We start from the raw sequence: 56029 nt of genomic DNA, 5'->3' as shown, positions 1-56029 counted from the left end.
TAAGGCTCGAGCGGCAGGCCGTGGCAGCCCGGCGGATGCGGCGGCTGCATCGAGGCGATGACGCCGAGGCCCGCGAAGCGCGGAATATCGTCCGGATGGATGACCTCCACATGCTCCACCCGGTGGCGGGAGTCGCGCCGGCCATTGGCTTTCAGCGCCGCCTCATAACCATCGAGCACGGTGCGCACCGCGCCATCGCCGATGGCGTGGACAGCGATCTGCAGGCCCAGCCGGTCAGCCGCCACGGCGATCCTGGCGAAGCGCTCCGCTTCGAACAGCGGCTCGCCGCGCCAGCCCGGCCGGTCGGCATAGTCATCGACCATCACCGCGGTGCCGGAATCGACAACGCCATCCATGAACAGCTTGACGAAGCCGGAGGACAGCATGGGCGAACGGTAGCGCTTGGCCATGGCCGCCGCCTTGTCCAGCACGGCCAATTCCATGAAGTTCTTGAAGTGGAACGGCACCCTCACGCGCGCCGTGAGCTGGCCGCGCTTTTCGAGTTCCTCCAGCAATTCGAGCGTGTAGAGATTGCCGTCCATGTTCTGGATGAAGGTGATGCCATGCGCCGCGGCATGGGCAAGCCCCGCCGCCATGGTCTCGAGATCAGACTCGAAGCCGTCCTGGCCGGGATAGGGCTCCGGCTCGCCGCCGGTCGTGAGCCCCAGCCGGTCCCGCCCGCCCTTGCGTGACAGCGCGCGCACCGGGTCAATGGCCTCGCCTTCGCGCAATTCGCCCTGGGCCAGGCCATCCGCCCCCATCACGATCTCATTGCCGGGGCCCAGCTTGCGGCCCCTGATGAGGCCCGCCTTCTCCAGCGCGATGGTATTGGCCCAGGCGGTGTGATGATCGGGCGAGAATACGAGGATCGGCCGGTCCTTCACGATGGCATCGAGGTGGTGGCGGGACAGCGGCTCGCTCTCACCGATGATCACATAATCCGCCTGTTCGCCGATGATCAGGTCATCGCCCGGGTTCTGGCGGATATAGGCTTCGGTGCGGGCCTTGAGCTCGGCAAAGCCGCGCGTGCCATAGAGCTGCAGATGGGTGAGTTCGCCCGCACCGGCGAAGAGATGCATGTGGCCTTCGACGAATCCGGGGATGACGCTGCCGCCGCCGGCATCGACGACCCGGGTCGCAGGCCCCTTCTCCGCCATCACCTCGGCGTGGCTGCCCAGCCTGGCGATGCGGTTGCCGGCGACCGCGATGGCCGCGGCGCGCGGGCGGGCGGCGTCCATGGTGAGCAGGCTGGCATTGGTGATGATCAGGGATGCGCTCATGCGAGAGGTCCGTTCCAGTCGATGCCTTCGGCCTTCATCATGGCAGCCCAGGCGGGCCTTGCCGTGACCAGTCCGATCAGGCGGTTGAGGTTGGGGTAGGATGTGGCGGGCCGCGCCATGCCGCGCGTCCACCGGCACAGCATGACGAGGAAAATGTCGGCGGCGGAGAAATCCTGGCCCAGCATATAGGGCCCGGCGGCCGTGAGCCCGGCGTCGATCTTGCCGAACATGACGCCCATGCGCCGTTCGGCGATGGCCTTCAGCTCGGCGCGGGCGGCCTCGCCGTCAAGGTAGTGATCGGCATGCCACCAGTGCTGCAGTTCCTCCTGCAGGGTGTTGGTGAAATAGAACAGCCATTGCAGGAACAGGTGGCGGGACGGCGCGCCAATGGCGGGCATCAGCCCGGCGCCCGGATGATTTTCGCAGAGGTAGAGCACGATGGCCGCCGATTCATAGATCACCTTCCGGCCATCGACGAGGGTCGGCACCCGGTGATGCGGGTTCAGCGCCAGATAGGCGGGGTTGCGGTTCTCGCCCTTCGCCCCATCGACACGGACAAGTTCGAACGGGCAGCCGATTTCACGCAGCACGGCATGCGGGGCCATATTGGCACTTCCCCGATCCCAGAAGAGCCGATAGACAGAATTCTCATCGCCAGGTTTGCCGCCCATGCTCCGTTGCCTTCTGCTGTTCCTAGCCCTCGGCCTGATGGCCAGCACCGCCCCGGCGCAGGAGCGCGAATGGCTGCTCGATGCCGGCGACGAGGAAGCCTACCTGATTTTCGGCGTGCCCGATAGCGACGATGTGGGCCTGAGCTTCTGGTGCGTGCTGCGCAAGGACATGGTCAACCTCTATCTGCCGCGGCCCACCGAGGAACTGAGGACGCTGAAGGGCAAGGAAGTTCCGGTGAAACTCACCGCGGGGCCCGAGGCCGTGACCTTCCGTGGCAAGCTCCAGCTCATTCCCGAGGGTGTCTATTCGAGCGTCGAGGTGGAGATGGCGGCCGATCATCCGATCCTCGCCGCGATGCGTGAGAGCGACCGGCTGCGGGTGCGGGCTGGCGGCGGCGATGAGCTGATCTTTCCGCTCTATGACGCCGACCTGGCAGGCCTCATCGACCTCTGCCGCAAATGACGGTTGGGCAAGACCTGACACCGCTGCATGAAAAGACGCGACGGGCATAACACACCCATGTCTCGTCATAGCCTGGCCTGACCCGCTGCTGCGTGATAAAGGCCCGCGAAGATGCGGGTGGCGTCGCTCAGGCGCATCACCTCGCGGCCTTTCCGGCCTGCCGCCGCCAGCTGGCCCGCAAGCCCGCCCGCCACCGCCTCGAAGAGAGATGCAGGGCGGCCGCGATTGGCGTCCACCAGTGTCGTGCGCTTCAGGCCCCTGAGACCCGGATGCGCCATGACGCCCTCCTGGCGTTCGGCGCCACGCTCAAAACCGCGCGACGGCAAGCGAGGCGCGCGTCCTAAACTTCGCATGAGCCCCATGGTGGGCGATGAGAGACTCGAACTCCCGACATCTTCGGTGTAAACGAAGCGCTCTACCAACTGAGCTAATCGCCCTCTGACCTTCCGCATACCGCCCGGCGTCCCGGCGATCAAGCGCGCAAATCGGCGGTGGTTCCGCATCCTTGACCTTGCGGCGATTCGCTGGATAGATCGGCGCATGCGCTCAACACGCGCCGGGAGGCCTCTCATGCCGCCACTCAAGACCGCCGCGGCAGCCGGATTGCTGCTCTGCCTGCTGGGCCTGCCCGCGCAGGCGGAGACCAGGCCCAACATCCTGATGATCATGCCGGACGATGTGGGCTACTTCAACATCGGCGCCTACAGCCACGGCATGATGGTGCCCACCCCCAATATCGACAGCCTGGCGAAACAGGGCATGCTGTTCACCGACCACTATGCGGAGCCCACCTGCACGCCGGGCCGCGCCGCCTTCATCACCGGCCAGATGCCGATCCGCACCGGCCTCACCACGGTGGGCATTCCGGGCTCGCCCGTCGGCCTCAGCAAGCGCGACCCGACGCTGGCCGAAGTGCTGAAGGACCAGGGCTATGCCACCGGCCAGTTCGGCAAGAACCATCTGGGAGACCGCAACGAGCACCTGCCCACCGTGCATAGCTTCGACGTGTTCTACGGCAATCTCTACCACCTGAATTCGGAGGAGGAACCGGAAGATCCGGACTGGCCGAAGGACCCCGCCTTCACCGCGCGCTATGGCCCGCGCGGCGTGCTTGACTGCAAGGCCTCGGACACCGAAAACCCCGCACCCGCCGATCCGCGCTTCGGCGCCTGGGGCAAGCAGGTCTGCACCGACACCGGCCCGCTGACGATCGCGCGCATGCTCACCATCGACGAGGATTTCACCAGGCGCACCATCGCGTTCATGCGGGACGCCGTCACGGCGGGAAAGCCGTTCTTCGCCTGGTATGCGCCATCCCGCATGCACATCTACACGCATCTGAAGCCGGAGAGCCGCTATCTGGCGCAGCCCTATTCCTCGGCCGATGATCTCTATGGCAGCGGCCTGATGGAACATGACGGCTATGTGGGCCAGATCCTCACGGCGCTGGACGAGATGAAGGCGGCGGACAACACCATCGTGCTCTACACGTCCGACAACGGCGCCATGGCCGCGTGGTGGCCGGAGGGCGGCACCACGCCGTTCCGCAGCGAGAAGGCCACCACCTGGGAAGGCGGCGTGCGCGTGCCGATGCTGATCCGCTGGCCGGGGCACATTCCGCCGGGCGCGGTGTCCAACGGCATCCAGAGCCACATGGACCTGTTCACGACACTCGCCGCCGCGGCGGGCGTGGAGGACGTGGCGGCAAAGCTGCTCGCCAGCCATCATGTGAAGATCGACGGCGTCAACAACCTCGCCACCTGGACCGAAGGCGCGCCCTCGAAGCGCGAGACGCAAATCTTTTACAATGAGAGCCAGCTGACGGCCGTGCGCGTCGGGCCGTGGAAAACCCATTTCAAGGAGCGCAACGGTTTCTTCGACTATTTCCGTGACAGCGCGCTGGTGTTCAACCTGCGCATGGACCCGCTGGAGCAGCGGGACGGCCACTACTCCAACCTGCTGGCCATGAAGAAGGCCTTCCTGGGCGGCCTGGTGCGCGACCTGCTGGATCAGCATTTCGCCTCGCTGAAGGAATTCCCGCCGCGGCAGGCGGGCGGCAATCTGAAGCCAGGCAGCAGCCTGACGCCTTGACGACAGCAGTGCCGGGTCTCCGCCGCACGTCCATCGCTGCCGCGGTCTGCGGCGTTGTGCTGGCCGTCGCCCTGCCCGCGGCAGGCGCGCAGGAGCCGCCAGCCGGCCCCCTGCTGTTCACGGGCGATGGCTGGCGGCTGAAACTCGGCCTCGACGCCGCGGTGCAGACGGCGGGCGAGATCGACAGCTGGTGGAACCTGACGGACGCCTTCCCGCCGCCCACGCCCTTCGATCCGGACCGCTCCTGGACGGAAGGCTACGTCAAGCCCTCGGCCAGGCTCGACATCGAGGCCACTTCCGCGCTGGCCTTCTATGGCGGCCTTGCCGCCGTCGCCTCCTACACCTGGGGCAAGGACGCATTCGACGCCGGCGACACCGGCGCCGTCACTGTCGAAAACGCTTATGGCGGGCTGCGCCTGGCAGCGGGGCCCAACATCGGTTTCGACGTTTCGGCCGGCATGCAGGACTATATGATCGGGTCTGGCATTCTGATCCAGATGGGCGGCGGCAATGGCTATGAGCACGGCGCCCTGCTGCTGTCGCCGCGCACCGCCTGGGACATGACGGCGATCGCCCGCGAGCGTTTCGGCGGCCTCACCCTGGAGCAGTTCTATCTCGATCCGAGCGAACTCGAGTCGGGCGACAGCCTCACCGAGCTTGCGGGCCTGCACGCGCGCTACGACTGGTCGGCGGAGGACTATGCCGGGCTCGCCTATATCCATGTGCTGAAGTCCGACTATCCGGCGCTGGCCGCGCCGCTGGTGATCATTCCCGGCGGCCGCGAGGGCATGAATGTGCTGCACGGCTATGGCCGCGCCACGCCGCTGGCCGATCTGCCGGGTCTGTGGCTCGCCGGCGATCTCGCCTATGAATGGAACGAGCGCATCGACCAGCAGGCCTGGGGCGGCCAGGCGGAAATCGGCTATGCGGCAACCGGCCTGCGCTTCATGCCGGTGTTCAGCTACGCCTTCCGCTATTTCTCCGGCGACGACCCGTCGACGTCAGTCAACGAGCGTTTCGATTCGCTGTTCTATGAGGGCTCGCCCACCGGCTGGGCCACGGGCGGCAATGCCTCGCTCGCCTTCTACAATTCCAATGTGATGGCGCACCGTTTCGGCGTCGATGTCACGCTCTCCGAACGCGATTTCGCCAGGGCCCGCTACTGGCATGTGCGCGCGGTGCAGGAAAACAGTCCGATCCAGTTCGGCCAGGGCGCGGAAGTGGAGTTCGAGAACGGCACGCCGATCATCATCGCGGGTGTCCAGACTCCGCATCTTTCGGATGATTTCTATCTCGAATACACCCGCGTCCTCACCGCCAACCTGTTCCTCACCGCGGGCGGCGCGCTGTCAATCCCGGGCGCGGGCCTGCGCGGCGCCGCCAGGGGCCTCGCCGAGGACTGGTGGGGCGGCTACGTGAACCTGACCGTGAATTACTGATGCAAACCCTCGCCCGGTCCGGCCGCGCCGGACCTCGCGCAATCAATTGCACCGAACGAAGCCTACCGGATGTCGGGCGCCGCGGCGGCGGCTGGCGCCATGGCTGTGGCCCCTTGGGATTCCTTCTCCGCGATCATCTCGGCGCGGCGCAGTTCCTGCTCCTCGACGGCAAGAGCCGTCTCGGCCTCGGCCTGCTGGTCACGCAGTTCGGCGATCGAGCGCATAAGATTGTCGCGCCGGGCGCGCGCCGACTTCGCGGTAAGCGAATAGCTGAAATGGCTTGGGTCGCTGACGCCTGTCCGGCTCTCCTCGAACGCCACCTGCGCGTCAAGTTCCTCAAACTTGCGGGTGAAGTCCTGGATCATGAAGGCGATATCGGCGGCCTGGCGGCGCTTTTCCGCCGTGCGGAACCGGTGCAGCCTGAGGAGCGTCTCGCGTGAACGCATGGGTAACCCCTAACTTTACTCAACTCACTGACAGGCGCCGGGATCCCGGCACCCCTTTTCACGATTCCACGAATCAACTAACAAAACACGATTCGGTCCATCGTATCGCGTCCATGTTGGACTGGTAAGCTTAAGGCGGGGTAAACTGATTATCGGTCCGTCTTGGCGATTCCGGCGCCCCGCGCGCCGGAGCATACTGCATGTAGGGGGCCTCACCGGGCCCTCGCCACTACATGTCGTTAGTCCTGTCAATGGGTTGCGTAGTCCAGCTTAGGGTTTGTTAACCTTTCCCGGCTTATTCTAACCAATAGCGTTAACGGTTCGTGTGCGCGAGGGGCGGAATGAGCCGCGTAAACCGGAAACAGGCTCCGCGGGGGCCGGAGACGATAGGGGATTTGAGATGAGGGTATTGCTGATCGAGGATGACACCGCGACGGCTCAGAGCATCGAACTGATGCTCAAATCGGAAGGTTTCAATGTCTATGCGACCGACCTCGGAGAAGAAGGCGTCGACCTGGGCAAACTCTATGACTACGACATCATTCTGCTGGATCTGAACCTGCCTGACATGTCGGGCTACGAAGTTCTGAAGACGCTGCGCGTGGCCAAGGTCAACACGCCGATCCTGATCCTGTCCGGCCTGGCTGGCATCGAGGACAAGGTGAAGGGCCTTGGCTTCGGCGCCGACGACTACATGACCAAGCCTTTCCACAAGGATGAGCTCGTGGCGCGCATCCACGCCGTGGTCCGCCGCTCCAAGGGCCACGCCCAATCGGTGATCGTCACCGGCGATCTCTGCGTCAATCTCGACACCAAGACGGTGGAAGTGGGCGGCGCCCGCGTGCATCTGACCGGCAAGGAATACCAGATGCTGGAACTGCTTTCGCTGCGCAAGGGCACCACGCTGACCAAGGAAATGTTCCTGAACCACCTCTATGGCGGCATGGACGAGCCGGAACTGAAGATCATCGACGTCTTCATCTGCAAGCTGAGAAAGAAGCTCGCCAACGCGGCCGGCGGCAAGAACTTCATCGAAACCGTGTGGGGCCGCGGCTATGTGCTGCGCGAAAACGCCCCGCCAATGGGCGAGGATCTGCGCGAGACCGGCTGAGCGCCGGTCACGCGTGGCCGGCCGGCTTAGCCGGCCAGTTCGCCGGCGATGGCGCGGGCAATCAGTTTCCGGGTATTCTCGACGCCATAGAGCGCGACGAAGCTGCCAAAGCGCGGGCCTTTCTCCTCGCCCAGCAGCACCTGGTAAAGCATGTTGAACCAGCTCTGCGCCACGCCCACCGAGCCATCCTTTTGCGTGGTCCGGTAAGGGTCGCGGCGGCCCACGTCATAGACTTTCTGCTGGATGTCCTCCGGGCTCGCGCCAGCGGGGAGCGAGGCCAGTGCGGCGGAGAGATCGGCAAGCGCCGTGGCCTCCGCCGCCGCCGGCGCACGATAGCGCTTCGCCGGCTTCACGAAATCATCGAAATAGCGCAGCGCGTGGGTCACCAGCGCATCAAGCCGCGGATGCGTTTCCGGCGTGAGGCTGGGCGCATAGCGGAGGATGAAGCCCCACAGGGACGACTTGTCATGGGCATTGGCGACAGCGGCCAGATTGAGCAGCAGCGCGAAGGAAATGCCGCCCTCCTCCGGTGGCGGCGGGTTGCCGCCATGGATGTGCCACACCGGGTTCATCAGCCGGTCGGCGGGCTTGTCCGCCTGGCGCTGATAGGCCGAAAGAAAAGCGCCGTAATCATCGACCGCGCGCGGGATCACGTCGAAATAAAGCCGCTTCGCCTCGCGCGGCTTGTTGTACATGAACAGCGCCAGCGATTCAGGATCGGCATAGGTCAGCCATTCGTCGATGGTGAGGCCATTGCCCTTTGACTTCGAAATCTTCTGGCCGTTCTCATCCAGGAAAAGCTCATAGACATAGTGCTGCGGCGCTTCCGAGCCGAGGATTTCGCAGATCCGGTCATAGACCGGCGCGTTGGTCTGGTGGTCCTTGCCGAACATCTCGAAATCAACGCCGAGCGCTGCCCAGCGCATGCCGAAATCCGGCTTCCATTGCAGCTTGGTGCGCCCGCCGGTGACCGGCATGGTGACGTCGGTCCCGTCCTCGTCGGTGAATGTGATGGTGCCGGCCTTGGGATCGACCGCTTTCATCGGCACATAGAGCACGCGGCCCGTCGAAGGCGAGATCGGCAGGAACGGCGAATAGGTGGCCTGGCGCTCCTCGCCGAGCGTTGGCAGCATGACCGCCATGATGTCGTCGAACTTCTCAAGCGCGTGCAGCAGCATCGGGTCGAAACGGCCGGACTTGTAGTAGTCGGTGGCCGAGGCGAATTCGTAGTCAAAGCCGAACGCGTCGAGAAACCGGCGCAGCATGGCGTTGTTGTGGTGCCCGAAGCTTTCATACTTGCCGCCGAACGGATCGGGCACCGCGGTGAGCGGCATGTGCAGATAGGGCCTGAGCGCCGCCGGGTCCGGCACTGTTTCCGGAATCTTGCGCATGCCGTCCATGTCGTCCGAGAAGCACAGGAGCCTGGTCGGCACGTCGCACAGCAGTTCAAAGGCGCGGCGCACCATGGTGGTGCGCGCCACCTCGCCGAAGGTGCCGATATGCGGCAGGCCCGAAGGCCCATAGCCGGTCTCGAACAGCACTTCCTTCTTGGCCGTGCGCTTGATGCGCTCAACAAGCTTGCGGGCTTCCTCGAAAGGCCAGGCCTTGCTGGTTTCGGCGGCGGCGCGAAGGGCGGGATCGGCGGTCATGGCAATCGATTTTCCGGAAACGGGATTGAGACCGGATTGTTTAGGGATGCAGGGGCCGCGGGTCAATCGAAGCCCTTGGCGGCTTGCTCTTCCGTCACGCCCGGCAAGCCTCTAAAGCTCAATGCCTTGAGCAACGAAACACACATGGATTCGACGCCTCGCACCGCCGTAGCGTCCGGCATGGGCGCCGTGATCGGGGGCACGCGGGTGGAACCGGCCGAGGCCCTTGCCTTGCTGGCGGCGGCCCCGCATCTCTTGTGCCATTCGGCCTTTCTGATCGAGCGGCTGGGGGTTGCCGCGCAGGCGCCGCGCGGCATCGTGCGGGCGGCCCGCGACCAGCGGCATTACGATGTGGCGGAGCTGTTCGCCTTTGTCTGCCCGGCGCGCTTTGCAACGCCCACCCCGCAGGGAATTGCCCGCGCCCTCGCGCTGGACCCCGGGCGTGATGATTCCGAAACCCTGCGCCTGATCGCCCGTGACCTGCTGGGAAGGCTGGCCGGACGCCATTACCCGATTTTCCGCGAGACCGTGGAAAACGCCAGTTTTCTCAGGAACGCCAACTGGCCCTGGGCCAAACATGTGCTGCAGGCGTTGCAGAAGGCCGACCCGAAGCTCGATGCCGGGGCTTTCGCCACCGGCCTCAATGCCTGGGACCGCATCCCCGAATGGGAGGATGACGGCGGCCGCGCGCCTGGCCGCCAGGACCCGGTGACGCCGGAAGAGGCGCGGCAGTTCCTGTCTGAGATTCTTGACCCCGGTTCCGAACGGCGTGACGCGCAAGCGGCCTATGCGGGGGCCGCGAGCTTCGCGTTTCAGCCCCGGCAATCGAAGGAGATCAACAATATCCTGCTCGCCGAGGCGGGAACCGGGCTTGGCAAGACGCTGGGCTATCTGGCGCCTGCCTGGCTGTGGGCGCGCAAGAACAACGCAGCCGTCTGGGTCTCCACCTATACCAAGAACCTGCAGCGCCAGCTCGACCAGGAAACCGCGCGGCTGGTGAACGACCCCGCCGAGCGCCGCGGCCGCATCGTGATCCGCAAGGGCCGGGAGAACTACGTCTGCCTCCTCAACATGCAGGAGGTTTTCGGACGGCTCACTTCCGCCAACCCGCGAACGGCGCTGCTCGCCGTGCTGATTTCGCGCTGGGTGCGCTTCACCAGGGACGGCGACATGGTGGGCGGCGATTTTCCGTCATGGATGCTGTCGCTGTTCGACGATCTGTCCCTCGACGGCGAATCGCGGGCGACCACGGCGCAGTCCCTGGGCCTCACCGACCGGCGCGGTGAATGCATCTATGCCGCCTGCCCGCATTACCGGCGCTGCTTCATCGAGCGTTCGGTGCGCGCCGGGCGCAACGCAGCGGTCGTCATCGCCAACCATGCGCTGGTGCTGCACCAGGCGGCGATCGATCACGCGCTGGGCGCGGCCCGCACGGAGGAAGGCGAGGATGCCGCAGGCGGGTTGCGCCGCATCGTGTTCGACGAAGGCCATCATCTGTTCGATGCCGCGGACCAGGCCTTTTCCGGCCATCTGACGGGGATTGAGACAGCCGAGCTCCGGCGCTGGATCAGGGGGCCGGAAACCGAGCGCCGGCGCGGCCGCGGCCTTTATGACCGGATCGGCGACCTTCTGAGCGAGGAAGACGCCGGCGAGAAGCTGCTGCGCGAGGTGTTGCGCGCGGCGCTGGCGCTGCCAGGACCCGGCTGGACGAGGCGCGTGCAGTCCGGCCAGCCCGAGGGCCTGGCCGAGGAGTTCCTGACGCTGGTGCGCCAGCAGGTGCTGGCGCGCGCCGAACAGAACAGCGCCGGCCACACGCTGGAAACAGACTGCCAGCCGCTGGTCGATGGCCTCGCGGAGGCGGCCGGGGAACTTGCCGCGGCACTCCACGAACTCCGCAAGCCGATGTCGGCATTGGCGGGCGCGCTCGCCAGGAAGCTCGACAGCGAGGCCGCGGAACTCTCCACCCAGGATCGCGGCCGCATTGAGGCGGCGGCGCGCTCGCTCAAGCGCCGGGGCGATCTGATGGTGGGTGGCTGGATCGAGATGCTGGCGCGGCTCACCTCCGGGCCAAACCCGCTGTTCGTGGATTGGTTCGATATCGCGCAGGCCTTCGGCCGCGAGCATGATGTGGGTCTGCATTCGCATTGGCTTGATCCCACCGAGCCCATGGCGCTCGCGGTGTTGCGGCAGGCCGACGGCATCGTCATCACCTCGGCGACGCTCAAAGACCGGCCTCCGGACATACCGGACGACTGGGCCAATGCCGAAATGCGCACTGGCGCGGTGCATCTCCCCTATCCGGTGCGGCGCGAAGGCTGGGAGTCGCCCTTCGATTATGTGGGGTCGAGCCGCGTCATCGTGGTGACGGACGTCAACCGCGAGGACATGGACCAGGTGGCGGCCGCCTATCGCGAATTGTTCCTGGCGGCGGGCGGCGGCGCGCTCGGCCTGTTCACCGCCATCGCGCGCCTGAAGGCGGTGCACCGCCGGCTGGTGAAGCCTTTGGCCGACGCCGGCCTGCCGCTCTATGCCCAGCATGTCGATTCGATGGATACGGGAACGCTGGTCGACATGTTCCGCGCCGAGCGCGACGCCTGCCTCCTCGGCACCGACGCGGTGCGCGACGGCGTGGACGTGCCGGGCGATTCCCTGCGCCTCATCGTGCTCGACCGGGTGCCATGGGCAACGCCCACCATTCTCGAGCGGGCGCGGCGCGAGGCGTTCGGCGGCAACGCCTATACCGACATGGTGGTGCGGCTCCGGCTGCGCCAGGGCTTCGGGCGGCTCATCCGCCGGGCTGGCGACAGGGGCAGTTTCGTGGTGCTCGACCCGCGGCTGGCCTCGCGCTTCGCAACCGCCTTTCCGCCCGGGGTGCGGATTTCGCGCCTCGGCCTGGTCGATGCGATCGACGCCATCAGAGCTTGACCGATCCACCCGCCAAGCCTAACTGCCCGCCAGCATGGAGAGTCCAGGACATGACCGCGACGATTTCCACTGAACAGGCGCTGATCTACGCCATGGTGACGATGTCCGGCGTCGAGGGCAAGATCAACGCCGTGGAGCTGGCCGAAATCCGCCAGCTCGTCGAGACGCTTCCCATCTTCCGTGACTTTGACGAGCAACGGCTGATCGCCGTGGCGCAGGAGGCGGGCGAAATCCTTCAGGACAAGGAAGGCCTCGCCGCCGTGCTCGGGCTGATCAAGGGTGCGCTGTCGCCCAAGCTGCGCGAGACGGCCTATGCGCTGGCTGTCGAGATTGCCGCGGCCGACCTCGCGGTGGGCCGCGAGGAACTGCGCTTCCTCGCCATGCTGCGCGATACGCTCGAACTCGACAAGCTGGTGACTGCGGCGATCGAACGCTCGGCGATCGCCAGATATCAGCGGCCATAGGAAAGCAGACCGCGGCGGCGGAGCGGGGAGAACACCATGTCGACCGAAATCGATCTGCAGAAAGCGGTGGCGGCGGGCCTCCTCTCGGCCGAGCAGCGCAGCCAGATCATTGCCTTTCTGAAGGCCAACAGCGAACCCGCCAGCCATGCGGAGGCGCCGCCCGCGAAGTTCAACCTGACCCACGTGCTGTGGTATGGCGGCGCGCTGATCATCATGGCGGCGATGGGCCTGTTCTCGACCACCGCCTTCGCGGCGATGGGCGGCTGGGCCCTGTTCGCCACCGGGGCTGCCTATGCGATCGGCCTGTGGCTCGCGGGCCGTCATCTCTGGGACGTGCGGGGCTTGCGCGTTCCCGGCGGGCTGTTGATCGCCGCGGCGGTGTCCATGGTTCCTCTGATGATCTATGGCGTGCAGGACGCGCTGGACTTGTGGCGCTTCGCGCAAGGCCGGCCCGGCGGCTATGATGATTTCTTTCCTTATGTTCATGGCAGCTGGCTCTACATGGAAATCGGCACGGTGGCGGCGGCGGCTCTTGCGCTGCGCGTCTACAAGGTGCCGTTCCTGATGCTGGTGGCCGGCATCGCGCTGTGGTTCATGTCGATGGATATCGCCATGTGGTTCACCGCGACGCCTGACGATTTCGGCGATTTCGACACCCGGCGGACGGTATCGCTGTTCTTCGGCCTCGCGGTGATCGCGGTGGCCTGGGCGATCGACCTGGCGCGGCCACGGGGGCCGGACCTCGCGTTCTGGCTTCACATCTTTGGGGCGATCACCTTCTGGGGCGCGCTCACCGCGAGCCCGGATTCGACGGCTCTGCTGCGCTTTGTCTATTTCCTGATCAACCTGGCGCTGATCGGCCTGGCGCTGTTCCTGGACCGCCGCGTCTATGCGGTGTGCGGCGCCCTGGGTGTCGCCTTCTATCTCGGCTACCTGGCCTATGACGTGTTCGCGGACATGATCCTGTTGTCGTTCGCGCTCTCGGCGATCGGGCTGGCGGTGATCGGCCTCGGACTGTGGCTCAACCGCCATTATGCGGCGCTCTCAGCCGCGATCGACGCCCACATGCCGGCGCCGCTGCGGCGGCTCAGGCCGCGGCGTGAGGCTAGCGCTTGAGGCCGCCCAGAATTCCACGGATGATCATGTTGCCGATCTGCCGCCCCGCGGTGCCCGCGAGGTTCTTGACGAAACGGTCAGTGGCCGACTCGCGCGAAGATGTGCGGGGCGCCGATGCCTGCTGCCGGCGTTCTTCGATGCGCGCCGCTTTCTCCGCTTGCTCTCTTTCGGCGGCTTCGGCGCGCTCCTCGGCGCGGCGGGTGAGGATTTCATAGGCCGACTCGCGGTCTTCCGCCTGTTCATAATCGCCGTAGACCGGGGAATTGCGAATGAGCTTCTGGCGCTCTTCCGGCGTGATCGGCCCCATGCGGCTTGACGGCGGGCGGATCATGGTGCGCTCAACCATGGTGGGAACGCCCTTGGGATCGAGCACCGAGACCAGCGCCTCGCCCTTGCCAAGCTGGGTGATGGCTTCCGCGGTGCTGAAGGCGGGGTTGGGCCGGAACGTTGAGGCGGCGGTGGCCACCGCCTTTTGTTCGCGCGGCGTATAGGCACGAAGCGCATGCTGCACACGATTGCCGGTCTGGGCCAGCACCGACTCAGGAATGTCGAGCGGGTTTTGCGTCACGAAATAGATGCCGACGCCCTTGGAGCGGATCAGCTTCACCGTCTGCTCGATCTTCTGAACGAGGCCCGGCGGCGCGTCAGCGAACAAGAGATGCGCCTCATCGAAGAAGAACACCATTTTCGGCTTTTCGCGATCACCCACCTCGGGCATGCGCTCAAACAGTTCCGAGAGCATCCAGAGCAGGAAGGTTGCATAGAGCTGTGGCGCATTGATGAGGCGCTGGGCCGCCAGGATGTTCATGTAGCCCTTGCCGTTGTTGGCGGTGCGCATGAAATCATGGATGTCGAGTGCCGGCTCGCCGAAGAACATGTTGCCGCCCTGCTCCTCGATGACCACCAGCCGGCGCTGGATGGCGCCAATCGTGGCGGCGGCGAGGTTGCCATATTCGGTGGTGAGTTCCTTGCCGCGCTCGCCGAGTTCTTTCAGCAGCGCGCGCAGATCCTTCAGGTCCAGCAACGCCAGGCCTTCCTTGTCGGCCAGACGGAAGGCGATGTTGAGCGCGCCCTCCTGCGCGTCCGAAAGCCCCATCAGCCGCGACAGCATCAGTGGGCCCATGTCGGACACCGTGGTGCGCACCGGATGGCCAAGCTCTCCGAACAGGTCCCAGAAAATCGCCGGCGTGGCCTCGAAGCCGTATTCGTCAAAGCCCATCTTGCGCGCCCGTTCGACCAGAGCGTCCATGGCTTCGCCCTCCATGGCGATGCCCGCCAGGTCACCCTTCACATCCGCCGCGAAAACCGGAACCCCGGCATTGGTGAAGCCCTCGGCCATGATCTGCAGCGTCACGGTCTTGCCGGTACCGGTCGCCCCGGTGACCAGGCCGTGCCGGTTGGCCATGGCGAGGAACAGCTCTTCGCGCTTTTCGCTCTGGCCCAAGAAGATCGCATCGGACATGTGGCGGTTCCCCGGCGGTGATCGCTTCGCGCCATCTTTATTGCTATAGAAGGTTCAGCAACGCAATGTGCCGGGGGAATGAAACGCCATGCAGGAGCTGATCGACCGGGTGACCACCGCCACGGGCCTCCCGGAGGACAAGGCCAGCAAAGCGTTGGGCATTGTGCTGAACCTGATCCAGACACAGGGCAACCAGGCCAAGGTGCGGGAGCTGTTCGACAAGCTTCCCGGGGCCGCCGAACTGGCGCGCGCGCAAGGCGGCGATGGCGCGGGCCATGGCGGCGGCGGGCTGCTCGGCATGCTGGCGGGCGGCATGATGGGCGGGCCTCTGGCGGCCATTTCCAAACTTTCCGCCGCTGGCCTGTCCATGGACCAGATCAAGGCGCTGGGAACCACCACGCTCGACTACGCCAAGGAAAAGGCGGGAGCCCAGCTGGTGCGCGAGGCGGCGGGGGCGATCCCCGGCCTGTCCGGCTATGTCTGAGGCTTGACCGGGGTCAATTGCCGCCCGCCCGCCAGCGCTTAAGGAACGAAGCATGAGCGCGCCGCAAGCCCCCGTCTTCCGCGTCCGGAACCTGTGCAAGACCTACCGCAGCGGGGAGGTGGAGGTGCGAGCACTGCGCGGCGTCGACTTCGAGGCGCGAGGGGGCGAGTTCATTGTGATCCTCGGCCCGTCCGGGTCCGGCAAGTCGACCTTTCTCAATATCGTGGGCGGCCTCGACCGCGCCACCTCGGGCGAGGCGTGGTTCCGTGACCATGACCTGACACGGGCCAATGAAGCGGGGCTCACCCGCTACCGCCGCGACCATGTGGGCTTCATTTTCCAGTTCTACAATCTGGTGCCGAGCCTCACCGCCTTCGAGAACGTGAAGCTGGTGACCGAGATCGCCCGCAACCCGATGGACCCCGCCCAGGCCCTGGCGCTGGTGGGCCTTGAGGACCGCATGGACCATTTTCCGGCCCAGCTCTCGGGCGGAGAACAACAGCGGGTGGCGATCGCGCGGGCCATCGCCAAGCAGCCGGACGTGCTGCTCTGCGACGAGCCGACGGGCGCCCTCGATTCGAAGACCGGCGTCAGGGTGCTGGAAGCCCTGACGGCGGTGAGCGCGCGCACCAGCGCCACCACGCTGGTGATCACCCATAATGCGGCGATCGCCGACATCGCCGACCGGGTGGTGCAATTCGCCGACGGCACGATTGCCTCCGAACGGCGCAATGACAGCCGCAAGCCAGCGAGCGCGGTGAGCTGGTGATGCGCGCCCTCGACATCAAATTGCTGCGCGATCTCAGGCGGCTGTGGGCGCAGGCGCTGGCGATTGCCCTCGTGATGGCGGCGGGCGTCGCCACGCTGATCCTGGGCGTTGGGGCCTATGACTCTCTCTCCACCACGCGGGAGCGCTACTATGACGCCCATGGTTTCGCCGATGTCTTCGCCAGCCTGACCCGCGCGCCCGGCAGCCTCAAGGCTGAGATCGCCGCCATTGACGGCGTCGCCGCCGTCGAGACCCGGGTCGAGAAGATCGCGCTGGCCGACCTCCCCGGCATGGCGGAACCCGCTTCGGTGCTGCTGGTGTCGCTGCCAGACACCCACATGCCGGCGCTGAACCGTCTCTATCTGCGTTCGGGACGCCTGCCAGACCCAGGCGCGGAGGAGGCCGTGGCCAGCGCCGGTTTCGCCGCGGCGCACGGGCTGGCCGAGGGCGATACAATCCGTGTGCTGATCAACGGCCGGCAGCGCGACGTGAAGCTGAGCGGAACGGCCCTTTCGCCTGAATTCATCTACGCGCTGGGGCCCGGCGCACTGATGCCGGACGACCGGCGCTTCGGCATTCTGTGGGCGCCGGAAAGCCTGCTGGCGCCGGCTTACGATCTCGATGGCGCCTTCAACCAGGTGGCGATCCGGCTGGTCAGGGGCGTCAACCCGCAAGCGGTGATCGCGGAAGCCGACCGGCTGCTCGCGCGCTATGGCGGGCGCGGCGCCTATACGCGCAAAGACCAGCTTTCGCATGCCTTTCTGGATGCCGAATTGCGGCAGCTCCAAACCATGAGCCGCATCCTGCCCCCGATCTTCCTGCTGGTGTCGGCCTTCCTCGTCAACATGACGCTCTCGCGCCTCATTGCGCTGGAACGCGAGCAGATCGGGCTGCTGAAGGCCATGGGCTATTCCTCGCTGAGCGTGGTGCGGCACTATGCTGGCTTCGTCACGCTGATCGCCATCGCAGGCATTGCGCTGGGCTTCGTGGCCGGCGGCTGGCTCGGCGCCGGACTGACCAGGCTCTACGCGGCATTCTTCAGCTTTCCCTTCCTGGTGTTCAGCCGCAACCCGGCGGTCTATGGCATCGCCGCGGGCGCGACCTATGCCGCTGCCATTCTGGGAGCGGTAAAGGCGGTGCGCGACGTGGCCTGGCTCTCGCCGGCGGTGGCGATGGCGCCCCCCGCGCCGCCGCGCTTCCGCAAGATCCTGGGCGGCATGGCCGACCTCTCGCGCTACGTCCGGCAATCGGGCGTCATCGTCATGCGCCATCTCACGCATTGGCCGGTGCGGACCTTGAGCGGGGTGCTCGGCATGGCGATGGCGGTGGCGATCCTCGTGGGATCGCTGTGGTCCTTTGGCTCCATCGAGCACATGATCGACGTCACCTTCCAGCGCAGCGACCGGCAGGATGCCACCATCACCTTCACCGATGTGCGGCGCATGGATGCTCTTTACGAAGTTCGCCGGCTGCCCGGCGTCAAGCAGGCGGAACCGTTCCGCGCCGTTGCCGTGAAACTTGTCAATGGGCCGGCGCAACGGCGCATCTCGCTCATCGGCAATAGCGCCGGAGGCCAGCTCTCGCGCGTGCTGGATGGCAAGCTCGTGCCGGTGACGCTGCCCGATGGCGGCCTGGTGATCTCCGAGGCGCTGGCCGAGCTTCTCAAGCTCCGGCTGGGCGACAAGGTGAGCGTCGAAGTGCTGGAGGGGCGGCGGCAGAAGCTCGACGTTCCCGTCTCCGCCATCATCACCGGCTTCATCGGACTTACCGCCTATATGAACCTCGATGCCATGAACCGCATGCTGGGCGAGGACCAGCTGATTTCCGGCGCCTATCTGGCGCTCGATGCGGAGGGCCGCGGCGCGCTGTTCGCCCGGCTCAAGGAAATGCCGGCGGCGAGCTTCATCTCGCTCCGCTACGCCGCGCTCGCCAATTTCCGCGAGACGCTGGCCCAGAACATTTCGATCATGATCACCGTCTACACCTCGCTGGCCTCGATCATCGCCTTTGGCGTCGTCTACAATTTCGCGCGCATTTCGCTTTCGGAACAGGGGCGGGAAATGGCCAGCCTCAGGGTCCTCGGTTTCACGCGCGGCGAGGTGTCGGCCCTGCTGCTCGGCGAGCTTGCCGTGGTGGCGGTTGTCGCGCAGCCTGTGGGCTGGCTCCTGGGCTATGGTTTCGCCTGGACCATGGCGAACGGTTTTCGCACCGACCTTTACCGTGTGCCACTGGTGGTCAACCGCGAGGTCTATGCCTGGGCGAGCCTGATCGTGTTCGCCGCCGCCGCACTGTCGGGCCTGGTGGTGCGCCGCCGCATCGACCGGCTGGACATGATCGAAGTGCTGAAGACGAGGGAATGACATGCTGCGCCGCCTGATGATGCTGCTCGCCCTGCTCGCCGTATTGGCCGGCCTCGCCTGGGCCTTCTGGCCGCGGCCCCTGCCGGTGGAGACCGCCGTGATCGGCAAGCGCGACATCCTCGTCACCGTCGAGGAAGAGGGCAAGAGCCGCATCCGCGAGATTTTCACCGTCTCCGCCCCCATCGGCGGCCAGACGCTGCGCATTGACCGTCATGCCGGCGACCAGGTGGTGAAGGACAAGACGGTGCTGGCCGAAATCCGGCCCGCCGCGCCAGGCCTGCTCGATGCGCGCCTCAACCGCGTGGCGGAAGCCGCGGCGGCCTCCGCCGAAGCCGGGGTAGGACTAGCCCAGGCCGAGGTGCGGCAGGCCGAGGCCCGGCTCGCCTTCCTCAAGACCGAGCTTTCGCGTGCCGAGCGTCTGGCGGCCAAGGGCACGATTTCCGACAGCGCGCGGGACAAGGCGCGACTGGAGGCAGAAACGGCTGAAGCCGTACTGGAGAGCGCCCAGTCAGCGCTCGCCGTGCGCAAACGCGAACTGGAGCGCGCCGAGGCGGCGCTGATTGAGACCGGCACCGCCGAAGGACCCTGCTGCACCGAAATCAAGGCGCCCATAACCGGCCAGATCCTGCGGGTGCTGGCCGAGAGCGAACAGGTGGTGCAGGCCGGAACGCCCTTAATGGAGATCGGCGATCCCGCGGATCTCGAAATCACGGCTGACATCCTGTCGCGCGATGCCGTCGAGATCGTGCCGGGTGCCGCGGCGGAGATCGTGAACTGGGGTGGGGCGCCGCTCGCCGCCAGGGTGCGCCGCGTGGAGCCTTCCGCGGTGACCAAGGTCTCGGCACTCGGCATCGAGGAGCAGCGGGTGCCGGTCATCCTCGATCTCGCAAACCCGCATGAGGCCCGGCAGCTGGGCGATGGCTTCCGCGTGGTGGTGCGGATCGCCGTTTGGGAGGGCAAGGACAAGCTGGCCGCGCCCATTGCTGCGCTGTTCCGCCAGGGGAGCGCGTGGGCTGTCTACAAGGTAATGGACGGCAAGGCCGTATTGCAGATCATTTCACCGGGCCGGCGCAACGACGACGTCGTGGAGGTGACGGCAGGCCTCACCGCCGGGGACGTGGTGATCCTGCACCCCTCTGACCAGCTGGCGAATGGCGTGCGTGTCACGTCCCTGGCAGATTAGACAAAGGGCGGTTTGCGGCTGCCAGCCGCATTGGCTAGAGGTGATGGCCGACATGAGCGATCTAGAGCTGGCGGCGGGTTTTCCCGGCTTCACCGAAGCCGGCTGGATGAAACGGGTGGAGGCGGTGCTGAAGGGCGCCTCCTTCGACGAGAAGCTCATGCGGCACACCCCCGACGGCATCAGGCTGGCGCCCCTCTACGCGCAGCAGCAGGGCCCGCGTGCCGCGCGGCCCTTGCAGGCCCCATGGACAGTGTTCCAGCGGGTGGATCACCCCGATCCGGCGCGCGCCAATGCCCAGGCCCTCGATGATCTCGAAAATGGCGCCACCGGCCTGGTGCTGGTGACGCGTGAGTCAGCCACGGCGCGCGGGCTCGGCTGCGATGCCGCAAGTCTGGCGCGGGTGCTGGAGGGGGTTCACCTCCATGCGGTGTCGCTGAAACTCGAGGGCGATGCCGCAATGGCGCTCGCCGGGCTCATCGCCCGCCAGCCCATCGACCCCGAGCGGCTCTCCATCAGTTTCGCCTGCGACTCGCCCGATGATGCCGCGGAGCTGGCGCGCCTTGGCTATACCGGCCCCTATATGGAAGCGGACGGCCGCGGCTGGCACGAGCGGGGCGCGACCGACGCCCAGGAGCTTGGCGCCACGCTGGCGGCCGCGGTCGCCAGCATGCGGCGGCTCTCCGCCCTCAATGACGTGCATCTGGTGCGCGCCGTGGGCGTAACGCTCGCAGCAGCCCAGGACATGTTTGCCACGCTCGCCAAGTTCCGCGCCATGCGGCTGATGTGGCGCCGCGTGCTCGATGCCGCGGGCCTTCCGGATGCGCCGCTCAGGCTCCATGCCGAAACCTCCTGGCGGATGCTGGCGAAGCGCGATCCGCACACCAACATTCTGCGCGCCACCGCGGCGGTGTTCGGCGCCGGGCTGGGTGGGGCGGATTCGATCACCGTGCTGCCCTTCTCGCTGGCCCAGGGCCTGCCCAACGCCTTCGCACGGCGGGTGGCGCGCAACGTCCAGAACGTGCTGATCGCGGAAGCGAATCTGTGGCGGGTGGCAGACCCCGCATCCGGCGCCGGTTATATCGAAGCCTATACGCAAGGCCTGTGCGAGGCCGCCTGGACGGTGTTCCAGGCGGCGGAAGCGGGCGACTGGCCGGAGCCCAATCCATCCATGGGGCTGAACCTGCCGGTCATCGGCACCTCCGCCTATCCGCTGAAGCAGGAATACGCGCCGGAGACGGAGGCCGCGCCATGAGCCGCCTTCCGAACTTTTCATCGGTGCCATTCATGTCATCGTCCGTGGACGGACTTTCCGGCCATGACTGGGAAACTCCCGAGGGCATCAGCGTCAAGGGCGCCTATGGCCCGGAAGACATGGGCGGCATCGATTTTCTGGCGACCTGGCCCGGCCTGCCGCCATTCCTGCGCGGCCCCTACCCTACCATGTACACCACCCAGCCCTGGACCATCCGGCAATATGCCGGCTTCTCCACGGCGGAAGATTCCAACGCCTTCTACCGCCGCAACCTGGCGGCGGGCCAGATGGGGCTCTCCATCGCCTTCGACCTCGCCACCCACCGCGGCTATGACTCGGACCATCCGCGCGTGGCGGGCGATGTCGGCATGGCGGGTGTCGCCATCGATTCGATCTATGACATGCGCACGCTGTTCGACGGCATCCCGCTCGACAAGATGACCGTGTCGATGACCATGAACGGCGCGGTGCTGCCGGTGATGGCGCTCTACATCGTGGCGGGCGAGGAACAGGGCGTGCCGCCGGAAAAGCTGGCGGGCACCATACAGAATGATATTCTGAAGGAGTTCATGGTCCGCAACACCTTCATCTATCCGCCCAAGGCTTCGATGAAGATCGTTTCCGACATTTTCCGCTACACATCGGCGCATATGCCGAAGTTCAACTCGATCTCAATTTCCGGCTACCACATGCAGGAGGCGGGGGCGACCGCGGATCTGGAACTCGCCTACACGCTGGCTGACGGGCTTGAATATGTGCGCGCTGGGGTCGATGCGGGGCTGGCCATCGACCAGTTCGCGCCGCGGCTTTCCTTCTTCTGGGCGATCGGCATGAACTTCTTCATGGAAGTGGCCAAGATGCGCGCCGCCCGCATGATCTGGGCCAGGCTGATCAACGGCTTCGGCCCCCGGGACGAGCGCTCGCTGTCGCTCCGCACTCATTGCCAGACCTCGGGCTGGAGCCTTGCCGCGCAGGATGTGTTCAACAACGTCACCCGCACCTGCATCGAGGCCCTGGCGGCGACGCAAGGCGGCACGCAATCGCTGCACACCAATTCGCTCGACGAGGCGCTGGCGCTGCCCACCGATTTCTCGGCCCGCATCGCCCGCAACACGCAGCTGTTCCTGCAGCAGGAGGCGGGCACTTGCCGGGTCATCGACCCGTGGGGCGGCAGCTATTTCGTCGAGCGCCTCACCGCTGATCTCGCCGCCAGAGCCTGGGCGCATATCGAGGAAATCGAGGCGATGGGCGGCATGGCCAGGGCGATCGAAGCCGGCATCCCCAAGGCCCGCATCGAAGAAGCCGCCGCGCGCACCCAGGCCCGCATCGATTCCGGCGAACAGGCGGTGATCGGCATCAACAAATATCAGGTGGCGGGTGACGCGGCGATCGACATTCTCAAGGTCGACAACTCCATGGTGCGCGCCCGGCAGATCGACAAGCTGAAGCGCCTGAAGGCCGAAAGAAACCAGCCGGGAACCGAGGCGGCGCTCGCCAGCCTTGCGCGCGTGGCGCAAAGCGGCGAAGGCAATCTGCTGGCCGCCGCCGTCGATGCGGCGCGCGCCAAGGCCACGGTGGGCGAAATCTCATGGGCGCTGGAACAGGTGTTCAGCCGCCACACCCCGGCGATCCGCGCGGTCAAAGGCATTTACGCCGCAACGCCGCGGGACCAGCACAAGATCGAGCGGGTGAAGCACGCCGTGGCCGCCTTCTGCGAGGCCGATGGCCGGGCGCCGAAGCTGCTCGTCGCCAAGGTTGGCCAGGATGGCCATGACCGCGGCCAGAAAGTCATCGCCTCCGCCTTCAGCGACATGGGCTTCGAGGTGACCATCGGTCCGCTGTTCGCGACACCGGAAGAGGTGGCGAGCCAGGCCGCCGCGGCGGGCGTGCATGCGGTGGGCGTCTCGACCCTCACCGCGGGCCATCTCACATTGGTGCCGCTGCTCAAGGCCGCCCTCGATGCGGCCGGGCGCTCCGACATCATGATCGTGGTGGGCGGCGTCATTCCGCCGGAAGACGTGCAGACGCTGCTGGACATGGGAGCCGCCGCGGTGTTTCCGCCGGGAACCGTGATTCCCGATGCCGCGCTCGCCTTGCTGGACCGGCTGAACCTGGCGCTGGGCTATGCGCAGAAGGCGGCGGAGTAGGCCAGCGCCGCCCTAGACATCGACGCCGCGCAGTTCGCCCACCTGAAGCTTTCGCCAGTTGACGAGCTCATGGTGGCGGAAGCGTGAAATCGCGGCGCGTTCCTCCGGCGTCCACACGCCGAGCCCCGCCAGAACCGTGGCCATGCCAACTTCCGCGGCGCGGGCAGCGCCATCATCCACTTTCAGCGCGATGCCGAGCCCCGCATGCGGAATGCAGCCGCAATAGACGCCTTCAGCGCCGGTCTTGACGAAGACACGCGGCACCGCCTCCATGATCAGCGTGTCGAAATCGCCGGTTCCCGCCACCATGAACGGATGCGCGCGCACCGCCCGGATGATGCGCTGGGCGGCGGCGAAATCCGGCTTCGTGAAACGGGCGAAGCCAATCGCCAGGTTCCTGAGCGGAATGGCCCAGGTCGGCACCGAGCAGCCGTCCACACCCACCGGCTGGCCGTCAAGGTCGATGCCGCAGAGGCTACCCATGGCGCTGGCGATGAGCCGCTGCACCGGATGATCGGGGCGCGTATAGCCATGCGGGGCGGCGCCGAGCTGCCGCGCCAGGGCCAGCATGCCGGCATGCTTGCCGGAGCAATTGTTGTGGACGGCGGCACAGGCCTCGCCGCTTTTCACCAGCGCGAAGCGCGAGGCCTCATCGGCGGGCCAGTGAGCGCCGCATTCATAGAGCGCCTCGGCATTGCCGGCCTTCGCCAGCAGCGCGCGGGCCACCCGCAGATGCGCGGGCTCGCCATTGTGCGAGGCGCAGCACAGCGCGATCTCCTCATCCGTCAGGCCGAAACGCTCAGCGGCGCCGCTTTCGACGATCGGCAGGCACTGGAACGCCTTGACCGCCGAGCGCGGAAACATATCCGCCGCGATCGCGCCTTCCGCGGCCACGATATGCCCGCTCGCATCCGCCACCGCATAAGCGCCGCGGTGGCGGCTCTCGACGATGCCGCCACGGGTGACTTCGGCGATGACCGGATTCGTCATTGCGGCTTCTCCCTGTGCGGCGAGGCCGCGAGATACCAGATCATGGCCGCGATCTGAACGGCGAGGAAACAGCCCAGCGCCCAGCTGTAGCCCTCCGGGCTGTAGCCGGTGGCGGTGACCGGAAACAGGCCGATGATCAGCCCCACCAGATATTGCGCGGCGAAGGCGCAAACGAACATGGTGAAATTGATCGAGGCGTTGGCGCGGCCCGCCAGCTCCTTGCCGATATGCGCGGCAAACCACGGGAAGGCCAGCACCGCCACCTGGCCGAAAGCCGCCACCATCAGCCAGGCCGGAAACATCAGCCCGTCGAGCCGCAACACCAGGACGGCCTGGGCCACGAAATAAAGCAGGTTGAAACCGAGCATCACCTGCATCGGGCCGATGCCGCGCCGCCCCAGCCGGTCGGCGATCACACCCACCGACAGAATGCCCACCATGAAGGCAATCGCCATGAAGAGCAGATGGCGGGCCACCTCCTCGCGCGAAAAACCCATGACATCGCGCAGCCAGGGGCCGGCCCACAGCGTCTGGATGCCGATCTGCACGCCGGAGGTGAGGCCCAGCAGCGGCGCGATCCGCCAGAACAGCGGCGTCCTGAGGATCGCCAGCATCTGGGCGAACTGCGTCTTGAGCGGCGAGGGCGCGGTGACCGTATCCTGACGCGGCGCCGCCAGCAGGATGAACAGCGCGGCCAGCATGATGAGCCCCGCGAAGACGATGAACATATCGCGCCAGCCGATCAGGCTCACGAGATACTCCGTGGGCTCGGTCGCCACCACGACGCCGAGCGCTCCCACCGACATGATGGCGGTGTTGGCGAGCGAGCGCCGCTCCAGCGGCACCCAGGTGGCGGAGGACTTGTAGCTCGCCATCAGCCCCGCCGAGAAGCCGAGCCCGATCACCGCGCGCGCCGCGAACAGCCCCGCGAAATCCCCGGCGAAGGCAAAGCCGAGGCAGCCCAGCGCGGCGATGGTCAGCAACCCCGCCTGCACCTTGCGCGGGCCGTAACGGTCCAGCAGCACGCCGAGCGGCAGCTGGAACAGCGCGAAGGCGCCCAGATAGGCGGCGGTCAGCAGCCCCAGCTCGGCGGGCGACAGGCCGAGATCGCGCACCAGGTCCGGCGCCACCACGGCATTCACCGCCCGCAACAGGTAGGACATGAAATAACCGGCCGCGAAGGGCAGCAGGGCGGTGAGCAAAATGCGCGCGGGAGTCATGGCCGCAACAGTGTGTTCGCAATCCCCCCGTAAAGCAACATCAGCGAAAATAGGACTTGTGATTCGCGGGAATTCGCCTATGTGCACCATCTCAAAATTCCAGCCGGGATTGCCGCCGTGATCAGACGCGCCCTTGCCTTTCAGCACATGGATGACGAGCCTCCCGGCCTGTTCGGCCGCTTCCTCGCCGAGGCGGGGGCGGCGCTCGATGTGGTGATGCTGCACAGGGGTGAAGCGATACCGTCGCTCGCCCCTTATGATTTTCTGCTGGTCATGGGCGGGGCCATGGACGTGTGGGAGACCGGTGCCCACCCGTGGCTCACGCACGAAGTCGCGGCGATTCGCGAGTGGACGGTCAACCGCAACCGCCCGTTCATGGGCGTTTGCCTCGGCCTGCAGCTGCTCGCCAAGGCGCTGGGCGGCGCGGTAGGGCTGGCCCGCGCGCCGGAAGTGGGCTTCGGCAAGGTGGAGCTCAACGCGCTGGGGGCGAGCCACCCGATGATGCGCGGGCTTCCCGTCTCCTTCAAGATGATGCAGTGGCACCATGCCGAGGTGACCAGGCTGCCCGCCGGCGCGGAAGTGCTGGCCTCCTCACCGGTGAGCCAGGTGCAGATCATGTCGGTTGGCCGTGACATCCTCGCCACCCAGTTCCATGGCGAACTGACCCCGGCGCTGATCGCCCGCTGGGCGCATCTGCCGCAATATGTGACCTGGCTGGAAGAGGCGCTGGGACCCGGCGCCTATGAGCGGGTGCGCCTTCAGTCAAAGCCGCAGATGCCGAAGATCGAGCGCCTGAGCCGCGCCATGTTCCAGAACCTGACCGCCAGCCGCCGGACGCTCAGCAAAGCGGCGTGACGGGGTGGCGGCATTCCGTCAATCCGCCTTGCGCGCGAGCGCTGCCTCGTAGACCTGATTGCGATCACGCTTTCCGACGGCGATCACGATAACCAGCACGTCTCTGTCGCGTACTTCATACACGAGTCGATACCCGGCGCTGCGCAGTTTGATCTTATAGCGCTCTCTTGCGCCATGCAGCCGCGCCGACGGGACTTTCGGATTGTGAAGACGTTCGCCAAGCTTGGTCTTGAACTGCGCGCGGACTGTGTTGCCAAGCTTGCGCCACTCCTTCAGGGCCTCGTCCAGAAAGGCCAGCTCATAAATCATCCAGGGAGACCTTGTGGACGGTCTGACCCTCCCGCGCGTCGGCGATGGCGTTGAGCTCAATGTCCTCAAGCCGGTCCAGCATCGCCTCATAGGCCGCCGCCGGCACGCAATAGAAGGCAGGCTCGTTGCGGTTCAGGATCGCCACGGGCGATCCTTCTCCGGCGGCGACCGTGCCCATGGGATTCTTCTTGAGCTCCGATATGCTGGCCGTGGTTGTCGCAAAAATGCGGAATGCCATAATTCGCATCCTTTCAGATGCTTTTAATAGCACTTAAAACAGGTCTTTTCAAGCCTCTGAAATTCAGCCGGGGGCTTACCGCAGCCCGTCCTCGCCCTTGATTTCCGAGACCTTGAGGCCGCCGACGCGCGGCAGGGGCCGTCCGCCGGTGGTCACCGCGACGGCCACCATGATTTCATTGGCGCGCGGGGCGTCGGTGACGCGCACTTCCATGCCGTCAAAGTGGCTCCGCACGAAGGCCGCGTCCTTGTGGCCCAGCGGAATATCGAGAACCACGCCCATGCCGCCGCGCTTCTTGGAGGACGGAATCAGCGCCGCGCCCTTGCCCAGCACCTTGCGGAACGGCGCCCCCAGCCTGGGGTGCAGAATGGCGGCGGCATGTTCGAGTTCGCCGTTCTCGCCCACCGCGGCGGCCTTGCCATAGCTCTCGACCTTGTCGCCCGCGATGCCCAGCGCGGCAACGGCCCGCTCGGCCAGCAGGCCGCCAAGCTCTTCGCCAATCTCGATCAGCCCGGCAAGATCCTCCTGATAGGCTCCGGCAAAGGGATTGGCGATGACGGCAATCGCCGCCGCGCGGCGAATGGGCGGCGCCACCTCCCTGCCCTGCTCGCTCAGCGTTTCATCGACCACCGTCATGAGCTTGCGGATTTTCGCTTTCATCTCAGCCCGTCCTCTCCCTTGATGTCACTGGCGGCGAGCCCGCCGGCGCGGGCGTGAACGCGGGGGCCCGTGGTCATCACCAGCGCCACCACCATCTCATTGGCTTTCGGCGCATCCGGGATGCCAACCTCGATGGCGTCGAAATGGCTGCGCACATAGGAGGCGTTGACATGGGTCACCGGAATGTCGAGCCGGGTACCGGGTCCGCCCACCTTCTTGGTTGACGGCACGATGGCCTTGGCGCCGCCCAGCACGTCGCGCATCGCATAGCCGCCGGGCGCATGCCAGAGTGCGGCATGCTCAAGCTCGCCCGCCTCGCCAACGATCGCCCCCTTGCCATAGCCTTCGATCGATTTGGGGTCGCCGCCACGCGCCGCGAGAAGCTTCCGCGCCATGGCCAGCCCCAGGGGCTTGAGATCATCCATGAAGGGCTGAATGTCGGCATGATAGGCCCCGGCATATGGATTCTCGATCACCGCCAGCACCGCGCCGCGCCGCGGCGGAACCGCCGCGGCAGGCCCGCCCTCATGATGGATTTCCTCCACCGCGACGAGAAACTTCCTCACCTTGACGTCCGGCATCTATCCTCCCCACTGCCTGGCCCACCATGCGCGTGTCACCGGCCAGGTGCAGCGCCGCGGCGACGATATGGCCCGCGGCCGCCAGCCTCTCCGCGAAGGCTACACCCGCGGCGAGGGCGGCGGCAATTTCATTCGGCCGCAAGGGCCCCACGCTCCGGGTGACCAGCCTTGCGCCCAGATCATTGTCCGGCTGAATAGCGCGCGCCGGAACCCGGGTGACCGCCGGATGGCCCGGCAGGTCCACCGCATTGGCGATCAGCGTCGCCGCCGCATCCGCCACACTGGCGCGCGCCGCCAGCACCGTGACGGCATCGGCGATGCCCAGCGAGAATGACCGCCCGCGCCAGCCGCTGGTGGCGATGCCGCGCACCGGGTCCCCGGCGCGCAGTTGCGCCGTGGCGAACAGGCCCGGCTGATCCGGACGGCTGACCAGCCCGATGTCATAGCAATTGCCGGGCGCCAGATGCATGGCGATGTCGCCGCCATTGTTGACGAAGGCGCGGTTGAGCGGTGCGGCGTGGCACATGGCCGCCAGAACCTCCTCCGCCACGGCGCCCGCCACCGCCGCCATGGGGGTGATGAAGCCTTCCGCCGCGAAGGGCCGTGTCGCGGCCCACATCCGCCGCGCCACCGCGCCTTTTGGCTCAGCCTCCGTCTCCCGCCGCAACAGCGGCAGCTCGGCGCACAACTCATCGAGCACGCCGGCGAAACGCCGCTCCGCCGCGCGGTAAGCGCCGGCCACGTCATCCGCTTCGCCATCGGCGCTGATGATGAGATCAATCGGGCCATCATGAAGGTGCAGCCTGCGCCCATCGGCAAGCAGCGCAGCCTGCGCGCGGCTCATGCCTGTTGCAGGGCCCGGATGGCGGCCAGCACGCGCTCGGGCGTGGCCGGCGTGCGGGTCAGCCTTGCGCCGGTGGCGTGGTGGATGGCGTTCAGGATGGCGGGCGCGGTGGGGATCAGCGCCTGCTCGCCGATGCCTTTCGCGCCGAACGGCCCCACCGAGGACGCGCGTTCCACCAGGATCGACTGGACCGGCGGCACATCGCCGATCGTCGGGATCAGGTAGTCATGCAGGTTCTCGCCGCGGCCCGGCGTGAACTCCTCCATCAGCGCCATGCCGAGTCCCTGCGCCACACCGCCCTCGATCTGGCCCTCGACGAGCACCGGGTTGATGGCGCGGCCCACATCATGCGCCGCGACGATGCTCAGAACCTTGACGAGGCCGAGGCGTGTATCGACCTCGACCTGCGCCAGATGCGCGCCATAGCCATAGACCGCGTAGGGAACGCCCTGGCCATCCTTGTCGAGCGGCGCGGTGGGCGGATCGAATGTTTCCTCCGCGCACAGAACATATCCGTGCGCGCCGCGCGGCAGCTGGCCAAGGCGGACAGTGCGGACAACCCCGCCATCATCGACGCGGAGCATTGGGCCATCGAGGCCGAGGCGCGCGCCCTCGCCGGCATTGGCGAGGCGCAACAGCTGGCGGCGCAGCGCCTGGCCCGCCCGCTCGGCCGCCTTGCCAGTGACGAAGGTCTGGCGCGAGGCGGAGGTCTTGCCGCAATCGGGCGTCAGATCGGTATCCGGAGAAACAAGATCGATCAGCGCCAGCGGCAGGCCAACCGCATCGGCGGCAATCTGCGCGATCACCGTGTTGGAGCCCTGGCCAATGTCGACCGCGCCCTGATGAAGCGAAAGGCGGCCATCGGGCTTGACGCCAAAACGAATGGTTGAGGGATTGGGCAGCGAAGTGTTGCCGCAGCCATAGAACATGCCGGCCACGCCAACCCCGCGCTTGATGCGGTCACTCCCGGCATTGAAAATCCCGGCGCCCCAGCGCAGCGCCTGCCAGCTTGGCCGCAGCGCCAGCAGGCACTCGCGGATGCCGACGCCATCGCCCATCACCTGGCCGGTGACGGTGGGTGTCGTATCCCTAAGCGCGTTGCGGATGCGGAATTCCAGCGGATCGACCCCAAGCTTTTCGGCCAGCATGTCGAGCATCTGTTCCTGGGCGATCACCGTCTGCGGCACGCCGAAGCCACGGAAGGCGCCGGCCGGCACGCAATGGGTGAGCACGGCGCGGCTGCGGGCACGGTAGTTCCGCACCACATAGGGCCCGGACGCGTGGACCGGCACGCGATTGGCGACCGTCGGCCCCCAGGAGGCATAGGCGCCGGTGTTGAAATCGGCCTCGAAATCCATGGCGAGCAGATCGCCCTCGGCCGTCGCCGCCATGCGCGAGCGCATGATGGCGGGGTGGCGCTTGGTGGTCGACTGGATCGATTCAGGCCGCGAATAGACCATGGCCGCCGGCCGGCCGGTGAGCCAGGCGGCCAGCGCCACATAGGGCTGCACCGAGAGATCGAGCTTGGAACCGAAGCCACCGCCGCAGGCGGAAGGAATGATGCGGATGCTCTCGGGCGGCAGGCCCATGATCGCCGCTGTATCGTCGCGGTCCATATAGGGCGATTGCGTCGAGGCGGTGATCTCGATGCGGTCGCCAACCCGCCGCGCCCAGCCGGCCTCGGGCTCGATATAGGCGTGCTCGACAAAAGAGGTTTCGAACACGCCTTCCACCGTCACCGCCGCGGCGGCGAAGCCCTGCTCCACATCGCCGCGCGCCACATGGCCCTTGACCAGAACATTGCCGGGCCGGTTGGCGTGCAATTGCGGCGCATCGCTGTCGAGCGCCGCGGCTACGGTCAGCACATGCGGACGCTCCTCCCATGTGACTGGGAAGGCCGCGAGGTCCAGCGCTTCCACCGCCGCCCGCTCGCCCACCACGGCCGCCACCGCCTCGCCGCGGAAGCGCGCCTCATTTTCGGCGAACACCGGCTGATCGGCGAAAGGCGGAATAACGCCGAAAACATTGCGGCCCGGAATATCGCCAGCGGTCAGGATACGGAGGAGTCCGGGGTGGGCGGCCAGATAGGCGTCGAGATCGCCGAAGCGGAAGCCGGCGCGGTGGAAGGGCGAGCGCACCGCGCGCACCCACAGCGCATCACCGGGCACCGCGTCCGCGCCATAGCGCTCGGTTCCCATGACCTTGGGCACGCCATCCAGCCTGGCGATGCCAGCGCCCACCGCCCTCCCCTGCATGGGCGATGGCGCAGACGCGATGCGGCCCTTTGCGGCATCCTCCACCGCGTCAATGATCTTGGCATAGCCGGTGCAGCGGCAGAGAACGCCGCCCAGCGCATCGGCAATCGCCTCGCGGCCGGGGTTTGGTTCCCGCTCCAGAAGTGCCGCCGCCGCCATCAGCATGCCCGGCGTGCAGATGCCGCATTGCGCCGCGCCGCGGGCGAGAAACGCCTCCTGCAAGAGCCCGCCCCGCGGCGTTGCCCGCAGGCCCTCGACGCTGAGGATGCTGGCGCCCTCGGCCTGGCCCGCGGGCACCAGGCAGGCGCAGGCGAGCTCACCGTCAATCAGCACCGAGCAGGCGCCGCAGTCACCGGCATCGCAGCCGCTCTTGGTGCCGGTCTGCCCGCAATGACGGCGAAGCACCTCGCTCAGCCGCTGGCCGGGGTCTGCATCGCAGGACACGGCGGCATCGTTCAACCGAAAGGAAATCACGTCATTCAACCTTCCGCCGCGCGGTCCAGCGCTTCGCCGATCACCGCCAGCGCCGCCTCCAGGCGATAGGCCGCGCCGGCGCGCACATCGTCAATGGGCGAGAGCGGCGCCAGATGGCGCGGCGCCACCAGCGAAGATGGCTTCACGCCGGGACCGAGACCGCGCAAGTCCTGTTCCAGCTCCGGAAGCCGCTGCGCCACCGGCGAGGCGGCGCCCACCGCCACCGCAGCGCTCACGACCCGCCCCGCAGCATCCTTCTCGATCACCGCGGCGGCCATCAGGATGGAGATCACCAGATAGCGGCGCGCGCCCAGCTTGACGAAGGCAGAGCGGGCCCGTGCCGATGGTTTGGGCGCCACCACGGCACTGACGATCTCGCCCGGCCGCAACGCCGTTCGCCGGTAGCCGGTGATGAAGGTGGACAAGGGCAGCACCCGCCGGCCGGAGACCGACGCGAGTTCAACCGCAGCATCGAGCGTCAGCAATGGCGGCACGCCATCGGCGGCGGGCGAGGCGTTGCAGAGATTGCCGGCGATGCTGCCGCGATTCTGAATCTGGATCGACCCCACCTCGCGCGCCGCGGCCTTGAGACCGTCAAAGGCCGGCGGCAAATCCGCCCTGATGATGTCGGTCCATGTGGTGGCGGCGCCGAACCGGATGCAGCGGTCATCCGTCGAAATGCCCCGCAAGCCGCCGATCCCCGAGAGATCGACCAGCGGGCGCGTCAGGGGCTTGCCGGCATGGGCGGGAAACACATCGGTTCCGCCGCACACGGCCAGCGCGTCCGCCGCGGCCATGGCCTCAGCCGCCTCCTCGATGGTTCCTGGCCGCGCGTACATCTCTCTGCCTTTTCCCCCGGCGGATAGTGTCGCCCGCCGATACGGCTTGTCAAGGACAGGCCCCGGCTTGACGGGGCGGCGGCTTTCATGATGCAAGATCGGAGCGCCAGGGAGGATAGCCCGCATGACGATGCCCGATTTCGCCGCCGCAGCGGAACTCCTGTTGCGCAACTGGGAAGCGACAACCCGAATTGACGCGCTGCCCGGGACCATGCGGCCGATGAGCCGCGCGCAGGGCTATGAGGCGGCCGCCGCCGTGGCGGCGCGGAGCGGCAGTGAAGTGGCCGGCTGGAAGATCGCCGCCACCAGCGAAGCCGGGCAGAAGCACATCAATGTCGATGGGCCCTTGATCGGGCGGATACTCCGGAAACGGCTTCTGCCGCCCGGTGCGGCGGTGAGCCTCGGCGACAATATCATGCGCGTGGCGGAAGCCGAATTCGCCTTCAGCTTCACCACTGACCTGCCGCCGCGCGCGGCGCCCTACACGCAGGATGAGGCGATGGCCGCGGTGGGCGGGCTGCATCTTTCCATCGAGGTGCCGGACAGCCGCTACGCCGATTTCACCAGGGTGGGTGCCGCGCAACTCATCGCCGACACGGCCTGCGCCTGCTGGCTGGTGCTGGGACCGGCCGTTGACAGGCCATGGCGGCACATCGATCTCTCGTCACATAAGGTAAAGGGTTTCCGCAATGGCACGCTCGCCGCCGAAGGCGCCGGCAAGGCGGTGCTGGGCGATCCGCGCAAGGCGCTGACCTGGTTCGTCAACGAGGCGGCGGCCTATTGCGGCGGCGTCAAGGCCGGGCAGTTCGTCACGACAGGCACCTGCATCGTGCCCATGGCGATTTCACCAGGCGACGACGTGACGATCGATTATGGCGAACTCGGCGCCATCGCGTGCAGGATAACATGAGCGCCATGCGGCGGCTGTCGCCCATTCCGCTGACGCGCGATAACTTTCTCCCCTTCGGCGATGTCATCGACGGCGAAACGGCAAATCCCATCGTCATCAACCAGGGCTTTGCCCAGCGCTTCAACGATCTTGCCAGGATCGATGTCGAAGCCGGGGGCGGCGCCGTCAATGTGAGCCTGTTCCGCGGCCAGCCGCGGCCGCGGCCCATCGCCATCAGGCTCATGGAGCGGCACCCGCTGGGAAGCCAGCTGTTCATGCCGCTTCAGGACCGGCCGTGGCTGGTGCTGGTGGCGGCGGATGTCCATGACTTTGCCAGCTACCGCGCCTTCACCGCCACGGGGCGCCAGGGCGTGAACTATGCGCGCCATGTCTGGCATCATCCACTGCTGGTGTTCGACGCCGATAGCCGGTTTCTGGTGGTTGACCGCAAGGGGCCCGGCAACAATCTCGAGGAAGTCTGGTTCGCGCCGGCGTTCTTGTTCGATCTCACGCCGTAGCGCGGTGATGCACCTTGCGGCCCCTCACATAGGTGGCCCGGACCGCGCGGTCATCACCCAGCATCATGAGCGCAAACAATACATCCTCAAGCGCGTTCGAAAGCTCGTGCCGGCTCGCCAGCACCGGCGTGGCCTGAGGGTCCAGCACCACGAGATCGGCGAATTTGCCGGGCTCGATGGCGCCCGTCTCATGGCCAATGCCCAGGCGCCCGGCATTGCCTCTTGTGGCAAGCCGGAACAGCTCCGCGGCGCTGGGCTTATAGCCCGCCAGCATCTGCACCTTATAGGCCTCGCCCATGGTGGCGAGCATCGAATAGCTGGTGCCGCCGCCGATATCCGTCGCGATGCCCATACCCACCGGCCGGTCCGGCTTTCCGAGATGCGGCATGCGCATCAGGCCGGAGCCGAGAAAGGTGTTGGAGGTCGGGCAATGCACCACCGTGGAGCCAGACTCGGAGAGCCGCATGCATTCGCGCTCACTTAGGTGGATGCCATGCGCAAACAGGCTGCGCGGCCCCAGCAGCCCGAAACGGTCATAAACATCGGTGTAGTCCCTGGCCCACGGGAACAGCCGCCCGACCAGCGCGATCTCACCCGGGCTTTCGGACAGATGCGTCTGCATCAGCGCGCCCGGCAGCGCCGCCACGAGATCACCGGCGAGCCGCAGCTGCGCTTCCGATGAGGTCACGGCAAAGCGCGGCGTCACCGCATAGCGCAGGCGGTCCCTGCCATGCCAGGCGGTGTAGAGCTCCTCGGACTCCCGGGCGCCTGTCTCGGGGTCGTCCTGAACGGCGGGAATGGCGTTGCGGTCCATCATGGTCTTGCCGGTGATGAGCGCCATGCCACGCGCCTCAGCCGCCGCGAACAGCACCTCGGCGCAGACCTTGTGAACCGAGCAGAAGGCCAGCGCCGCGGTGGTGCCGTTCCGGAACAGCCGGTCGAGGAAGATGTCCGCCGCCTGCTGCGCGTAAGCCGCGTCGCCATAGCGGCTCTCTTCGGGAAAGGTGAAGCGGCTCAGCCAGTCGAGCAGGTCTTTGCCGGGAGCGGCCAGCATACGGTATTGCGGAAAGTGGATGTGAGCGTCGATGAAGCCCGGCATGACGATCATCTCGCCATGGTCTTCCGTCTCCGCCTGGTGGAATATGGGAGGCAGCGATGCGTGCGGGCCTGACCACAGGATGGCGCCGTCATCGCCAACCACCACCGCGCCCCGCGTTTCATGGGCGGGCGGGCCATCAGCCGGGAAGCTGAGGGTCTGCCCGCGGATCACCCGCGTCATGGCGCCACCCGGTCTTCCAGCCGGAAGCGGAAGATGCGGCAGATCTGCGCGAGCGCCGTTTCCAATTCGGCATCCGGGCTGTTGCCGATGCGGGCCTCGAAACTCTCAAGGATCATGTGTTTGGTGGCGCCCTTCACCGCGAAGATGAACGGAAAGCCGAAGCGCTCCCGGTAGGCCGTGTTGAGAGCGGTGAAGCGGGCGAATTCCTCCGGCGTCAGGCTCGTGAGGCCCGCGCCCGCCTGCTCCATCGCCGAATCGGCGGTGAGCTTCGCCCGGTTGGCGAGGTCCGGATGGGCGCGGATCAGCGCCAGCTGGGCATCCCGGTTGGCGGCGCGCAGGGCTTTTTCGAAATGACGGATCATGTCTGTCCGCGCGGCGAAGGGACGGAAGGCCGCGGCCTCGCGCGCCACCCAGGGCGAATGCTCGGCGATGTCGCCGAAGGCCTCGAGAAAAGCGGAAGGGCTCATGGCGTTCACATCGTCGAGGCTGATCATTGCATGGCGATCCACTTGCCGAGCTTGGCGCGTTCCTCATCCGTCATGCCGGTGCGGTTGCCGGGCGGCATGGCCTTGTTGCGCACCGCCTGCACGTCGATCTGCGCGGCGTAGCGCTTCAATGCGGCGAGCGTTTCAAGCTGAACCCCTTTGGGCGCGGCCTTGATGGTGGCGTCGGAAGGCTTGGCCGCATGGCAGGAGGCGCAGCGGGTCTGGACGATGGCCAGCGCCTGTTGGTCAGACACATCGCCGTCAAACAGCAGGCGTTTGGCGGGCTCCGTCATGATCAGCGCCAGACCAAGCGCCGCGGCGATGAGCGGCAGCGTCCAGGAAATCTCCGCCTGCCGGTCTCCCACTTCGGTGCGCACCAGATAATGGCGCAAGAGACCGCCGCCCAGAATGATCAGCCCGGCCAGCGCCCAGGCGTGCGGGTGATCGGTCAGCATCGGGAAATGGTTGCTAATCATCATCGCCAGCACCGGCAGCGTCAGATAGGTGTTGTGGAGCGAACGCTGCTTGCCGGTGGCGCCCAGCGCCGGATCGGGCTTTTCGCCTTTCAGCAGCGCGGCGGCGATCTTGCGCTGGTTGGGAATGATCACCATGAATACATTGGCGGCCATCAGCGTGCCGATCAGCGCGCCGATGTGGATGAAGGCGCCGCGGCCCGAGAACACCGCGGTATAGAACCAGGAGAAGGCCAGCAGCATCGCGAACAGGCAGGCCGCCAACAGCCCGCTGCGCCGCCCCAGCGGAGACCGGCACAGCGCCGTGTAGAACAGCCATCCCGCCACCAGGCTGGCGGCCGACAATCCGATCGCCTGCCACGGCGTCAAAGGCAGCACGGCGGGGGCGATCAGATAGGTTTCCGCCTGCAGATAATAGAGCACCACCAGCAGCAGAAAACCCGTAACCCAGGTGAGATAGGCCTCCCATTTGAACCAGATCAGATGCCGCGGCAGCGTCTCCGGCGCGGTGAGATATCTCCGCACATGATAGAAGCCGCCGCCATGCACCTCCCAGGCCTCGCCCGCCACGCCCGGCGGCAGGCCCGGCTGCTTCCGCAGCGAGAAATCCAGCGCGATGAAATAGAACGACGTGCCGATCCAGGCGATGCCGGCGATCATGTGGCCCCAGCGCAGCAGCAGATTGGCCCAGTCGAGCGAGACGAGCGGCGCGCCGGAGAGCCACCAGGCAAGTCCCAGCGCCCCGAAGATGATGGGCAGCGTCCAGGCAATGCCGGACAGCGGATCGCCCACCTCATGGCGCACCAGGAAATGCCGGAGGGCCGCGCCGCCCACGAAGATCAGCCCCACCAGCAGCCAGGCGTTGGGCGCGTCGGTGATCATCGCGAAGTGATTGCTGATCATCATCAGCAGCACGGGCAGCGTGAGATAGGTATTGTGCAGCGAGCGCTGCTTGCCCATTGCACCAAGAGCCGGATCAGGCGTTTCGCCGCGCATCAGCGCCGCGGCGATCCTGCGCTGGTTGGGAATGATCACCATGAACACATTGGCCGCCATCATGGTGCCGGCGATAACGCCAACATGAATAAAGGCGCCGCGGCCTGAAAACACGTGGGTAAAGAGATAGGCGGCCGCCAGGATCAGCAGGAAAACCGAACCCGCCAGCGCGCCGTTGTGCCGCCCGACGGCTGAGCGGCACAGCCCGTCATAGATCAGCCATCCGGCAACGATCGACACAAGCGAGATCAGGATCGCGGCCCAGGGCGCAATGTTCAGCACCGCCGGATCGATGAGGTTGGCGCTGGCATCGAGATAATAGACCACCGCCAGCAGCAGGAAGCCGCTGACCCATGTCAGATAGGCTTCCCATTTGAACCAGGTGAGATGTTCGGGAAGGCTGGCCGGGGCGGAGAGATATTTCTGCACATGATAGAAGCCGCCGCCATGCACCTCCCAGGCCTCGCCACGCACACCGGCCGGCAGGCCTTCGCGGCCGCGCAGGGAAAAATCCAGGGCAACGAAATAGAACGACGTGCCGATCCAGGCGATGCCGGCGATCATGTGTCCCCAGCGGATCAGAAAGTTCAGCCAGTCGGCGATGAACGGATCGGGCATGGTCCTCTCATGACTGCGCCTGCCGGGGATCGCTCCCGCGGCAGGCGCTGTTGTGGCGCACCGCGCTTACTGCGGCAGCTTGTCGTCAATGCCCTTGATGTACCAGTTCATGCCCAGAATGTCGCCATCGGGCAGCGGCTTGCCAGCCTCGCCCACCACCGTGCCGTCCTGCTTGGTGATCGGCCCGGTGAACGGGTGCAGCTTGCCGGTCTTGATGGCTTCCGCCGTTTCGGCGGCCATCTTGGCCACGTCGTCCGGCAGGTTGGTGAAGGGCGCGAGGCCCACCGTGCCTTCGGCCATGCCATCCCAGGAGGATTGCGACTTCCAGGTGCCGTTGATCACGTCGCCCACGCGGCGCACGTAATAGGGGGCCCAGTTGTCGACGATGGCGGTGAGCTGCGCCTTGGGCGCGAACTTGATCATGTCGGAGGCCTGGCCGAAGCCCGAGGCGCCGGCTTTCTCGGCTTCCTGAAGCGGCGCCGCCGAGTCGGTATGCTGGGACAGCATGTCCGCGCCCTGGCTCAGCAGAACCTTGGCGGCATCGGCTTCCTTGCCCGGATCGAACCAGGTGTTGGCCCACACGATCTTCACCTTGAAGTCCGGGTTCACCGACTGCGCACCGAGCATGAAGGCGTTGATGCCGGCGATCACTTCCGGAATCGGGAAGGACGCGATGTAGCCGGCCGTGCCGGTCTTGGACATCTTCGCCGCGATCTGGCCGATCACATAACGGCCCTCATGGAACTTGGCGTTATAGGTCGTCACATTGTCGGCGGTCTTGTAGCCGGTGGCGTGCTCGAACTTCACATCGGGGAATTTCTTCGCCACCTTCAGCGTCGGCTCCATGAAGCCGAAGGAGGTGGTGAAGATGATGTTGCAGCCATCGCGCGCCAGCCGCTCGATGGCGCGCTCCGAGTCGGCTTCCGCCACGCTGGCGAGATAGGCGGTTTCCACCTTGTCGCCATAGGCGGCTTCCAACGCGAGCAGGCCCTGGTGATGCTGGAAGGTCCAGCCGAAGTCCTCGATCGGGCCGACATAGACCCAGCAGGCCTTGGTCTTGGCTTCCGCCGCGGTCATGGCGGCCGCAAGGCCGAACACGGCGGCAGCGGCCGACAAAAGCAGTTTCTTCATGTTTGACGTCTCCTTTTTCACATTTCTCAACGGTCAGGCACAAACGGCTGGCCCAGCGAGGCCGGCGTGTTCTTTCTCATCATCATCCGGTTGCCGGAGATGATCACGAGAACCACGATGGTGACGATATAAGGCAGCGAAGACAAGAACTGCGACGGGATTCCCCAAGCTTTTGTTTGGACCAGGAAGGCCAGGATCGAAATCGTGCCGAAAAGATAGGCACCGAGCAGCGTCCGCCAGGGCAGCCAGGAGGCGAAAACGACCAGCGCAAGCGCGATCCAGCCCCGGCCCGAGGTCATGTTCTCGATCCACTGCGGGGTGTAGACCAGCGACAGATAGCCCCCGCCGAGCCCGGCGCAGGCGCCCCCGAACAGCACGCAGAGATAGCGGACGGCGATCACATTGTAGCCCAGCGCATGGGCCGAGGCGTGGCTGTCGCCCACCGCCCGGATGATCAATCCCGCCCTGGTGCGGAACAGCACGAAAGATACCGCGCCGGTGAGCGCCACCGCCAGGGGAATGAGCGGGTCGATCCCCGCGAAGCTTGGCAGCTTGACGCCAGGCTGGCCGACGAAGGCCTCGCCGATCTGGCCGGAAAGACCTAAGCCAAGAAGCGTCAGAGCGAGGCCCGTCGCCACCTGGTTGGAGACCAGCGTCAGCGTCAGGAAGGCGAACAGCAGCGACATCGCCATGCCCGCCGCTATGGCGGCCAGCACGCCGAGCCACGGCGAGCCGGTCCACAGCGCCGCGCCGAAGCCCATCACCGCGCCCATGATCATCATGCCTTCGACGCCGAGGTTGAGCACGCCGGAACGTTCGACCACAAGCTCGCCGATGGCCGCGAACAGCAGCGGCGTGGCGGCCGTCAGGATGATGAAGATGACGCCCGGATCCATGGCTCTACCCCGCCGTCCGCACCGCCGCCTGGCGGGAGGTTTCCATGCGCACGCGATAGAGGATCAGCGTATCGCAGGCGAGCAGGAGGAACAGCAGAATGCCCTGGAACACCTTGGCGATCTTGTCGGAAACGCCGAGCACCACCTGCACGTTTTCGCCGCCGATGAAACTCAGCGCCAGCAGCAGGCCCGCCACGATGACGCCAAGCGGGTTCAGCCGGCCGAGGAACGCGACGATGATGGCGACGAAACCATAGTTCGGCGCATAGGGCGTCTGAAGCTGGCCGGAAAGCCCCATCACGTCGCAGGCCCCGGCGAGGCCCGCGAGCGCGCCGGTGAGCAGGAAACAGAAGATCACCGCCCGCGAGCCGGAGAAACCGGCGAAGCGCCCGGCCCGCGGCGCGGCGCCCAGCACCTTGATTTCGAAGCCCTTCAGCATGCGCGACATCATGAAGAACAGGGCCACGGCGGCAATCAGCGCGAACAGCGCGCCCAGATGCACCTCGCCCCACCGCGGCAGCAATTGCCAGCCGTCGAAATTCACCGTCTTGGGAAAATTGAACCCCTGCGGGTCGCGCCAGGGCCCGCGCACCAGCCAGTCGAAGATGTATTGCGCCACATAGACCAGCATCAGCGAAGTGAGAATCTCATTGGCGTTGAATCGGATTTTCAGGACCGCGGGAATTGCCGCCCACGCCATGCCGCCGATTATGCCGAGAGCCAGCATCACCACCATCACCCCGGGCGATTGCCAGCCGGTAAAGAACACCGGGATCATGCCGGCCAGCAATGCGCCGGTCACGAACTGCCCCTCGGCGCCGATGTTCCAGACATTGGCCGCATAGCTCACCGCCAGCCCGGCGCCGATCAGCACCAGGGGCGCCGCCTTGACGATCAGCTGCTCGCGCGCCCAGTCCTGGGTGAGTGGCTCGATGAAATAGATGTAAAGCGCCTCGAACGGGTCAAGGCCGCGCAAGGCGAAGATGATGCCGCCGGCGATCACCGTGAGGCAAAGCGCGATGACCGGCGAGAGCACCGCCATGCTGGCCGAACGCTCGGCCCGTTTTTCAAGCACCAGCCGCATGGGCGTGCTCCTTGGCTTCATGCGCGCCGGCCATGAGGAGGCCGATCTTCCCGGCGGTCAAATCGCCCGCCGCATAGGCCTCCGAGAGTTCGCCGCGCGAGATCACCGCGATGCGGTCGGCGATTTCGAAGATCTCGTCGAGGTCCTGGCTGATCACCAGCACGGCGGAGCCCTGACGCGCCAGATCGACGATGGCCTGGCGGATGGTGGCCGAGGCGCCGGCATCCACGCCCCAGGTCGGCTGGTTCACCACCAGAAGGCCGGGCTTCCTGTCCAGTTCGCGGCCGACCACGAATTTCTGCAGGTTGCCGCCCGACAGCGCGCGCGCCTCGGGGTCGGACTTCGCCTTGCGCACATCGAAGGTCTGGCAGACGCGCGCGCTGATTTCCTCCGCCGCGGCGCGGCTCACCAGGCCCGACCGCACCAGCGCGGCGTCGGTGGCATGACGGGTCAGCACCACGTTCTGCGACAGCGTGAAGCCCGGCACCGCGCCATGGCCGAGGCGCTCCTCCGGCACGAAGGCGGCGCCCGCCGCGCGCCGCGCGTTGACGCCCTGTCGGCCCATCGGCCTGCCGTCGATCGCCAGCATGGCGGCCGACTGGAGCAGGCGCTCGCCCGACACCGCATCGAAAAGCTCGGCCTGGCCGTTGCCGGCCACCCCGGCGATGGCCACCACCTCGCCGGCCCGCACCGTGAGCGAGATGTTCTTCAGTTCAACCGCGAACGGCCCGTCGGCGGCGAGGCGGAGCCTGTCGAGCGTCATGCGCGGGGGGCCGGCCATGTCCTGGTCAGCGGCCTTCACGACGTGAATGTCGCCGCCCACCATCAGCCGCGCCAGGCTCGCCGCCGTCTCCCGCATGGGATCGACATTGGCAACCACCTTGCCATGGCGCAGGATGGTGGCGTTGTGGCAGAGCCGCTTCACCTCTTCGAGGCGGTGGCTGATGTAGATCACCGCGCAGCCCTCGGACGCCAGGCGCTGCAGGGTGACGAACAGCTGGTTGGCTTCCTGCGGGGTCAGCACCGCGGTCGGCTCGTCCATGATCAGGAGCTTCGGCGCCTGCAGCAGGCAGCGCACGATTTCGATGCGCTGGCGCTCACCGACCGAGAGATCGGCCACCACCGCCGCGGGCGACAGCGGCAGGCCATAGTCGCGCGACACCCGGGTGATGCGCTCCGACAGGGCTTTCATGTCGAAGGCGCCGGGCATGGCCAGCGCGATGTTCTCCGCCACGCTCAGCGCCTCGAACAGCGAAAAATGCTGGAACACCATGCCGATCCCCAGCCTGCGGGCCGCCGCCGGGTTGGGCACGCTCACCGGTTTGCCCATCCAGCGGAACTCGCCGGAACTGGGCTGCAGCGCGCCGTAGATCATCTTGACGAGGGTCGATTTGCCCGCTCCGTTCTCGCCGAGAAAGGCGTGAATTTCGCCGGGTTTCACCCTCAGAGTCACATGGTCATTGGCCTTCAGCGTGCCGAAGACCTTGGTGACATCAAGCGCCTCGAGGAGATAATCCATGCCCCTAGCCAGCTTCCCTTTCGCGCAGCATGCCTTGGCTGGCCGGGGCTGACAATGCCTCGTCACGCGAAACGATCTGCGCGGCCACGGCAAGCGCCACGGCGGCGGGAAGTTTCGAGCCGATGCCGCCGATGCCGATGGGGCAGATCATGGCGCTGATCCGCGCCGCGGCGACGCCCGCCGCCCGCAACCGCTTCTCGAAGCGCGCCCGCTTGGTGGCGCTGCCGATGACGCCCACCTCGGCAATGGCCGGGTTCTGCAGCGCCGCGGCGGCAAGGCTCAGGTCCAGGGCGTGGGAATGGCTCATGATGACTGCGAACGCGCCCGCCGGCGCGCCCGCCACCACATCGAGCGGAGCGCCGGTCACCGCCGTCACGTTCTGCGGCATGGCGCCGGGGAAGCTCTCGGGCCGCGGGTCGGCCCAGGTCACGTCGAAGGGAAAAGGGGCAAGCGCCAGAATGAGCGCGCGCCCCACATGCCCGGCCCCGAACACCAGCACGGGCCGCCGCCGCTCGCCGAAGCGCTCAACACCGTCGAAGCCCGGCAGGCGCCCCGCAACCGTGTACGGCCCTTCGGCCTCGCGCGCCGCCTGCGCTTCAACCTCCGCGAGGCATGCCGCATCGAAGCTTTCAACCGCCAGCGTCACCCGCCCGCCGCAGCATTGGCCCAGATCGGGGCCCAGCGACTGGGCGAAGATCTTCACCTGGCGCGGCTTGCCGAGAAGGCCCTGCGCCATGGCCAGCGCCTTCCATTCCAGCGCGCCGCCGCCGATGGTGCCGTGAAAGCCGTGGCGGCCAACCACCATGCGGGCGCCCTCCTCGCGTGGCGCGGAGCCCGCGGTGCGGATCACGCTCACCAGCGCGCAGGCGCCCTCGGCGGCCAGCATCCGGGCGATGAGAGACCACGTCTTCATGCCGTCATGCCCTTGACCGCCATCAGAATGGCCTCCGGCGTGGCCGGCGCGTCGAGTTGCGGAATCCGTCCGGGCCTGAGGCCGGCAATCGCGTCGAACACCGCCGTCCACACCGAAACGCCCAGCATCAGCGGCGGCTCGCCCACCGCCTTTGACCGGTAGATGGTGTCCTCCTTGTTGCCGCGCGATTCAAACAGCCTGACGCGGAAATCGGCCGGCACGTCGGAGGCGCAGGGAATCTTGTAGGTCGATGGCGCGTGGGTGCGCAGCCGGCCCTGCTGGTCGAAGACGAGCTCCTCGGTGGTGAGCCAGCCCATGCCCTGCACGAAGCCGCCTTCCACCTGGCCAATATCGAGGGCAGGGTTCAGCGAGCGGCCCACGTCATGGATGATATCGGCGCGGTCGACCCGCATTTCGCCGGTCAGCGTGTCGATGGTCACTTCCGAGCAGGCCGCGCCATAGGCGAAATAGAAGAACGGGCGGCCCTTCGCCCTGGCCCGGTCCCAGGCGATCTTCGGCGTGGCGTAGAAACCGGTGGACGAGAGCGGGATGCGCGCCATATGCGCCTGCCGCGCCAGTTCGCCGAAGGCCATGCTGCGGTTGCCGATCAGCACCTGGCCATCTTCAAAACGTATGCGGCTCTTCGCGGCTTTCCAGCGCCTGGCGGCGAAATCGGCAAGCCGGTTGCGGATCGCCGCCGCCGCCTGGCGGGCCGCCATGCCGTTGAGATCGGCGCCAGAGGAGGCCGCCGTGGCGGAGGTGTTCGGCACCTTGCCGGTGGTGGTGGCGGTGATGCGCACCGCGGAGGCATCGATGCCGAATTCCTCGGCCACCACCTGCGCCACCTTGGTATAAAGCCCCTGCCCCATTTCAGTGCCGCCGTGATTGAGATGCACCGAGCCATCGGTATAGACATGCACCAGCGCGCCCGCCTGGTTGAGGTGGGTGAGCGTGAAGGAGATGCCGAACTTGACGGGGGTCAGCGAGATCCCCTTTTTCAGTATCTGGTTTCGCGCGTTGAAGGCGGCGATGCCGCGGCGGCGCGCGCGATAATCGGAACTTTTCTCCAGCTCCGCGATGATGGCGGGCGCGATGTTGTCCTCAACCTTCATGCCATAGGGCGTCACGCCGCGCTTGTCCGTATACAGATTTATTTTCCGGACATCGAGCGGGTCCTGGCCGGTGAGGATGGCGACCGCCTCCATCATGCGCTCGGCGAAGAGCACGCCCTGCGGGCCGCCGAAGCCGCGGAAGGCGGTGTTGGACACGGTATGCGTGCGCAGCCGGCGCGTGGCGATGCGGGCGGCGGGGTAGAAATAGGCATTATCGGCGTGGAACATGGCGCGGTCGCAGATCGCATTGCTCAGGTCCGCCGAAAACCCGCAGCGCGCCAGCAGGTCCACCGAAACGCCGAGCAAGCGGCCGCGCCTGTCGAAGCCCGCTTCGTAGTCGACACGGAAATCATGGCGCTTGCCGGTCATGATCATGTCGTCGTCGCGGTCGAGGCGGCACTTGGCGGGCCTCCCCGTCACCTGCGCGGCGAGCGCCGCGAGGCAGGCCCATTGCGAGGCCTGGCTCTCCTTGCCGCCGAAGCCGCCGCCCATGCGCCGGCACTCGGTGGTCACCATCGCCGCCGGCAGATGCAGCATGTGGGCGATGAGTGCTGCACCTCGGACGGGTGCTGTGTGGAGCAATGCACGGTCATCGCGCCATGCTCTTCCGGAATGGCGAGGCTCACCTGGCCTTCGAGATAGAAATGCTCCTGCCCGCCGATGCGGAAACTTTCGGACAGGCGATGGGGCGCCGACGCGATGGCTTTCCCCGCGTCGCGGCGGATGAAGGCATAGGGCGCCCCCACATCGGCCGTTTTCAGGGCCAGCGCGTCCTCCACCGTCACGGCGGGCTTCTCGGCCGCAATCGCGATCGTCGCCAGCCGCGCGGCGCGGCGGGCCTGGTCACGGCTTTCGGCCACCACCGCGAAAATCACCTGGCCATGGAACATGATGGCGCCATCGGCGAGGATCGGGTCGCCGCCCACCGACGGGCTGCAATCATTGACGCCGGGAATATCCCGGGCGGTGAGCACCGCAATCACACCCGGCGCCGCCCGCACCGGCGCAAGATCAAGCGCGGTGATGGCCCCCACCGCGCCCTCGCGCGCGAAGCCCGGGTAGACATGCACCAGCCCTTCAGGCTCGCGGATGTCGTCAACATAGAGGGCTGAGCCCCGCACATGCAGCGCGGCGCTGTCATGGGCCAGCGCCTTGCCGACGGTGCGCGTCGCCATGTTGCGGCGGTCCGCTGCCATCACGCCACCGCCTCGCGTTCGCCGGTCACCCGGGTGGCGGCATTGCCCGCAATTTCCATGAGCGCCTTGCGCAGCAGCCCCCGCGCCACTTCCATCCGGTAGGATGCGGACGCCCGCATGTCTGAGATCGGCTGAAAGTCACCGGCCAGCGCCGTGAGCGCCGGCTGCCAGCTGGCCGCGTCGGCGAGCGATGCGCCGCGCAGCGCGGTTTCGGCCGCCAGTGCGCGTTTGGGCGTCGCCGCCATGCCGCCAAACGCGATCCGCGCCGCCGCAACTTTCCGCCCGTCGAGCGTGAGGCTGAAGGCCGCCATCACGGCGGAAATATCCTGGTCGAAGCGCTTGGAAACCTTATAGGCGCGGAAGGCCGCGTTTGGCTTGCGCTTCGGCACGTCGATCCGCCACACGAGTTCGCCAGGCTTACGGTCCTGCTTGCCATAGGCGATGAAGAAATCCTCGAGCGGCAGGGTGCGCTCGGTGCTGCCGTGGCGAAGGGTTAGAGTGGCGCCGAGCGCAATCAGCATCGGCGGCATGTCGCCGATGGGCGAGCCATTGGCGATGTTGCCGCCGACCGTGCCCGAAGCCCTGACCTGCGCCGATCCGAGCCGGCGCATCACCTCGCCGATGTCGGCGTCGATCCTGGCCAGCGCCGGCGCCGCCCCGGCATAGGTGGCGGCGGCGCCGATCGAAACATGGCCGCGCTTCTCCACAACCTCATGCAGCGCCTTGACCCCGCCGGTGAGAATGATCCTGGGAAGCTGGCGCAGCTGCTTGGTGATCCACAGCCCCACATCGGTGGCGCCCGACACGATGGTGGCGTCCGGGTATTCGGCCGCGAGCCTGGCCAGCGTGGCGGCACGCGCCGGCCGCGCGATGAAGCGCTCCGGCGTGCCCACGAACACATCCTTGCCATCGTCGAGTCCGGCAAGCTTCAGCGCCGTGGCGGCGGCCTCCCTGGCCCAGCGGTCGGCGGCGGAGCCCGTGCAACTGGCGCGGGCCGCATCGATGATCGGCCGGTAGCCGGTGCAGCGGCAGAGATTGCCGGCGAGATGGGTGACAATCTCCTGGCGGGTGGGGGCTCGCCCCTCATGATGCAGCGTGAACAGCGACATGATGAAGCCCGGCGTGCAGAAGCCGCACTGCGAGCCGTGGCTCTCCGCCATCGCCTGCTGCACCGGGTGCAGCTCGCCGTCCGTGGACAGATCATCGACGCTCACCAGCTCCTTGCCGTCGAGCTGGCCCACAAGCAGGATGCAGGCATTGACCGGCTCATAAACCAGCCTGCCGCCGCGCAGGCTGCCCAGCGCCACGGTGCAGGCGCCGCAATCGCCCTCGTTGCAGCCTTCCTTGGTGCCGCGCGCCCGCTCCTCGAGGCGCAGGTAATCGAGAACCGTGCGCATCGGCGGCACATCGCCGAGTTCGACGATGGCGCCGCGGCGCAGAAAGCGGATGGTGTTGCGGGCCGTCATGCCGGGTCAGCTTCCGCGATAGGTCGAATAGCCATAGGGCGAAAGCAGCAGCGGCACGTGATAATGCCCGGCCGGGTCGGCGATTCCGAAGGCGATGGGAATGACATCCAGAAACGCCGGGTCCGGCAGGCGCAGGCCACAGTCGCGCAGATAGTCACCCGCATGGAACCGCAACTCATAGCGCCCCGCCGCCAGGCCGGGGCCTTCCAAAATGGGCCCGTCGGCCCGGCCATCGGCATTGGTGCGCAGGGTTTTCAGCGGCGCGGCCTCGCCCTGCCGAAACAGTTCGATCTTCAATCCGGCGGCGGGCTTTCCCGCGGCGGTATCAAGCACATGTGTCGTTAACCGGCCCATCGCTTCCGGATGCCCTCCACGCAATTGAACCGGAAGGCTAACACGGCCCCGCCAATCCCAAAAGCGGATTAAAGCGCGCCGCCATCCGCCGGCGGGCCGGGCGGCCCGCTCAGCCGAACTTCTTTTCGCCTGCGATCCAGGTTTCGCTCACCTTGATGGCTTCGATTTTCGCGGGATCGGCCGTGAACGGATCATCTTCCAGAATGGTGAAATCCGCCTCCTTGCCCGCTTCAAGCGAGCCAAGCCGGTCAGCGAGGCCCAGCTGCCGGGCGGCGTCGATGGTGATTGCCTCGAGCGCCCGTTCGACGCTGACCGCCTGACTGGCGCCGATCACCGAGCCGTCGATCTCGCAGCGCCGCGTCACCGCCGCCTGCACCAGCCGCAGCGGGCCCAGCGGCGAACAGGGCGAGTCCGTGTGCAGCGTGAAGCGCACGCCCGCCTTCACGCAGGCGCCCGCCGGGTCCATGAAACCGGCGCGCTCCGGGCCGAACAGCTGGTCGCGGTAGGCCGCGCCATAAAGTCCGACATGGTTCATGAGGAAGCTCGGCTCGACATTGAGTGCCTTCATGCGGTCGATCTGGTCCTGGCGGGCCATGGTCGCATGCTCGATGCGGTTTATGCCGAATTCGGCTGACGCGCCATAGGCGGCCTCGATCGCATCGAGCGACAGATCGATGGCGCGGTCGCCGTTGCAATGGATCAGCACAGGGAGCCCGGCGGCCTTCACATCGGCCACCATGTTGTTCATTTCGGCGGCGCTGAAGTTCGGCTGGCCGGCCGATGTGTCGTTGAGATAGGGCTTGGTCTGGGCGCCGGTGCGCGTCTGGTTGGAGCCGTCGCCGATGATCTTGACGCCATAGAGCATGAACAGCGTGCCGGGGAGTTGCGCGGCGCGCGCGCCAGGCCCCAGGCCGCGGTAGGCTTCGAAGCCTTTCATGTCTTCATACATCAGGCTGGCGCTGGTGCGCACCGGCGCCTGCGCCGCGATCTTGCTGAACGCTTCAATCCATTCCGAGCGCAGCGTGCCTGGTTCATGCACCAGCGTGTTGCCAACAGCGGCCACCGAATTCAGGAACTTGCCGATGGCCGACGCAGCGAGCTGCGGCGTGATCTTCGGCAGGCCCGCCGAGACCACTTTCAGCATGGCGCTCTCTTCATAGACGAGGCCGTTGAGCCTGCCGTCCGGGCCACGGCCGAAATGGCCCCCGCCCGGCAACGGGCCGATGTCCTCCGGGATCTTCGCCAGCTGCAGCGCCAGGCTGTTGACGGCGGCGTCATGGGCGTTGGTATACCACACGAAGATCGGCTTGGTGGCCGAGATCGCGTCCAGCTCGTCGCGCGAGAGATCGCCGCCCTGCAGGAGATTGTCGAAGTTCGACGCCAGCACCCACTGGCCCTCCGGCGTATTGGCGGCAAGCTGGCGCAGATTGGCGATGAGGTCGGCGCGGGTCTTGTTCTTCAGATAGCCGACATCGGTGAGAAGCTCGAGATAAAGCGAGGACAGCGCCGTGTGGTTATGCGGATCGATCAGGCCCGGGAGCAGCGTGCGGCCCTCAAGGGCGATCACCCGCGTGTCCCTGGTGGCCAGCGCCATGACATCGGCTTCCGCGCCGAGCTTGACAATCTTGCCGCCGCTCACCGCGATGGCTTGCGCCGAGGGCCCGCCGGTCATCGGCAGGATGTTGCCGCCGGTGAAGATCGTGTCCGGCGCGCCGCCGGCGGCGCGCGCCTCCGGCGTGCCGGGCACGGGCAGGCTGGCGCCGATCAGGGCCGCCGCCGACATGGCCATGAAGCCGCGGCGCGACGGGGCAGCGGGCCCGATGCCGGCAAGGCCGAGCGGCTGGTCGAACAGCGATGGATGGGCGATGAGCGAGCTGACGCAGGCGCGGCACATGGATTTTTCTCCCCGCTGACCCCGCCCCTCGAACAGCAAGGGCAGGTTGAAGTTAGAACCCGCTTGTCGCGCAAGGCGGCGGCGATTGCAAGGCTGGACCCGGCACAGTTCATTAAGAAAAACTTAACCATCCTGTGGCCAGTTGCCGGTAACCGAGCAGACAACCCGGAAAACCAGACATGCGAGCTTCGACCGATTGTGCCGTGATCGCGTTCCCGATGGACAGGGTAAGGCCCGCGGCCGCGCAAGGCGGCCATGGTGCGGGCGAGGTGGTGATGTTCACCGGCGTGCGCGTCGAACGGCTGTATGACCTCGCCGAACGGCTGCCCGCCGCCCGCACCGGATCAACCCAAAACGGCAGGCGCGGCGAGATCGAATATTACTGATCCGCGCTGGCGCCGCAGCGCGAGCGCGCCATGGCCGCCGCGGCCGCCGCCCTCACGCCGGCTTCGGGCGCCGGATACCACAGCACGGCAAGGCCGGTGGGTTCCGGCGACATCACCGTCCAGCCGCTGGCCAGGTCTTCAAGGCTGTCCGTGGCGGCGGAGCCCAGAATCTGATCGAGCAATCCGGGCGCCAGCGACAGCCGCAGGGTGAAGCTGTCAGCGCCCGACTGCCGGTTGTTGACGGCATAGATCGGCTCGGCGTGGCGGGTGTAGATGCTGGCCACCCAAAGGCCCGGCGGCAGATCGGCCGTGAAAGTCACCTTGCCGTCCGTCACGTCGAAGATGCACAGTCCGGCCACGCCGGACCGCGGCAGGCCGGGAAACAATTCCGATTGCCGCTCCGGCGTCATGACGAAGAAACTGTTGCGTCCATGTTCGCGCGCCAGCCGCTCCACCTGGCGCCCGAACCACCAGGCCGGCACATAGAGCGCGAAGGCGGCATGCGCGGCCAACCCGGCCGCCAGCGCCACCAAGGCCCAGAATAGATGACGTTTCATGAACAGCCCTCGCGCCGGATGGCGAAGGGCGGCGCGCTAACCGCCGGCTGGGGCGACAGGGCGGTATAGAGCAGGCTGATCTGGCGCTGCTGCGGCAGCCGGAGCCAGTTGCCGGGAACCGGCAGCCCGGACGCGGTAATGCTGAGTGAACCATCCGGCGCGCCGATCGCCGAGCCGCTTCCGGCGGTGGCCTGCAAGCTGGAGCTTGCCGCGCCGCCGGCCAGCGCGGTGAGACTCCACCAGGCAGGAAGCGGCCCCTTGGCGGTGAGGCGGTAGGTGCAGGAGGCGCGGAGCGGCTGGCCATCGTCATCGGCGCCGGCGGTGGCCTCGATCACCTGGCCGGGGGCCGGCGGCGCGCGGCCGGCCAGCATGTAATGGGCGCGCGCGTAAAAGCCCTGCGGGCCTGAAAGCGCCGCCTCGCGGCTCTGCCAGGGGCCGCCCGCCGCCACCTGTTTCACCCCGGCGTTGTTGATCATCAGAAACGCGCTGAGGCAACCGGCGGCCAGTCCGCCCGCGGCATAGGTTGAAGCCCAGATGAACCGGCGCATGACGCTCAGAAAATGCTGTCGAAGAAGTTTTTCTGCTTCTTCTTTTTCTTCTTGGGCTGTTCCTCCGCGGCGGGGATGGCGCCGGGCGGGCCGAACAGTTCGTCGAACAGGCCAGGCCGGCGCGGCTGGCCGCCGGTTTCGACATTGGCCTTGGGCAGCACCAGCGTTTCCGGTCCGGCGGCGGCCCGCGCCCCGGCGGCAGCGGCCGTGGTGGCCGCCGCGGTGGCGGCGGCGGGCGAGGCTTCGAACAGGTCGAACATGCCGGTGAGCACGCTGTTCACATCGCCATCCTGGACGGCGGTATCGGCGCCGCGCGCCTGGTCGGTCTCGTCGCTGACCGGCGCTGGCGCGGCCAGCGGAGCAGGCAGGGCCGCCATGGCGTAGCTCTCATCATAAGGAACCCCGGCAAGGCCCACCGGCTCAAGGCCGCGCTCGGCCTCTACCATGATGCGCTGCCAGACCGGCGCGGGCATCAGGCCGCCGGTCACTTCCTTCATCGGCGTGAAGTCATCGTTGCCGAACCATACGCCCGCCACGTGATGGCCGGTATAGCCGATATACCAGGCGTCGCGGTATCCCTGGTTGGTGCCGGTCTTGCCCGCCTGCGGCGCGAAGCCGAGATCGGCGCGCCGCCCGGTGCCGGACTTCACCACGGCGTTGAGCATGATGTTGAGCTCGGCCACCTTCTCCTCGGGGAAGACGCGGCGCGGCGGCATGGTGTCATCCGCGCCGCGCCGGTACAGCAGGTCGCCGTTGGAGCGGCGGATCTCCAGCACGGCATAGGGCTGGGCGGGAACCCCGCCGGACGCGAAACCGATATAGCCCGTGGTGAGATCGATCAGCGACAGCGCGCTGGTGCCCAGCACCATGGGGGCCCAGGTCTCGAGCGTGCCCCTGATGCCGGCCAGATGCGCGGTGTCGATGATGGTGCTGCGCCCGATATCGATCATCAGCTTCACCGGCACCGAATTGTAGGAATGCGCAAGCGCATTGGTGAGCGTGGTGCGGCCGGCATATTTGCCACTGTAGTTGCGGGGCGCCCAGTCGCCCACCGCCACCGGGCCGTCGACGACGGGATCATCCGGCTTGTAGCCCTTGAGCAGGGCCGCCAGGTAGACAAAGGGTTTGAAGGCCGATCCCGACTGGCGCAGCGCGTCGGTGGCGCGGTTGAACTGGCTCGCCTCGTAGTCCTTGCCGCCGACGATGGCGTTCACCGCCCCATCCAGTTCCATCACCACCGCGGCCCCCTGGGACACGTGATAGGCCTCGCCGTTGAGCGCCAGCTCCTGGTTGACGATGTTCTGCGCCGCGGTCTGCAGCGGCAGGTCGATGGTTGTCTTCACTTCCAGCACATAGTCGCCGGACAGCCCATAGCGGTCGATGACCGCCAGCGTGTCGCGGTAGGCGAAATCCAGAAACCAGTTGGGGCTGTCGGCGATGCGCTGGTCGACCGGTGTCGCCGGCGCGCGCCTTGCCTCCAGAAGTTCACCCTGGGCGATGAAACCCGCATCCAGCATCCGGTAGAGCACCGTGTTGGCGCGCGTCCGGGCCACCGCCAGGTTGTTGTGCGGGGCATATTTGGTGGGCGCCTTGAACAGGCCGGCCAGCATCGCCGCCTCGGGCAGCGTCACGTCGCGCACCGACTTGCCGAAATAGAATTGCGAGGCGGCCTCGAGGCCGTAGGCGCCGCCGCCAAGATAGGAGCGGTCGAGATACAGCTTGAGGATTTCCTCCTTGCTGAGCCGCGCCTCGATCCACATGGCGAGGAAGGCCTCGTGAACCTTGCGGCGGATGGTGCGCTCGGGCGACAGGAAGAGGTTCTTGGCCACCTGCTGGGTGAGCGAGGAGCCGCCCTGCACCACGTCATTGGCGCGGGCATTCTGCACGATGGCCCGGAAGGTGCCGATCACATCGACCCCGAAATGCGAGAAGAAGCGGGCGTCCTCGGTGGCCAGCACCGCCTTGATCATGTGCGGCGGAATCTCCGCGAGTGGAATGGCGTCGTCCTGCCGGATGCCGCGGCGCCCGATGATCTCGCCATTGCCGTCGGTGAAGGTGACGGCGAAATCACGGCCGCGGTTCCACACGTCGCCGGTGCCGGAAAAGGGCGGCAGCGCAAAAGCGAGAAGCCCGAAACAGAACATCACCCCGAAGGTGAGCGCGTCATCGAGAGCGTCCACCGCGAGGCGGCGCGGGCCGCGCAGGCGGAAGCGCTGGAGGAAACTGGAATAGGCGGAATGGCTGCGCTTCAGAAAATCCCAGCTCTCGAACAGCGCGCTGCTGACGGCGCCGTCCGCCCGCCACAGCCGGCCGGCCAGGGAATTGCGCGGAGGAAGCGTGGACACGGGGATCAGTGTACCTCAGACCAGCCCGGGGCATACTATATGATTGTGACAAAAACAGGCCTGTTGACGTCCCGCGGCGGGTCTATGCATATGCGCAAGATGTCCGATGCGCCGCCGTTCTGGAAAACCAAGCCGCTCGCCGCCATGAGCCGGGCGGAATGGGAATCGCTCTGCGACGGCTGCGGGCGCTGCTGCCTGAACAAGCTTGAGGATGAGGATACCGGCCGGTTTCTCTATACCCGCGCCGCCTGCCGGCTGCTCGATCTCGAGACCTGCCGCTGCAAGGATTACCCCAACCGCCAGGCCCAGGTGCCGGATTGCGTGGCGCTGACGCCCGAAAACATCGAAACCCTGGGCTGGCTCCCCGCCACCTGCGCCTACCGGCTGCTCTCCGAGGGCAAGACGCTGGCCTGGTGGCACCCGCTGGTCTCGGGCCGGCAGGACACGGTGGCCGAGGCGGGCATCTCGGTTTCCGGCGCGGCCTATTCGGAAGAAGGCATCAGCGTTGACGATCTCATCGACCATCTGTGGCGGCTGCCAAAGGCGAGGCGGAAAGGAAGCTGACAGCCCGCCCGGCCCTTCCGCCGGAACGGCCGGGCCGGCGGCGGTTTCAGCGCTCGGCCAGCGGCACGTAGGCGCGCGGCGCGGGTCCGTCATAGAGGGTAAGTGGCCTGATCAGGATATTGTTTTGCAGCTGCTCCAGGCATTGCACCGTCCAGCCTGGCACCCGGCCCGCCGCGAAGATCGGCACGAACATGTCCGGCGAAATTCCGTTCAGGTAATAGATGACGCCGGAATAGAAATCGACGTTCACGTTCACCCCGAAGCGCGCGTAAGGCTTCATCGCCTCGACGACGGCCTGCAGGATGGCGAACCATTTGGGCTCGCCCATCTCGCGCGACAGCTTTTCAACGCCATCGCGCATGTGCCGGGCGCGCGGGTCCTCGGTGCGGTAAACGCGGTGGCCAAAGCCGGTCACCGCCTCGCCCGCCGCACGCCTCGCCTTGACATAGGCGGCCGCATTGCCCGGCTCGCCGATCTCCTGAGCCATGCGCATCACGTCCTCCGCGGCGCCGCCATGGGCGGGGCCGGAGAGCGCCGCGATGGCGGCGGTGATCGCTGCATGGAGGTTGGCTTCGGTGCCGGTCACCACGCGGGCGGTGAAGGAGGAAGCATTGCTGCCATGCTCGGCATGGAGAACAAGGTCGCGGTCCATCAGCTGCGCGGCCTCCGGCGAAGGCTTGCGGCCGGTGATCATCCACAGGAAGTTGGCGGCATGCGAGAGGCTTTGGTCGGGCGCGGGAACCGGGCGGCCGTTGCGCAGTGCCTCATGCGCGGCGACGATCATCGGCACTTGTGACGCAAGCCTGATGCCTTTCCCGCGCGTGGCTTCGATGGAATTGTCGGCCACGTCCGGCGCGAAGGCGGCGAGTGCTGAAACCGCGGTGCGCAGCACATCCATGGGGTGGGCGTGTTTCAGGGTTTCGATCAGGCTCAGGATTTGCGGCGGCAGCTGGCGCGCCGCCTTGAGCTTCTGGTCGAACGCGGCCAGCGCCACCGCGTCCGGCAGTTCGCCGGACAGCAGCAGACAGGCCGTCTCCTCAAAGCAGGAATGCCGCGCCAGATCATGGATCGAATAGCCCCGGTAGCGGAGTTCGCCCGCCTTGCCGTCGATGAAGGTGGTTCCTGACCGCTCAAAGTAAACGCCCTTAAGGCCGCGGTGGATTTCAATCTTGTCTTCTGCTGACATAAGCGGGTTTCCGGAGAACGTTGCGATGGATGTGATCGGCGAAGCCAAGGCCAAAATCAAGGGCAGAGGCCTGAAACTGGTAATGCCGGAAGCCGGGGATGAACGCATACGGGAGGCCGCCCGGCGTTTGGCCGCGGAAGGGCTGGCGGAGCCTGTTCTTTTCGATGCCGCTGATGTTCCCGCGGCCAGCCCCGCGCACATTGCGGCCGTCCGCCAGCGGCGCGAAAAGATGACGGACGCCATGGCAGCCAGGTTGCTGCAGAAACCGCTCTGCCGGGCTGGCGCCGCCGTCGCCGCGGGCGAGGCTGACGCCATGCTGGCGGGCGCTGCCAACCCCACGGCCCGCGTCATCGAGGCGGCGCTGATGACCATCGGGCCGGAACCGGGAATCACAACGCCGTCGAGCTTCTTTCTCATGCAATGGCCGGAGAGGCGGTTGCTGTTCGCCGATTGCGCCGTCAACGTGCAGCCGGACGCGGCGCAGTTGGCCGACATCGCGATTGCGTCCGCCGCCAGCGCCGGCCGCCTGCTGGACGAGGAGCCGCGGGTGGCCTTGCTTTCCTTTTCCACCAAGGGCAGCGGCAGTCACCCGGATGCCGGCAAGGTCGTTGAGGCGGTGCGGATCGCCAGGGAAAGAGCGCCGGGCCTCAAGCTCGACGGCGAATTTCAGGGCGACGCCGCGCTCTCATCCGCCGTGGCGGCGCGTAAGATGAAGCATTTGGGCGAAGTGGCCGGCCGCGCCAATGTGCTCGTCTTTCCCGATCTCGATGCCGGCAACATTGCTTACAAGCTCACGCAGTATCTGAGCGGCGCGCAGGCTATCGGCCCGCTGCTGCAGGGCTTCGCGCGGCCGGTGTCGGATCTCTCGCGCGGCGCCACGGTCGACGACATCGTGGCGGCCGGCGCGCTGCTGCTGGCGATGGCCAGCGCAACCCGGCAGTCCCGGAGGTGATGTCTGGCGCCCCGCCGTCCTCTCCCGCCTGCGGGAGAGGAAGGGGCCCCAACGAAGTTGGGGGAGGTGAGGGCGCTGCCACGACACTCCG

49 protein-coding genes, 1 tRNA gene and 1 pseudogene (1 of these 51 cut by a window edge) are annotated in these 56029 nt (G+C 66.8%); 19 read left to right on the top strand and 32 right to left on the bottom strand.

All coding sequences use genetic code 11. The features are described 5' to 3' along the window. Nucleotides 1-1280: the 5' portion of an amidohydrolase gene (locus ACKOED_RS09260; RefSeq protein WP_408916312.1), read on the bottom strand. The gene continues 385 nt to the left of window position 1, outside the view; 1280 of the gene's 1665 nt are visible here — the first part of the coding sequence; its start codon is at nt 1278-1280; its stop codon lies beyond the left edge, outside the window. Next, on the bottom strand, nt 1277-1951 hold the full coding sequence (locus tag ACKOED_RS09255) for a glutathione S-transferase family protein (protein ID WP_408916311.1): 675 nt from the start codon (nt 1949-1951) through the stop codon (nt 1277-1279). The genes ACKOED_RS09260 and ACKOED_RS09255 overlap by 4 nt, the downstream gene beginning before the upstream one ends. A 37-nt stretch (nt 1952-1988) precedes the next feature. Between ACKOED_RS09255 and ACKOED_RS09250 the strand changes: the two genes are divergently transcribed. Further along, entirely contained in the window at nt 1989-2414 is a 426-nt protein-coding gene (locus tag ACKOED_RS09250) for a hypothetical protein (protein WP_408916310.1), read from the top strand. Between the two features lie 65 nt (nt 2415-2479). On the opposite strand, the gene ACKOED_RS09245 is transcribed toward ACKOED_RS09250, so the two are convergent. After that, nucleotides 2480-2692, bottom strand: coding sequence for a hypothetical protein (locus ACKOED_RS09245; RefSeq protein ID WP_408916309.1), 213 nt, complete (start codon nt 2690-2692; stop codon nt 2480-2482). A gap of 83 nt (nt 2693-2775) precedes the next feature. Next, nucleotides 2776-2851 (bottom strand) — tRNA-Val (locus tag ACKOED_RS09240). Nucleotides 2852-2984: 133 nt separating this feature from the next. Here ACKOED_RS09240 and ACKOED_RS09235 point away from each other — a divergent pair. Then, on the top strand, nt 2985-4505 hold the full coding sequence (locus tag ACKOED_RS09235; RefSeq protein ID WP_408916308.1) for an arylsulfatase: 1521 nt from the start codon (nt 2985-2987) through the stop codon (nt 4503-4505). After that, entirely contained in the window at nt 4502-5944 is a 1443-nt protein-coding gene (locus ACKOED_RS09230) for a hypothetical protein (RefSeq protein ID WP_408916307.1), read from the top strand. The genes ACKOED_RS09235 and ACKOED_RS09230 overlap by 4 nt, the downstream gene beginning before the upstream one ends. A 62-nt stretch (nt 5945-6006) precedes the next feature. On the opposite strand, the gene ACKOED_RS09225 is transcribed toward ACKOED_RS09230, so the two are convergent. Next, the gene (locus ACKOED_RS09225; RefSeq protein WP_408916306.1) at nt 6007-6390 is read right to left on the bottom strand and encodes a flagellar export protein FliJ; all 384 of its coding nucleotides are present in this window, start codon (nt 6388-6390) and stop codon (nt 6007-6009) included. Nucleotides 6391-6790: 400 nt separating this feature from the next. Between ACKOED_RS09225 and ctrA the strand changes: the two genes are divergently transcribed. Next, on the top strand, nt 6791-7501 hold the full coding sequence (gene ctrA / locus ACKOED_RS09220) for a response regulator transcription factor CtrA (RefSeq protein ID WP_408916305.1): 711 nt from the start codon (nt 6791-6793) through the stop codon (nt 7499-7501). A gap of 26 nt (nt 7502-7527) precedes the next feature. On the opposite strand, the gene ACKOED_RS09215 is transcribed toward ctrA, so the two are convergent. Beyond that, nucleotides 7528-9150 carry a lysine--tRNA ligase gene (locus ACKOED_RS09215; RefSeq protein WP_408916304.1) on the bottom strand — a complete coding sequence of 541 codons (1623 nt, stop codon included), beginning with the start codon at nt 9148-9150 and terminating at the stop codon, nt 7528-7530. A 144-nt stretch (nt 9151-9294) separates the two neighbouring features. On the opposite strand from ACKOED_RS09215, the gene ACKOED_RS09210 reads away from it, so the two are divergent. The 3 genes from ACKOED_RS09210 to ACKOED_RS09200 are packed head-to-tail and all read left to right on the top strand — an operon-like array spanning nt 9295 to nt 13655. Beyond that, nucleotides 9295-12075, top strand: a complete 2781-nt coding sequence (locus ACKOED_RS09210; protein WP_408916303.1) for an ATP-dependent DNA helicase — start codon at nt 9295-9297, stop codon at nt 12073-12075. 50 nt (nt 12076-12125) lie between these two features. Continuing rightward, nucleotides 12126-12539, top strand: coding sequence for a tellurite resistance TerB family protein (locus tag ACKOED_RS09205; RefSeq protein WP_408916302.1), 414 nt, complete (start codon nt 12126-12128; stop codon nt 12537-12539). A gap of 36 nt (nt 12540-12575) precedes the next feature. Next, on the top strand, nt 12576-13655 hold the full coding sequence (locus ACKOED_RS09200; RefSeq protein WP_408916301.1) for a hypothetical protein: 1080 nt from the start codon (nt 12576-12578) through the stop codon (nt 13653-13655). On the opposite strand, the gene ACKOED_RS09195 is transcribed toward ACKOED_RS09200, so the two are convergent. Beyond that, a complete protein-coding gene (locus tag ACKOED_RS09195; protein ID WP_408916300.1) occupies nt 13645-15117 on the bottom strand; it encodes a helicase HerA-like domain-containing protein in 1473 nt (490 codons plus the stop codon). The genes ACKOED_RS09200 and ACKOED_RS09195 overlap by 11 nt on opposite strands. Nucleotides 15118-15205: 88 nt before the next feature. Between ACKOED_RS09195 and ACKOED_RS09190 the strand changes: the two genes are divergently transcribed. From ACKOED_RS09190 to scpA, 6 genes are read left to right on the top strand one after another with little or no spacing between them, the layout of a single operon-like run. Beyond that, entirely contained in the window at nt 15206-15601 is a 396-nt protein-coding gene (locus ACKOED_RS09190; RefSeq protein WP_408916299.1) for a DUF2267 domain-containing protein, read from the top strand. 52 nt (nt 15602-15653) lie between these two features. After that, the gene (locus tag ACKOED_RS09185) at nt 15654-16370 is read left to right on the top strand and encodes an ABC transporter ATP-binding protein (protein WP_408916298.1); all 717 of its coding nucleotides are present in this window, start codon (nt 15654-15656) and stop codon (nt 16368-16370) included. Next, complete coding sequence (locus tag ACKOED_RS09180; protein WP_408916297.1) at nt 16370-18730, top strand: ABC transporter permease; 2361 nt, start codon at nt 16370-16372, stop codon at nt 18728-18730. The genes ACKOED_RS09185 and ACKOED_RS09180 overlap by 1 nt, the downstream gene beginning before the upstream one ends. 1 nt (nt 18731) lies before the next feature. After that, nucleotides 18732-19913, top strand: coding sequence for an efflux RND transporter periplasmic adaptor subunit (locus ACKOED_RS09175; RefSeq protein ID WP_408916296.1), 1182 nt, complete (start codon nt 18732-18734; stop codon nt 19911-19913). 52 nt (nt 19914-19965) lie between these two features. Then, on the top strand, nt 19966-21165 hold the full coding sequence (locus ACKOED_RS09170; RefSeq protein WP_408916295.1) for a methylmalonyl-CoA mutase family protein: 1200 nt from the start codon (nt 19966-19968) through the stop codon (nt 21163-21165). Beyond that, a complete protein-coding gene (gene scpA, locus ACKOED_RS09165; RefSeq protein ID WP_408916294.1) occupies nt 21162-23312 on the top strand; it encodes a methylmalonyl-CoA mutase in 2151 nt (716 codons plus the stop codon). The genes ACKOED_RS09170 and scpA overlap by 4 nt, the downstream gene beginning before the upstream one ends. A 12-nt stretch (nt 23313-23324) precedes the next feature. Here scpA and ACKOED_RS09160 read toward each other — a convergent pair whose 3' ends face one another. Both ACKOED_RS09160 and ACKOED_RS09155 read right to left on the bottom strand, forming a co-directional pair. Next, nucleotides 23325-24302, bottom strand: coding sequence for an asparaginase (locus tag ACKOED_RS09160; RefSeq protein ID WP_408916293.1), 978 nt, complete (start codon nt 24300-24302; stop codon nt 23325-23327). Then, nucleotides 24299-25522, bottom strand: a complete 1224-nt coding sequence (locus ACKOED_RS09155; protein ID WP_408916292.1) for an MFS transporter — start codon at nt 25520-25522, stop codon at nt 24299-24301. The genes ACKOED_RS09160 and ACKOED_RS09155 overlap by 4 nt, the downstream gene beginning before the upstream one ends. A 117-nt stretch (nt 25523-25639) precedes the next feature. On the opposite strand from ACKOED_RS09155, the gene ACKOED_RS09150 reads away from it, so the two are divergent. Further along, nucleotides 25640-26377 (top strand): type 1 glutamine amidotransferase, encoded by a 738-nt coding sequence (locus ACKOED_RS09150; protein ID WP_408916291.1) that lies wholly within the window; start codon nt 25640-25642, stop codon nt 26375-26377. Nucleotides 26378-26395: 18 nt separating this feature from the next. Here ACKOED_RS09150 and ACKOED_RS09145 read toward each other — a convergent pair whose 3' ends face one another. From ACKOED_RS09145 to ACKOED_RS09115, 7 genes are all read right to left on the bottom strand, one after another. Further along, a complete protein-coding gene (locus ACKOED_RS09145) occupies nt 26396-26686 on the bottom strand; it encodes a type II toxin-antitoxin system RelE family toxin (protein ID WP_408916290.1) in 291 nt (96 codons plus the stop codon). Beyond that, nucleotides 26676-26924: a type II toxin-antitoxin system Phd/YefM family antitoxin gene (locus tag ACKOED_RS09140; RefSeq protein ID WP_408916289.1), complete on the bottom strand. Its 249-nt coding sequence runs from the start codon at nt 26922-26924 to the stop codon at nt 26676-26678. The genes ACKOED_RS09145 and ACKOED_RS09140 overlap by 11 nt, the downstream gene beginning before the upstream one ends. 75 nt (nt 26925-26999) lie before the next feature. Then, the gene (locus ACKOED_RS09135) at nt 27000-27584 is read right to left on the bottom strand and encodes an amino acid synthesis family protein (RefSeq protein ID WP_408916288.1); all 585 of its coding nucleotides are present in this window, start codon (nt 27582-27584) and stop codon (nt 27000-27002) included. Next, complete coding sequence (locus ACKOED_RS09130; RefSeq protein WP_408916287.1) at nt 27581-28165, bottom strand: amino acid synthesis family protein; 585 nt, start codon at nt 28163-28165, stop codon at nt 27581-27583. The genes ACKOED_RS09135 and ACKOED_RS09130 overlap by 4 nt, the downstream gene beginning before the upstream one ends. Further along, on the bottom strand, nt 28110-29009 hold the full coding sequence (locus ACKOED_RS09125) for a UPF0280 family protein (RefSeq protein ID WP_408916286.1): 900 nt from the start codon (nt 29007-29009) through the stop codon (nt 28110-28112). The genes ACKOED_RS09130 and ACKOED_RS09125 overlap by 56 nt, the downstream gene beginning before the upstream one ends. Beyond that, nucleotides 29006-31738, bottom strand: coding sequence for a molybdopterin-dependent oxidoreductase (locus tag ACKOED_RS09120; protein WP_408916285.1), 2733 nt, complete (start codon nt 31736-31738; stop codon nt 29006-29008). Before ACKOED_RS09120 ends, ACKOED_RS09125 begins: the two co-directional genes overlap by 4 nt. Nucleotides 31739-31743: 5 nt before the next feature. Further along, nucleotides 31744-32577, bottom strand: coding sequence for an FAD binding domain-containing protein (locus tag ACKOED_RS09115; RefSeq protein ID WP_408916284.1), 834 nt, complete (start codon nt 32575-32577; stop codon nt 31744-31746). Between the two features lie 124 nt (nt 32578-32701). Between ACKOED_RS09115 and ACKOED_RS09110 the strand changes: the two genes are divergently transcribed. Continuing rightward, complete coding sequence (locus ACKOED_RS09110) at nt 32702-33487, top strand: 2-keto-4-pentenoate hydratase (RefSeq protein WP_408916283.1); 786 nt, start codon at nt 32702-32704, stop codon at nt 33485-33487. Nucleotides 33488-33492: 5 nt separating this feature from the next. Continuing rightward, the gene (locus tag ACKOED_RS09105) at nt 33493-33984 is read left to right on the top strand and encodes an ureidoglycolate lyase (RefSeq protein WP_408916316.1); all 492 of its coding nucleotides are present in this window, start codon (nt 33493-33495) and stop codon (nt 33982-33984) included. Here ACKOED_RS09105 and guaD read toward each other — a convergent pair. The 12 genes and pseudogenes from guaD to ACKOED_RS09045 form a co-directional block, all read right to left on the bottom strand. Then, nucleotides 33974-35263, bottom strand: coding sequence for a guanine deaminase (gene guaD, locus ACKOED_RS09100; protein ID WP_408916282.1), 1290 nt, complete (start codon nt 35261-35263; stop codon nt 33974-33976). The genes ACKOED_RS09105 and guaD overlap by 11 nt on opposite strands. Then, nucleotides 35260-35757, bottom strand: a complete 498-nt coding sequence (gene uraD, locus ACKOED_RS09095) for a 2-oxo-4-hydroxy-4-carboxy-5-ureidoimidazoline decarboxylase (RefSeq protein ID WP_408916281.1) — start codon at nt 35755-35757, stop codon at nt 35260-35262. Before uraD ends, guaD begins: the two co-directional genes overlap by 4 nt. Beyond that, nucleotides 35754-37835: a urate hydroxylase PuuD gene (locus tag ACKOED_RS09090; RefSeq protein ID WP_408916280.1), complete on the bottom strand. Its 2082-nt coding sequence runs from the start codon at nt 37833-37835 to the stop codon at nt 35754-35756. Before ACKOED_RS09090 ends, uraD begins: the two co-directional genes overlap by 4 nt. Before the next feature lie 66 nt (nt 37836-37901). Continuing rightward, nucleotides 37902-38966: a BMP family ABC transporter substrate-binding protein gene (locus ACKOED_RS09085; protein WP_408916279.1), complete on the bottom strand. Its 1065-nt coding sequence runs from the start codon at nt 38964-38966 to the stop codon at nt 37902-37904. A gap of 26 nt (nt 38967-38992) precedes the next feature. Beyond that, nucleotides 38993-39862, bottom strand: a complete 870-nt coding sequence (locus tag ACKOED_RS09080; RefSeq protein WP_408916278.1) for an ABC transporter permease — start codon at nt 39860-39862, stop codon at nt 38993-38995. A 4-nt stretch (nt 39863-39866) separates the two neighbouring features. Beyond that, entirely contained in the window at nt 39867-40946 is a 1080-nt protein-coding gene (locus ACKOED_RS09075) for an ABC transporter permease (RefSeq protein ID WP_408916277.1), read from the bottom strand. Beyond that, nucleotides 40930-42465 (bottom strand): ABC transporter ATP-binding protein, encoded by a 1536-nt coding sequence (locus tag ACKOED_RS09070; RefSeq protein ID WP_408916276.1) that lies wholly within the window; start codon nt 42463-42465, stop codon nt 40930-40932. Before ACKOED_RS09070 ends, ACKOED_RS09075 begins: the two co-directional genes overlap by 17 nt. A gap of 4 nt (nt 42466-42469) precedes the next feature. Beyond that, the gene (gene xdhC / locus ACKOED_RS09065; protein WP_408916275.1) at nt 42470-43378 is read right to left on the bottom strand and encodes a xanthine dehydrogenase accessory protein XdhC; all 909 of its coding nucleotides are present in this window, start codon (nt 43376-43378) and stop codon (nt 42470-42472) included. Beyond that, a pseudogene (gene xdhB / locus ACKOED_RS09060) lies at nt 43375-45686 on the bottom strand (xanthine dehydrogenase molybdopterin binding subunit). Before xdhB ends, xdhC begins: the two are co-directional and overlap by 4 nt. After that, nucleotides 45686-47152 carry a xanthine dehydrogenase small subunit gene (gene xdhA / locus ACKOED_RS09055; RefSeq protein ID WP_408916274.1) on the bottom strand — a complete coding sequence of 489 codons (1467 nt, stop codon included), beginning with the start codon at nt 47150-47152 and terminating at the stop codon, nt 45686-45688. The pseudogene xdhB and the gene xdhA overlap by 1 nt, the downstream one beginning before the upstream one ends. Before the next feature lie 6 nt (nt 47153-47158). Beyond that, nucleotides 47159-47506 (bottom strand): hydroxyisourate hydrolase, encoded by a 348-nt coding sequence (gene uraH, locus ACKOED_RS09050; protein ID WP_408916273.1) that lies wholly within the window; start codon nt 47504-47506, stop codon nt 47159-47161. A 109-nt stretch (nt 47507-47615) separates the two neighbouring features. Next, complete coding sequence (locus ACKOED_RS09045) at nt 47616-49400, bottom strand: amidohydrolase (RefSeq protein WP_408916272.1); 1785 nt, start codon at nt 49398-49400, stop codon at nt 47616-47618. A 179-nt stretch (nt 49401-49579) separates the two neighbouring features. Here ACKOED_RS09045 and ACKOED_RS09040 point away from each other — a divergent pair, with 179 nt between their 5' ends. Then, entirely contained in the window at nt 49580-49786 is a 207-nt protein-coding gene (locus tag ACKOED_RS09040; RefSeq protein ID WP_408916271.1) for a hypothetical protein, read from the top strand. Here the strand turns inward: ACKOED_RS09040 and ACKOED_RS09035 are convergent. From ACKOED_RS09035 to ACKOED_RS09025, 3 genes are read right to left on the bottom strand one after another with little or no spacing between them, the layout of a single operon-like run. After that, nucleotides 49780-50343: a hypothetical protein gene (locus ACKOED_RS09035; RefSeq protein WP_408916270.1), complete on the bottom strand. Its 564-nt coding sequence runs from the start codon at nt 50341-50343 to the stop codon at nt 49780-49782. The two genes, ACKOED_RS09040 and ACKOED_RS09035, sit on opposite strands and share 7 nt — an antisense overlap. Next, on the bottom strand, nt 50340-50891 hold the full coding sequence (locus ACKOED_RS09030) for a DUF1214 domain-containing protein (RefSeq protein WP_408916269.1): 552 nt from the start codon (nt 50889-50891) through the stop codon (nt 50340-50342). Before ACKOED_RS09030 ends, ACKOED_RS09035 begins: the two co-directional genes overlap by 4 nt. A gap of 5 nt (nt 50892-50896) precedes the next feature. Then, nucleotides 50897-53236, bottom strand: coding sequence for a transglycosylase domain-containing protein (locus ACKOED_RS09025; RefSeq protein WP_408916268.1), 2340 nt, complete (start codon nt 53234-53236; stop codon nt 50897-50899). A gap of 84 nt (nt 53237-53320) precedes the next feature. On the opposite strand from ACKOED_RS09025, the gene ACKOED_RS09020 reads away from it, so the two are divergent. Further along, nucleotides 53321-53800: a YcgN family cysteine cluster protein gene (locus tag ACKOED_RS09020; protein WP_408916267.1), complete on the top strand. Its 480-nt coding sequence runs from the start codon at nt 53321-53323 to the stop codon at nt 53798-53800. Between the two features lie 46 nt (nt 53801-53846). Here ACKOED_RS09020 and ACKOED_RS09015 read toward each other — a convergent pair whose 3' ends face one another. After that, a complete protein-coding gene (locus tag ACKOED_RS09015) occupies nt 53847-54986 on the bottom strand; it encodes a citrate/2-methylcitrate synthase (protein ID WP_408916266.1) in 1140 nt (379 codons plus the stop codon). 25 nt (nt 54987-55011) lie between these two features. Here ACKOED_RS09015 and ACKOED_RS09010 point away from each other — a divergent pair, with 25 nt between their 5' ends. Next, complete coding sequence (locus ACKOED_RS09010) at nt 55012-55938, top strand: phosphate acyltransferase (RefSeq protein WP_408916265.1); 927 nt, start codon at nt 55012-55014, stop codon at nt 55936-55938. The last annotated feature ends 91 nt before the right edge of the window (nt 55939-56029 follow it).

The sequence above is a fragment of the Aestuariivirga sp. genome, assembly GCF_046093005.1.
In the GTDB taxonomy this organism is placed as follows: Bacteria; Pseudomonadota; Alphaproteobacteria; order Rhizobiales; family Aestuariivirgaceae; genus Aestuariivirga.
Note: the sequence above shows the minus strand (reverse complement) of the source record. Positions and strands in the feature narration are given on the sequence as shown.

Excerpts from the sequence above, each read along its gene's own strand:
- ACKOED_RS09175 (WP_408916296.1), top strand. The coding sequence starts at position 18,732 with ATGCTGCGCCGCCTGATGATGCTGCTCGCCCTGCTCGCCGTATTGGCC.
- uraH (WP_408916273.1), bottom strand. The coding sequence starts at position 47,506 with ATGGGCCGGTTAACGACACATGTGCTTGATACCGCCGCGGGAAAGCCC.
- ACKOED_RS09110 (WP_408916283.1), top strand. The coding sequence starts at position 32,702 with ATGACGATGCCCGATTTCGCCGCCGCAGCGGAACTCCTGTTGCGCAAC.
- ACKOED_RS09125 (WP_408916286.1), bottom strand. The coding sequence starts at position 29,009 with ATGAGCCGCGCGCAGGCTGCGCTGCTTGCCGATGGGCGCAGGCTGCAC.
- ACKOED_RS09030 (WP_408916269.1), bottom strand. The coding sequence starts at position 50,891 with ATGCGCCGGTTCATCTGGGCTTCAACCTATGCCGCGGGCGGACTGGCC.
- ACKOED_RS09045 (WP_408916272.1), bottom strand. The coding sequence starts at position 49,400 with ATGTGCCGCGCCTGCGTCAGCTCGCTCATCGCCCATCCATCGCTGTTC.
- ACKOED_RS09245 (WP_408916309.1), bottom strand. The coding sequence starts at position 2,692 with ATGGCGCATCCGGGTCTCAGGGGCCTGAAGCGCACGACACTGGTGGAC.
- ACKOED_RS09010 (WP_408916265.1), top strand. The coding sequence starts at position 55,012 with ATGGATGTGATCGGCGAAGCCAAGGCCAAAATCAAGGGCAGAGGCCTG.
- ACKOED_RS09135 (WP_408916288.1), bottom strand. The coding sequence starts at position 27,584 with ATGAAAGCGAAAATCCGCAAGCTCATGACGGTGGTCGATGAAACGCTG.
- ACKOED_RS09195 (WP_408916300.1), bottom strand. The coding sequence starts at position 15,117 with ATGTCCGATGCGATCTTCTTGGGCCAGAGCGAAAAGCGCGAAGAGCTG.
- ACKOED_RS09250 (WP_408916310.1), top strand. The coding sequence starts at position 1,989 with ATGGCCAGCACCGCCCCGGCGCAGGAGCGCGAATGGCTGCTCGATGCC.
- ACKOED_RS09190 (WP_408916299.1), top strand. The coding sequence starts at position 15,206 with ATGCAGGAGCTGATCGACCGGGTGACCACCGCCACGGGCCTCCCGGAG.
- ACKOED_RS09105 (WP_408916316.1), top strand. The coding sequence starts at position 33,493 with ATGCGGCGGCTGTCGCCCATTCCGCTGACGCGCGATAACTTTCTCCCC.
- ACKOED_RS09085 (WP_408916279.1), bottom strand. The coding sequence starts at position 38,966 with ATGAAGAAACTGCTTTTGTCGGCCGCTGCCGCCGTGTTCGGCCTTGCG.
- xdhA (WP_408916274.1), bottom strand. The coding sequence starts at position 47,152 with ATGACGGCCCGCAACACCATCCGCTTTCTGCGCCGCGGCGCCATCGTC.
- ACKOED_RS09180 (WP_408916297.1), top strand. The coding sequence starts at position 16,370 with ATGCGCGCCCTCGACATCAAATTGCTGCGCGATCTCAGGCGGCTGTGG.
- ACKOED_RS09140 (WP_408916289.1), bottom strand. The coding sequence starts at position 26,924 with ATGGCATTCCGCATTTTTGCGACAACCACGGCCAGCATATCGGAGCTC.
- uraD (WP_408916281.1), bottom strand. The coding sequence starts at position 35,757 with ATGATCAGCCTCGACGATGTGAACGCCATGAGCCCTTCCGCTTTTCTC.
- ACKOED_RS09070 (WP_408916276.1), bottom strand. The coding sequence starts at position 42,465 with ATGGATTATCTCCTCGAGGCGCTTGATGTCACCAAGGTCTTCGGCACG.
- ACKOED_RS09075 (WP_408916277.1), bottom strand. The coding sequence starts at position 40,946 with ATGCGGCTGGTGCTTGAAAAACGGGCCGAGCGTTCGGCCAGCATGGCG.
- ACKOED_RS09090 (WP_408916280.1), bottom strand. The coding sequence starts at position 37,835 with ATGCCCGATCCGTTCATCGCCGACTGGCTGAACTTTCTGATCCGCTGG.
- scpA (WP_408916294.1), top strand. The coding sequence starts at position 21,162 with ATGAGCCGCCTTCCGAACTTTTCATCGGTGCCATTCATGTCATCGTCC.
- ACKOED_RS09200 (WP_408916301.1), top strand. The coding sequence starts at position 12,576 with ATGTCGACCGAAATCGATCTGCAGAAAGCGGTGGCGGCGGGCCTCCTC.
- ACKOED_RS09080 (WP_408916278.1), bottom strand. The coding sequence starts at position 39,862 with ATGGATCCGGGCGTCATCTTCATCATCCTGACGGCCGCCACGCCGCTG.
- ACKOED_RS09225 (WP_408916306.1), bottom strand. The coding sequence starts at position 6,390 with ATGCGTTCACGCGAGACGCTCCTCAGGCTGCACCGGTTCCGCACGGCG.
- ACKOED_RS09040 (WP_408916271.1), top strand. The coding sequence starts at position 49,580 with ATGCGAGCTTCGACCGATTGTGCCGTGATCGCGTTCCCGATGGACAGG.
- ACKOED_RS09130 (WP_408916287.1), bottom strand. The coding sequence starts at position 28,165 with ATGCCGGACGTCAAGGTGAGGAAGTTTCTCGTCGCGGTGGAGGAAATC.
- ACKOED_RS09015 (WP_408916266.1), bottom strand. The coding sequence starts at position 54,986 with ATGTCAGCAGAAGACAAGATTGAAATCCACCGCGGCCTTAAGGGCGTT.
- ACKOED_RS09020 (WP_408916267.1), top strand. The coding sequence starts at position 53,321 with ATGCATATGCGCAAGATGTCCGATGCGCCGCCGTTCTGGAAAACCAAG.
- ACKOED_RS09035 (WP_408916270.1), bottom strand. The coding sequence starts at position 50,343 with ATGAAACGTCATCTATTCTGGGCCTTGGTGGCGCTGGCGGCCGGGTTG.
- ACKOED_RS09185 (WP_408916298.1), top strand. The coding sequence starts at position 15,654 with ATGAGCGCGCCGCAAGCCCCCGTCTTCCGCGTCCGGAACCTGTGCAAG.
- ACKOED_RS09115 (WP_408916284.1), bottom strand. The coding sequence starts at position 32,577 with ATGTACGCGCGGCCAGGAACCATCGAGGAGGCGGCTGAGGCCATGGCC.
- guaD (WP_408916282.1), bottom strand. The coding sequence starts at position 35,263 with ATGACGCGGGTGATCCGCGGGCAGACCCTCAGCTTCCCGGCTGATGGC.
- ACKOED_RS09210 (WP_408916303.1), top strand. The coding sequence starts at position 9,295 with ATGGATTCGACGCCTCGCACCGCCGTAGCGTCCGGCATGGGCGCCGTG.
- ACKOED_RS09235 (WP_408916308.1), top strand. The coding sequence starts at position 2,985 with ATGCCGCCACTCAAGACCGCCGCGGCAGCCGGATTGCTGCTCTGCCTG.
- ACKOED_RS09170 (WP_408916295.1), top strand. The coding sequence starts at position 19,966 with ATGAGCGATCTAGAGCTGGCGGCGGGTTTTCCCGGCTTCACCGAAGCC.
- ACKOED_RS09215 (WP_408916304.1), bottom strand. The coding sequence starts at position 9,150 with ATGACCGCCGATCCCGCCCTTCGCGCCGCCGCCGAAACCAGCAAGGCC.
- ACKOED_RS09145 (WP_408916290.1), bottom strand. The coding sequence starts at position 26,686 with ATGATTTATGAGCTGGCCTTTCTGGACGAGGCCCTGAAGGAGTGGCGC.
- ACKOED_RS09205 (WP_408916302.1), top strand. The coding sequence starts at position 12,126 with ATGACCGCGACGATTTCCACTGAACAGGCGCTGATCTACGCCATGGTG.
- xdhC (WP_408916275.1), bottom strand. The coding sequence starts at position 43,378 with ATGAAGACGTGGTCTCTCATCGCCCGGATGCTGGCCGCCGAGGGCGCC.
- ACKOED_RS09155 (WP_408916292.1), bottom strand. The coding sequence starts at position 25,522 with ATGACTCCCGCGCGCATTTTGCTCACCGCCCTGCTGCCCTTCGCGGCC.
- ACKOED_RS09255 (WP_408916311.1), bottom strand. The coding sequence starts at position 1,951 with ATGGGCGGCAAACCTGGCGATGAGAATTCTGTCTATCGGCTCTTCTGG.
- ACKOED_RS09160 (WP_408916293.1), bottom strand. The coding sequence starts at position 24,302 with ATGACGAATCCGGTCATCGCCGAAGTCACCCGTGGCGGCATCGTCGAG.
- ctrA (WP_408916305.1), top strand. The coding sequence starts at position 6,791 with ATGAGGGTATTGCTGATCGAGGATGACACCGCGACGGCTCAGAGCATC.